Raw genomic sequence first — 57671 nt, forward strand, 5'->3', positions numbered from 1 at the left:
CCGCATCGTCGTTCCTGCTGTTCGGTATCGCGCTGCTGTACGCACAGACGGGTAATCTCTCCTTCCTGGCCATCGGCAAGAGCCTCGGTGACGGCATGCTGCACGAGCCGCTGCTGCTGGCGGGTCTGGGCATGATGATTGTTGGCCTGGGCTTCAAGCTCTCTCTGGTGCCGTTCCACCTGTGGACGCCAGACGTATACCAGGGCGCACCGGCTCCGGTGTCGACCTTCCTGGCGACGGCGAGCAAAATCGCTATCTTCGGTGTGGTGATGCGTCTGTTCCTGTACGCACCTGTAGGCGACAGCGAAGCGGTTCGCGTGGTGCTGGGCATTATCGCGTTCGTCTCCATCATCTTCGGTAACCTGATGGCGCTGAGCCAGACCAACATCAAGCGTCTGCTGGGCTACTCGTCTATCTCCCACCTTGGCTACCTGCTGGTGGCGCTGATTGCGCTGCAGAGCGGCGAGATGTCGATGGAAGCCGTGGGCGTGTATCTGGCGGGTTACCTGTTCAGCAGCCTCGGCGCGTTCGGCGTGGTGAGCCTGATGTCCAGCCCGTACCGTGGCCCGGATGCGGATTCACTGTTCTCTTACCGTGGTCTGTTCTGGCACCGTCCGATCCTGTCTGCGGTGATGACGGTGATGATGCTCTCGCTGGCGGGTATCCCGATGACGCTCGGCTTTATCGGTAAGTTCTACGTGCTGGCAGTGGGTGTTCATGCGGGTCTGTGGTGGCTGACGGCGGGTGTTGTTATCGGCTCCGCGATTGGTCTCTACTACTACCTGCGCGTTGCGGTGAGCCTGTACCTGAGCGCGCCTCAGCAGCTTAACCGCGATGCGCCGACCAACTGGCAGTACAGCGCCGGTGGTATCGTGGTGCTTATCTCTGCGCTGCTGGTGCTGATCTTCGGTATCTATCCGCAGCCGCTGATTGATATCGTGCAGCGAGCAATTCCGCTGATGTAAAACAAAAAACCCGCCTCGGCGGGTTTTTTTATGGTTTGCCCAGCGGCGCTACGCTTGCAGGGCCTACGGGTTTTGTAGGTCGGGTAAGCGTAGCGCCACCCGACTAAGCCAGCTGTTTGCGGCTAATCAACGGCCCGTCAATCTTCTTCATCGAGCGGTCCAGCACTTCCTCAATCACCGACGACAGCTCGTTCAGCTCAAACTTCGCCACATACCCGTCCGCCTTCACCTTGCGAATATGGTCTTCGTTGGCGTTGCCGGACAGAGAGGAGTGGATCACCACCGGAATATCCTTCAGGAACGGATCGGTCTTGATTTTACGCGTCAGCGTAAAGCCGTCCATCTCGGGCATTTCGAGGTCGGTCAGCACCAGCGCGATCTTATCGGTGATGGGAACCCCTTCAGCCTGCGCCTGTGCCGCCAGTACACCAATTTTCTCCCATGCGTCTTTACCGGTAATGTGCAGCTGCGCGGGGATTTCCATCGCCTGCAGCCCTTTCTCCAGCATTGAACGCGCCACTTTGGAGTCTTCCGCGACAATCGCGACGGCACCGGTTTTGATATTGAATTTGGTGGTTTTCAGATTGGTCGCGTGCAGATCGTGGTTAGCCGGGGTGATGTCATACAGGATCTGCTCAACGTCCAGCACCATGGCCAGATCGTTGGTATCGGTCTTTTCATCCAGACAGGCGATGCTGGTGATGTAGCGCCCGCTGACGGCGGTTTCGGCCGCGTGAACCTGCTTCCAGTCGAGACGCATGATGTTCTCAACGGACTCCACGGCAAACGCCTGCACGCTGCGGGCGTATTCGGTGATCAGCAGAATGTTAAGTCCGGTCGTCGGCTTGCATCCGGCCACGGCGGCCAGGTCAATCACCGGGATCACCTGATCGCGAATGTTCACCATCCCCATCAGCGGAGACTTCATGCCCGCGGGTTTGGTGAACTCCGGCATCGGCACAATTTCGCGCAGCTTGAACACGTTAATGCCAAACAGCTCGGACTTATTTTCGTTAAGAGAGGTGCCAAGACGGAACAGCAACAGTTCAAAACGGTTCGACAGGGTCAGATTCGCCCTGTCATCAATATCTTTCTGGAAATTATCCATTCTACCCTCGAGAGAAATGCTGACCTTTTAATCGTTATCGGCATCCTGAGGGAAAAATGAAGGACTAAACGCTGACCTGAGTGAAATCTTCGGCCAGCTCACATTCCGGAAACAACGTGCGGCACTCTGCCAGCAGGCTTGCGCATCCCCGCGCGTCGTAGCGCGAGCTGACGTGAGTGACGATCAATCTCCCGACGCCTGCATCGCGGGCAAGCTGCGCTGCCTGACGCGTGGAGCTATGGCCCCGTCCGTTGGCTTTCTCTTCCATCGCCGTTTCAAGCGTCGCTTCATGCACCATCACGTCTACGCCCTGGGCAAGCGTGAGCGCCGCCGGGCACGGGGCCGTATCGCCAAAAATCGCCAGCTTCTTGCCGGGCTGCGGTGCGGCGAGATAATCCTGACCCTTGATGACGCGCCCGTCCTCCAGCGTGACGGTCTCACCGTGCTTCAGGCGCTGGAACAGCGGTCCGGGTTTTACGCCATCGGCCATCAGCGCGGCGGCGTCCAGCGCGCCGGGTTTATCATGCGCATCAATGCGATAGCCATAGCACTCGACAGGGTGATTGAGCGGCTGAGCGCTCACCTTATAATCGCCGTCGTCGAAAACCAGGCCTTCGCTAATCTCAATAACCTCCAGCGGATAATCCGTCCACGATCCGCTCAGGCGCAGCGTCGTTTCAACAAATTCCCGGATACCCGCCGGCCCGTAAATCGTCAGCGGGTTGGCGTTACCGGCCATCGAGCGGCTGCAGAGCAGGCCGGGCAGGCCGAAAAGGTGGTCACCGTGCAGATGGGTAATAAAAATTTTATCCAGCTTGCCGGGGTGATAAGCGGTGTGTAACAGCTGATGCTGCGTCCCTTCACCACAGTCAAACAGCCACAGCCCGCCGCGGGTGGGGTGTTTAAGATCCAGCAGGATCGCCGTCACGTTTCGTGAGCGGGTTGGCACGCCAGCGGACGTACCCAGAAAAATCAGTTCCATAACGCAATCAGCCCTTTGCCGAACGGGGAGGGGTCTAGTATAACGTGATGAACCCCAGGAAGGAGACAGACATGATCCAGTGGCAAGATTTACACCATAGCGAACTCACCGTTCATTCACTGTATGCCCTGCTGAAGCTGCGTTGCGAAGTGTTTGTGGTTGAGCAAACCTGCCCGTATCAGGACATCGACGGCGACGATCTCGTCGGCGAGAACCGCCATATCCTCGGCTGGCGCGAAAACGAGCTGGTGGCGTATGCGAGGATTCTGAAAAGCGATGACGATTTTGAGCCGGTGGTGATTGGCCGCGTCATCATCAGCGATAAGGCGCGCGGTGAAAAGCTGGGCTATCAGCTGATGGAGAAAACCCTGGCATCGTGCGAAAAACAGTGGCCAGACAAGGCGTTATACCTCGGCGCGCAGGCGCATCTTCAATCCTTTTACGGGCACTTTGGCTTTGCGCCAGTGACGGATGTGTATGACGAAGATGGCATTCCGCATATCGGGATGGCGCGGGAAACGAAGCAGGCGTAATGGCGAGTCGTTGGCTATAGTTAGCGGACTGGTGTAACAACATGGAGAAAAATATGTCATTTCAATCCTGGGATACCCGTATCGACGACGACCTGGCCTTACTGAGCGAGACGCTGGAAGAGGTGTTACGTTCGTCCGGCGACCCTGCCGATCAGAAATATATTGAGCTTAAAGCGCGTGCCGAAAAGGCACTGCATGAAGTGAAAAACCGCGTCAGCCATGCGTCTGATAATTACTACTACCGCGCGAAAAAAGCGGTTTATCGTGCCGATGATTACGTGCATGAAAAACCGTGGCAAGGTATTGGCGCCGGTGCTGCCGTCGGGCTGGTACTGGGGCTGCTCTTGGCCCGTCGTTAACAGCGTTTTACACGGTTAACCACTCCCTATACGTGGGTACTGATATTTCTTATGGTACCCCGTATAATATGAGGTTTTAACAGGGAGAGGTTCGCGTGCATTCGATATTCCTCGCGCTGGAGCAACTGCGCACACGACTGGCGCAAGCGTTACCCGCAACACCCGGTTTACGTCATTTCGACGTCTCTTTCCCGTTAAACGACGCATTCGATCCCCTGGCCTGGCTGGGTGCCCAGCAATGCTATCCCCAATTTTACTGGCAGCAGCGTAGCGGCGATGAAGAGCTGGCCGCGCTGGGTGCCGTAATCCATTTTTCTTCTCTCGCGCTGGCCTCGCAGTTTTTGCATACGCAGCATGCAGCCGGTGACACCCGCATCTGCGGCCTGAACGCCTTTACCCCGGAAAAGGGCAGCCTGTTTTTACCGCGCCTGCTCTGGCGACGTTCAGGTGGCGTTGCCACCCTGCGCCTGCAGCTGTGGAGTGAGTGTTCCCTTCAGGACGATGCACAGGTGGCACAGCGTTTTTTAGGCAGTCTTCAGGACGCCAGGCCGATCCGCCCGCTGTCCGTTAAGGTTGAACGCGAAACGCACCAGCCGCAAAAACCGGAATGGTTGCGCCTTATCCGTCAGGCAACGGAGACTATCGCGCACGGCGACTTTGAGAAAGTGGTGCTCGCCCGCGCAACCGATCTGCAGTGCCATCAGCCGGTAAATGCCGTTGCCCTGATGGCAGCCAGCCGCGCGCTCAACCTGAACTGCTACCACTTCTGCATGGTTTTCGATGCCAGCAACGCGTTTCTGGGCTCTACGCCCGAGCGTCTGTGGCGTCGGCGCGGCACGTTGCTGCGCACCGAAGCGCTGGCAGGCACCGTCGCCAGCCACGCGGATGACGCTCAGGCCCGGCGTCTGGGCGACTGGCTGATGAAAGACGATAAAAATCAGCGTGAGAATATGCTGGTTGTAGAGGACATCTGCGAACGCTTGCAGCATCACACTCAAACCCTGGAGGTGCTGCCCGCGCAGGTCGTGCGGTTGCGGAAGGTACAGCATCTGCGGCGCTGCATCTGGACCGAGCTCAAACACGCTGACGATGAACAGTGCCTGCACGTTCTGCAGCCGACGGCGGCGGTGGCCGGGCTACCGCGCCAGGCGGCGCGTGTGTTTATCCAGAATGTGGAACCTTTTGACCGCGAGTGGTATGCCGGATCGGCCGGCTATTTATCCCCTGAGCAAAGTGAATTCTGCGTGGCTCTGCGCTCTGCACGCGTCCAGGGCGCAGCGCTGCGGCTCTACGCCGGGGCGGGTATCGTCAGCGGGTCTGACCCGGAGCAGGAGTGGCAGGAGATAGAAAACAAAGCCGCCGGGCTGCGCTCTCTGCTCCTTAGGGATTAATACTGATTCGCGCATTCCCGATTCATATCAAAATTCCAAATTTTTCTATTATTTATACTGTGTCGCATTCTTGATACCGGACAAACTCATGTCAGTAAGTTCTTTTAACCGACGCTGGGCGACGGTGATCCTCGAAGCCCTGACCCGCCACGGCGTCAGGCACGTGTGTATTGCACCGGGCTCTCGCTCCACGCCGCTGACGCTGGCGGCGGCTGAAAATCGGGCCTTTATTCACCACACTCATTTTGACGAGCGCGGTCTGGGTCATCTGGCGTTAGGGCTGGCGAAAGTCAGCAACGCCCCCGTCGCGGTGATTGTCACCTCCGGAACCGCGGTAGCGAACCTCTATCCGGCTCTGATTGAAGCCGGGTTAACCGGTGAAAAACTGATCCTGCTGACGGCTGACCGTCCCCCTGAACTTATCGACTGCGGCGCCAATCAGGCGATCCGCCAGCCGGGTATTTTTGCATCTCATCCTTCCCGGACGGTCTCGTTGCCGCGCCCCACTCAGGATATTCCGGCAAGCTGGCTGGTTTCGACCCTTGACCACGCGATGGGCTCGCTGCGCAGCGGCGCGCTGCATATCAACTGCCCGTTTGCCGAGCCGCTCTACGGTGAACTGAATGAAACCGGTTTGGCCTGGCAGCAACAGCTCGGCGACTGGTGGGAGAGCGAAAAACCCTGGCTGCGCGAGCAGACGCACCTGGAAAGCGCGAAACAGCGCGACTGGTTCTTCTGGCGACAGAAGCGCGGCGTGGTGGTTGCCGGTCGCATGAGCGCGGCTGAAGGCAAGCTGGTCGCCGAATGGGCACAAACCCTCGGCTGGCCGTTGATTGGCGACGTGCTTTCCCAGACCGGTCAGCCGCTGCCGTGCGCCGATCTCTGGCTGGGTAATGCCAAAGCGGTGACCGAGCTGGCGCAGGCGCAGATTGTGGTCCAGATCGGCTCCAGCCTCACCGGGAAGCGTCTGTTGCAGTGGCAGGCAACCTGCACGCCGGAAGAGTACTGGCTGGTGGATCCGCTGGAAGGGAGGCTCGACCCGGCGCACCATCGCGGTCGTCGTCTGGTGAGCGAGATTGAGAGCTGGCTGGAACTGCATCCGGCAGAAAAGCGTAAACCCTGGGCTGTGGCGATCCCGGAACTCTCGCGCCAGGCGTGGGAGCTTACCAACGCGCAGTGCGAAGGTTTTGGTGAAGCCGAGCTGGCGCACCGTATTCGCCACTATCTTCCCGAGCAGGGGCAGCTCTTTGTCGGCAACAGCCTGGTGGTGCGCCTGATTGATGCCTTCTCTAAGCTGCCTGCAGGTTATCCGGTTTACAGCAACCGCGGAGCCAGCGGCATCGACGGGCTGATTTCAACGGCGGCAGGCGTGCAGCGCGCCAGTGCGAAATCGACGCTGGCGATTGTGGGCGACCTCTCTGCACTGTATGACCTTAACGCGCTGGCGCTGCTGCGCCAGGTCTCCGCGCCCTTTGTGCTGATTGTAGTGAACAACAACGGCGGACAGATTTTCTCCCTGTTGCCGACGCCGCAGAGCGAGCGCGAACGCTTCTACCTGATGCCGCAAAACGTGCAGTTCGAGCATGCCGCCGCCATGTTCAGCCTCAAGTATCATCGTCCTGAAAACTGGGAACAGCTGGATACGGCGTTAAGCAGCGCCTGGCGGCAGCCGGGCACCACGCTTATTGAGCTGGTGGTGAACGATGCTGACGGCGCGCAGAAGCTGCAAAATCTGCTGGCGCAGGTGAGCCACCTGTGACCCTGGCTGGCGTGCAGCATAACGGTAAGCCGGGTTACCCCTGGCTGGTCTTTCTGCACGGGTTTTCCGGCGATTGCCGCGAGTGGCAGGCCGTCGGGGAGTCATTGCGCGATTATCCCCGGCTGTATCTCGACCTGCCGGGACACGGCGAATCTGCCGGCGTCAGCGTCGCCGGGTTTAACGATCTCAGCAATTTGCTTGCCAGCACCTTACTTAGTTACAACATACTTAACTACTGGCTGGTGGCGTACTCTCTCGGCGGCCGCATTGCGATGTTTCAGGCTTGCCAGCAGCCAAAGGGCCTAAGCGGCATTGTCGTAGAAGGCGGTCATCCTGGGCTGCAGGATGCGGGCTCGCGAGAGGCGCGGCTGGCGTCCGATCGCCGCTGGGCGACGCGTTTTCGTGCTGAACCGCTCCCTGACGTCTTTGCCGACTGGTATCAGCAGCCGGTGTTTGCCTCTCTTACGGATGCGCAGCGCGGCGAACTGATTGCCCTGCGTAGCCGGAACAACGGCGCGAATCTGGCGGCAATGCTTGAGGCCACGTCGCTGGCCGTGCAGCCCGACCTGCGTTCTGCGCTGAGCGCGTACAACGCCCCTTTTTATTATCTCTATGGCGAACGTGACGAGAAGTTTGCGGCCATCGCCGCCGAACTGAACGCCGAACGCCACGTTATTCCTCATGCCGGACACAACGCCCACCGGGAAAACCCCGGCGCGGTCGCCGCGAGTCTGGCTCAGATACTGCGTCTTCGAACAAAGGACACTCTATGATCTATCCTGATGAACACATGCTCTACGCCCCGGTTGAATGGCAGGACTGCTCCGAAGGCTACACCGACATTCGTTACCACAAGTCCACCGACGGCATCGCCAAAATCACCATCAACCGTCCGCAGGTGCGCAACGCGTTTCGTCCGCTGACCGTGAAAGAGATGATTCAGGCGCTGGCCGATGCGCGCTATGACGACAACATCGGCGTGATTGTCCTGACCGGTGAAGGTGACAAAGCGTTCTGCTCCGGCGGCGATCAGAAAGTGCGCGGCGACTACGGCGGATACCAGGATGACGCGGGTACGCACCACCTGAACGTCCTCGATTTCCAGCGCCAGATCCGTACCTGTCCAAAACCGGTTGTCGCGATGGTGGCGGGTTACTCCATCGGCGGCGGCCACGTGCTGCACATGATGTGCGACCTGACCATTGCCGCTGAAAACGCTATCTTCGGCCAGACTGGCCCGAAAGTCGGCTCCTTCGACGGCGGCTGGGGCGCATCCTACATGGCACGCATCGTTGGGCAGAAAAAAGCGCGTGAAATCTGGTTCCTGTGCCGTCAGTACAACGCGCAGGAAGCGCTGGATATGGGCCTTGTGAATACCGTGGTGCCGATTGCCGATCTGGAAAAAGAGACCGTCCGCTGGTGTCGCGAGATGCTGCAAAACAGCCCGATGGCGCTGCGCTGCCTGAAGGCGGCCCTCAACGCCGACTGTGACGGACAGGCGGGTCTGCAGGAGCTGGCGGGTAACGCCACCATGCTGTTCTACATGACCGAAGAGGGTCAGGAAGGGCGCAACGCGTTTAACGAAAAACGCCAGCCGGACTTCAGCAAATATAAACGGAATCCGTAATGCGTCGCGCGCAGGTTTACCGCTGGCAGATACCGATGGACGCGGGCGTGGTGCTGCGTGAACGGCGGTTAAAAACCCGTGACGGTTTCTTCGTGCATCTGCAGCAGGACGAGCGGGAAGGCTGGGGCGAGATTTCACCGCTGCCGGGCTTTAGCCTGGAGTCGCTGGATGACGCGCAGGCGGCGCTGCTGGCCTGGGCGGGCGCGTGGCGGGAAGGCGCTAATCCGGCCCTGCCGGACGTCCCTTCCGCGGCCTTTGGTATCAGCTGCGCGCTGGCGGAGCTGGACGGCAGCTTGCCTCAGAAAGCCAACTACCGCGCAGCGCCGCTCTGTACCGGCGATCCGGACGAACTGTTCGCGCTGCTCTCCGCCATGCCCGGCGAGAAAGTGGCGAAAATAAAAGTTGGCCTGTACGAAGCGGTGCGCGACGGGATGGTGGCGAATCTGCTGCTGGAGGCGATCCCGGACCTGCGCCTGCGGCTGGATGCCAACCGCGCCTGGACGCCGCTCAAGGCGCAGCAGTTCGCGAAGTACGTCAACCCGGCCTACCGCAACCGCATCGCGTTTCTGGAAGAACCGTGCAAAACGCGGGATGAGTCCCGCGCCTTTGCTCGTGAAACGGGCATCGCCATTGCCTGGGATGAAAGCCTGCGCGAAGCCGATTTTGAATTTGTCGCCGAGCCGGGCGTGAATGCGGTGGTCATTAAGCCGACGCTGACCGGCAGCCTGGACAAGGTGCGTGAGCAGGTCTCGGCTGCGCACGCCCTGGGGCTGACGGCGGTGATCAGTTCATCCATTGAGTCCAGCCTTGGGCTGACGCAGCTGGCGCGCATTGCGGCCTGGCTCACGCCGCAGACCATCCCTGGCCTCGACACGTTAAGCTTGATGCAAACGCAGCTTATTCGTCAGTGGCCGGACAGTATACTGCCGTGCCTCGACGTTGAGGCGCTGGAGCCGCTGCTATGAGTTTTACCGACTGGCCGTGGCGGCACTGGCGCACGCAGCGTGCGGATAAACCCGCGCTGCGCCTGGACGACGACGTTCTCAGCTGGCAACAGCTATGTGCGCGCATCGATAGCCTTGCCGCCGGGTTCCATCGTCAGGGCGTGCAGGAGGGCGACGGCGTTATGCTGCTCGCCCATAACCACCCGCAAACGCTGCTGGCGTGGCTTGCGCTGCTGCAGTGCGGTGCGCGCATTCTGCCGGTCAATCCCCAGCTTCCGCGCCCCTTGCTGGACGTCCTGCTCCCGCAGATGACGCTGCGCCATGCGCTGGTGCTGGACGGCGCGTTTGACGGGCTCTCTGCCCTTAGCCTGTCAGAACGCGTGGGGGAATATGCGGCCGCGTGGCAGCCGGATCGCCTGGCGTCCATGACGTTAACCTCCGGCTCGACGGGGTTGCCAAAAGCGGCGGTTCACACCTGTGCGGCGCATCTTGCGAGTGCGCAAGGCGTGCTGGCGCTGATGCCCTACGGCGGCGACGACGACTGGCTGCTGTCGCTGCCGCTGTTTCACGTCTCTGGTCAGGGCATTTTGTGGCGCTGGCTGCTGGCGGGCGGGCGCTTGACCGTACGCAAGAAGCAGCCGCTGGAGCAGGCGCTGGAGGGCTGCACGCACGCGTCGCTGGTGCCGACCCAGCTGTGGCGTTTGCTTCATACTCAACACCAGGTTGCGCTGAAAGCCGTTCTGCTCGGCGGAGCGGCTATTCCCGTTGAATTGACGGAGAAGGCGCGGGAGCAGGGCATTCGCACCTTCTGCGGTTACGGCCTGACGGAGTTCGCCTCTACCGTCTGTGCGAAAGCGGCGGACGGCGAGCCGGATGTGGGAACCGCCCTGCCGGGTCGGGAAGTGAAGCTGGTCGAGGGTGAAGTTTGGATCAAAGCGCACAGCATGGCGGCGGGCTACTGGCGAGACGGTGCGCTTCTTCCGCTCACTAACGCGCAGGGCTGGTTTGCCACCCGCGATCGCGGAGAATGGCGCAACGGTCGTCTGACGATTTTAGGCCGTATGGACAATCTCTTTTTCAGCGGAGGAGAGGGGATCCAACCCGAATCGCTGGAGCGCGTGATTGCCATGCATCCTCAGATAAGCCAGGTGTTTATCGTCCCGCTGGACGACGCCGAGTTCGGACAGCGTCCGGTGGCGGTGGTAGAGTGCGAGCCGGGAACGGATATTGCGCAATTCCCTGACTGGATCCAGGGCAGACTGGCGCGTTTTGAACAGCCGGTACACTGGCTGGTGCTGCCCGCAGAGCTAAAAAATGGCGGGATTAAAATCTCCCGCCAGGCGTTAAAACAGTGGGTCAATGCCCTGCTGAGGGGCTAATCAGCCGACGTCCGGCTCGGGCTTGCGCTGGCGTCGACGCAGCAGGCGCAGGACCGGCGGCACCACAATCACCATGATTGCCATGGCCAGCAGGATCTTCGTCACGCTGCTCTCCCACAGAATCGACATATTGCCGTTGCTGATGGAGAGGGCGCGGCGCAGGTTCTGCTCCAGCATCTCACCCAACACAAAGCCTAAAATCAGCGGCGACATCGGGAAGTGCATCTTGCGTAAGATGTACCCCAGCACGCCAAGCAGCACCATCAGCACCAGGTCGAAGGTAGTGCTGTGCACCGCGTACACCCCAACCGCAGAGACTGCCGCAATGGCGGGCACCAGGAACCACAGGGGAATGGTCAGCATGCGGGTAAACAGGCCGATCAGCGGGATGTTCATCACCAGCAGCATTACGTTGGCGATCAGCAGTGCCGCAATCAGGCCCCACACGATGTCCGGCTGCTCGGTAAACATCGCCGGACCCGGGGTGATGTTATAGAGCGTGAGCGCGCCCATCATCACCGCCGTGGTGCCGGAGCCCGGCACGCCGAGCGTCAGCATCGGGATAAACGAGCCGCAGGCCGAGGCGTTATTGGCCGCCTCTGGCGCCGCCACGCCGCGTATATCGCCCTTACCGAAGCTGTCGCTGTTGCCGCTCAGCTTTTTCTCGGTCATGTAGGTGATAGCGCTGGCGATGGTCGCCCCCGCGCCGGGCAGGATGCCGACGAAGAAACCAATCACCGACGAACGCAGGGTAGCACCCACACACTGTGCCCCCTCTTTGGCATTAAAGAGCATGCGGCCGGTTTTGCGCACCAGCGTCTGCCCGCTGCTGGTATGTTCCAGCATCAGTAAGATTTCTGAGACAGAGAACAGGCCAATCACGACGACGATAAACTGCACGCCGTCGGACAGGTGAACGCTGTCGAAGGTAAAGCGATAAACCCCGGTGTTGGCATCCACGCCGACGGTGGCTAACCCTAAGCCAATCAGCGCAGACAAAAACGATTTGAGCGGGTTCTGCGCCATCATGCTGCCGAGGCAGGCGATAGCGAACACCATCAGGGCAAAATACTCCGCCGGGCCAAACGCCAGCGACCACTGGGCCAGCGCAGGGGCGAACAGAATGATACCGCCAATGGCAATCAGCGAACCGAAGAACGAGCTGACGGCAGAAATGGAGAGCGCTACGCCGCCGCGCCCCTGTTGCGCCATGGGATAACCGTCGAGCGCGGTCATAATGGCGGCGGCATCGCCGGGCACGTTCAGCAGTATGGAGGAGATGCGTCCGCCGTACTCGCAGCCGATATACACCGTCGCCAGTAAGATCAGGGCGGATTCAGCCGGTAGGTGCAGGGCAAAGGCCAGCGGCAGAAGTATCGCCACGCCGTTAATCGGACCAAGACCGGGCAGCAGGCCGACGATCGTGCCCACGAAGCAGCCGATCAGGGCGATCGCCAGGTTTTCCGGGGTCATCGCTACCGCGAACCCCTGAGAGAGGTAAATCCAGGTATCCATAGCGTGCTCCGTTAGTTAAACCATGCGCCAAGAGGTAAGGTCACGTCCAGCAGGCGGTCGAAGGCGTACCAGAGCAAAATGCCCAGTACCGCACCCGAGAGACCCGCCGTGGGCAGCGTGGCATTAAACAACATGCCGATCACCATCGTCAGGATGGCGGTGGCAATCGGGAAGCCAAGCCACTCAAAGCCCCACGCGTACATCAGCAACACAATTACCATTACCAGCAGACGTTGCAGAATGCGTCTGGGCGGCCACGCCACGGTATCCGGATGGCGCAGCAGCAGGGCCACTGAGCAAAGCAGCATCAGGCCGACGATGCCCATCGGAAAGGGGCGTGGCCCCACCGGTTCATAGCTGTATTCGCTGTGGATCTGCCAGGCGACGAACAACCCGCCAATGCAGAGCAGCAGCCATATCCCGGCAAAAATACGATCGCTCATAGCGCCTCCGCTTACTTCGCCAGACCGAAGGCTTTCGCCTGTTCGCGATAGTCATTCACCTGTTTTTTGACATACTCGTCCAGCTGCTTGCCGTTGAGGTTGAACTCAAACAGCCCGCGCAGATCGCGCTGCTTTTTGAACTCATCGGTTTGCTGGAGTTTGGCGAAGGCATCCACCCACCACTGGTATTCGGCGTCGGTCACTTTCGGCCCAACGAAGAAGCCGCGAATAATCGGCCAGACCAGGTTGTAGCCTTGCTCTTTGGCGGTAGGGACGTTCGCCAGCTGGCCCGGCAGACGGTTTTCCGAGAAGACCGCCAGCACGCGGATTTTATCCCCGCTCAGGTAAGGCACCATTTCACTGAGGTCGCCGGAGACGGCCTGTACGTGATTGCCCATCAGCGCCGTGACCGGCTCGCCGCCGCCTTCAAAGGCGACGTAGCGCATCTTGTGCGGGTCCACTTTTGCCTGCTGCGCCAGCATGGCAGCTTTCATCCAGTCCTGGCTGCCGATCGACGCACCGGCGCCAATTACCACGCTGTTCGGGTCTTTTTCCATCGCAGTCAGCAGGTCTTTCAGCGATTTCCACGGGGAATCAGCGCGAACGGCGATCATGCCGTAATCCGTCCCGACGGTCGCGAGCCAGCGCACGTCATCCACGCCGTAGCGGCCAAATTTGCCCTGCGAGAGGTTCAGCAGCGAGCCGCCGGAGAAGGCCACCACGGTGCCCGCTTCGGCAGGGCGCTGCGCCACAATGGCGTTGTAAGCTACCGCGCCCACGCCGCCGGGCATGTAGGTGACGCGCATCGGTTTTTCGATGGCCTTTGTCTCCAGCAGGCTGACCTGAATCAGCTTGCAGGTCAGATCAAAGCCGCCGCCCGGTTTGGCCGGGGCGATACATTCGGTGCGGGACGGGGCATCCTGCGCCTGGACGACAGAGGCACTCAACATCAATACGCTTGCAGCAAGGGTCGAAAGTAATTGTTTTTTCATCGTTTATCCTCACGCCGGAGAACCGGGAGTACGGGTACGGGGCTTTTTTTCTGATTATGTGAACCACCTTGTAGCGGTTCCGTTGCGTGATTGTTAAAACATTAACCTTTCATTTCCCTTTCACTGCGACACGAACTTTACAGGATGTGATATGCGTCTCTTACTGGCGGAAGATAATCGTGAGCTGGCTCACTGGCTGGAGAAAGCGCTGGTGCAGGGAGGCTTTGCCGTGGACTGCGTTAACGACGGGCGGGCGGCCGATCATCTGTTGCAGGGTGAAAGCTATGCCGTCGCGATTCTGGACATCGGTATGCCCGGTTTCGACGGGCTGGAGGTGGTCCATCGTCTGCGAAAGCGCGGGCAGACGCTTCCCGTGCTGTTTCTCACTGCCCGCAGCAACGTGGCGGACAGGGTGAAAGGACTGAACGCCGGGGCGGATGACTATCTGCCGAAGCCGTTTGAGCTGGAAGAGCTTGATGCGCGGCTGCGGGCGCTGCTGCGCAGAAGCGAAGGGCGAACCCAGGAGCGTCAGCTTCTGGGGGCGCTGGAATACGACGACGACGGCTTTTTTCTCCTGCACGATGAACCGCTCTCCCTCACGCCGCGCGAACTCTCCCTGCTCAAGGTGCTGATGCACCGCCGGACCCGGCCCGTCTCCCGCCAGCAGCTGTTTGACCAGGTATTTAGCCTGAACGACGATGTGAGTCCGGAAAGCATCGATCTCTACATCCATCGTCTGCGCAAAAAACTGAGCGGCAGCGGGGTGAAGATTACCACCCTGCGCGGGCTGGGTTACGTGCTGGAGTGTGGCGATGAAGTGGGCTAAACCGCAGTCCCTTTATCTGCAACTTCTGCTGTTTCTGGGCTTACCGCTGCTGCTGTTATGGGGATTATCAGCGTTTAATAGCTACGTCAGCGCCCTGCAAGCGGCGACGCAGGCTTACGACCGCACGCTGTTATCGTCGGCGCGTACGGTCTCTGAGCGGCTTGAAGTGCATAACGGCAAGCTGCAGGTGAATGTGCCCTGGGTGGTGCTTGACAGCTTTGAGCTCAACATGAACGACAGGCTGTATTACAAGGTGGTCGACCCCGCCGGGCGGGTGATCTCCGGCTACGACGACCTGCCGAAGATGCCCCCTTCAACCTCGCGCACTACGCTCTACCCGGCGCTGGCCTGGTTTTATCACACCGAGTATCGCGGGCAGGCGATTCGCGTGGCGAAGCTGCTTCAGCCCATCAACGAAGATAACGTCGTCGGGATGGCGGAGATCTATGTCGCTGAAACGCTGCAGTCCCGTCGCTATCTTGCCAGCCAGCTGCTTTTTTCGTCCTGGGTATCTCAGGGGCTGCTGGTCCTGCTGACGCTGATCTTAACCGCCTGGCTGTTGCGTCGCGTGCTGCGCCCGATGCGCCAGCTGTCCTCGCTCATGGTGCGTCGGGAGCCGGGGCTGCTGTCTCCGCTGCCCGAGCTGCTGCCCTGGTCAGAAACGCGCCTGCTGATTGTGGCCTTCAACCGCTATATCGATCGGCTGCGTGGGGTGCTGTCGCGGCAGGAGCGCTTTAATGCCGATGCCTCTCACCAGCTCAAAACCCCGCTGGCGGTGCTCAAAACGCAGGTCTCGGTTGCCCTGACGCGGGACGATCCGTCGCTGTGGCAGGAGAGCTTACGGGCAATGAACGTCACCCTGGATAACACCATTGTGCTGACTGAGCGCCTGCTTCAGCTTTCGGCGGTAAAGCGAAAAGAGCAGGGGGAGCGGCAGTTTACCCCTGTGGATCTGGTGCAGGTGGTGCAAAACTGTTGCTTTTCACGGCTGGCGCAGGCGCGCAGCAAAGCGATTGATCTCGGGTACGACGGTGAGCTGCACCCGGTTGTCATCGAAGGCGACGAGGTTTTGCTGGGCGAGCTGTGCGCAAACCTGCTGGAGAACGCCATCAAATACACGCCGGAGCAGGGGATCGTAACGGTTTACCTGCGCGTGGATAACGGCGCGGTTGACCTGAGCGTGGAAGACAGCGGGCCGGGGATTGCGGAAAATCTGATCCCGCAGGCGATGCTGCCGTTTCGCCGTCTGGATAATGTCGGCGACGCGGCAGGGTCCGGTATCGGTCTGGCGCTGGCGAGCGATATTGCCCGGCTGCACCGCAGCCATCTTCAACTTTCCCGTAGTGAACACTTAGGCGGGCTGAGTGTGAAAATGCGTTTTCTGCTGATAGGATAAAGGCAGATATTATCAAATCGTTACAAACTAATTGTCTGACGCACGCAGAGTGCTTGATCCCGCAGTGAGGCAGGTTAAAATCTCGCGGTTTTGGGACTTATTATCTATAAATTGTGCGGGATCACGACAATGAAAAAAGTGGCATTAATGGGCTTAGGCCTGATGGTTATCTCTTCGGCGGCTAACGCCATCAGCTTCAACGGCTCGGCGGGTGAGGATTACACCCATCTGGGCTTTGGTCTTGGCACGGATAGCGCCGGTCTGGCAATGACCGGCGGCTGGACGCATAACGATGACGACGGCGACGCGGCAAGCCTTGGGCTTGGCTTCAACGTTCCTCTTGGGCCATTCCTGGCGACCGTCGGCGGCAAAGGGATCTACACCAACCCGAACGACGGCGACGAAGGCTACGCGGCGGCGGTCGGCGGCGGCCTGCAGTGGAAAATTGGCGACAGCTTCGGTCTGTTCGGCGAGTACTACTACTCCCCGGATTCGCTCTCCAGCGGTATCGAAAGCTATGAAGAAGCCAATGCCGGTGCGCGCTGGACTATCATGCGTCCGATCACTATCGAAGCGGGCTATCGCTATCTGAACCTGGCGGGTAAAGATGGCAACCGCGACAACGCGCTGGCTGATGGCCCTTACGTGGGCGTGAGCGCAGGCTTCTAATCTCTTCGGCGCGGCGTTCTGTCGCGCCAGTTTCTCTCTGCTCCCCCCATTCAATTGCGCTATAGTGTTTCGACCATATAAGCGGGAGAACACAATGATTAACGTGGAGATGTTATCCACCGGCGACGAAGTGCTGCATGGGCAAATTATTGACACCAATGCCGCCTGGCTTGCCGATTTATTCTTTGAGCAAGGATTACCGTTAACGCGCCGCAACACCGTGGGCGACAATCTTGAGTCGCTGGTGAACGTTCTTCGTGAGCGCAGCGAGCGCTGCGACGTGTTGATTGTGAACGGCGGGCTCGGCCCCACCAGCGACGATCTCAGCGCGCTGGCTGCCGCCACCGCGAAAGGCGAGGGGCTGGTATTGCACGAAGCGTGGCTGGCGCAGATGGAACGCTTCTTCTCCGATCGTGGCCGCGTGATGGCACCCAGCAACCGCAAGCAGGCTGAAATCCCGGCCAGTGCGGAACTGGTCGATAACCCGGTCGGTACCGCCTGCGGGTTTGCCTTACAGCTAAACCGCTGCCTGATGTTCTTCACCCCCGGCGTGCCTTCTGAATTTAAGGTGATGGTCGAGCAGCAAATCCTGCCGCGCCTGCGTGCGCGCTTTACGCTGCCAGAGCCGCCGCTGTGTCTGCGCCTGACCACCTTTGGCCGCTCGGAAAGCGATCTGGCCCAGAGCCTGGATCATCTCCAACTGCCGCCGGGCGTCTCGATGGGCTATCGCTCGTCGATGCCCATTATCGAACTCAAGCTGACCGGCCCGGCGACGGAAAAAGCCGCCATGCTGGCGCTGTGGCCTGAAGTACAGCGCGTCGCGGGCGAGAGCCTGATCTTTGAAGGCACGGAAGGGCTGCCCACACAGATTGCCCAGAGCCTGCAGTCCCGTCAGCTGAGCGTTACCCTCAGCGAACAGTTCACCGGGGGCCTGCTGGCGCTGCAGCTTTCTCGCGTGAATGCGCCGCTGCTCGCCAGTGAAGTGGTGCCGTTCCAGCAGGAGACGCTGGCGCAGACCGCGCGCTGGGCGTCAGAGCGCAGGGTGAAACACTTTGCCGGTCTGGCGATGTTTGTGGGCGGGCTGGATGAGGAACATCTTAATTTTGCGCTGGCAACGCCGGAAGGCACGCATGCGCTGCGGGTGAAAATGAGCATCACGCGCCACAGCCTGGCGGTGCGTCAGGAGGTCTGCGCGATGATGGCATTGAACATGCTGCGCCGCTGGCTGCACGGTAAAGAGGTCGCCAGCGAGCACGGCTGGATTAACGTCGTGGAATCGCTGTTCATCGAATGATGCCTTTGCCGGGGCCTCTCGCCCCGGCAATACTTACCCCAGCGCTTTCGCCAGCAGGGTAATGGGATGTTCGCAGCGTTTGCTGGTGGACATCTCAATCTGCCACTTGCAGGTTTCGCAGTCCGTTACCACGATATCCGCGCCGCTCTCTTCAATCTGGCGGAACAGCGGGGCGCCAATCGCCTGAGACGTTTCGTAGTTTTCACGCTTGAAGCCGTAGGTGCCCGCAATCCCGCAGCAGCGTGAGTCCAGCACCGTCAGCTCCAGCCCCGGAATAAGCCGCAGCAGCTCAAGCGTATAGAGCGACCAGCCCATTTTTTCCATGTGACACGGCGTGTGATAGACCACCTTCAGCGATAATGCCTTCAGCGGCAGGGTCTGTCCGTCGTCCAGCTTGCGCCACAGGAAGCGTGTTGCCAGCTCAATATGCTCGCGCAGTCCGGTATTATCGACATCCAGCAGATGCGGGTACTCGTCGCGCAGGGTGAAGGTACAGGTGGACGAGGTCGCCAGCACCGGAATACCTTTATCGACAATGGCTTCGCGCAGGGAGGTGACATTGCTTTGAGCCTGCCTGCGCGCTTTATCGGTAAACCCGTTAGCAATCAGCGGGACGCCGCAGCACTTCTCCTTGCTGAGGAGCTGTACGCCGGTTCCCATGGCGTTCAGCACTTTCACCAGATCTTTGCCCAGCTGCGGGTGGTTGTAGTTCACATAGCAGCCGTGGAAAAAGGCCACCTGCTCGGCGTACTGCGCCTGTTCCGCCGCGACGGATTTGTACCAGCGGCGGAAGGTGCCGTGGGAATATTTCGGCAGGCTGCGGTGATGGTCTATCTTCAGCGTGGCATCCAGCAGCTGACGCACCGGCTTGAGAGCGGTCGCGGCATTTACCAGCGGGGCAAAGGGCGTCGAGACGCTACCCATCAGATCGGTATGGCTCAGGATCGCATCGCGCAATGTGGGTTTTTGCATGCTGTAGCGCGCCCGGGCGCGCTGAATGATATCGCCGATTTTCACATCCGACGGACAGGCGACTTCGCAGCGTTTGCAGTTGATGCAGTATTTCAGCGCTTCATCGTACAGCTTGCCGTCCTTCAGACGAAGACGCTCGCCGTCCGGCCCGGCCTGCTTCGGACCGGGGTAGCGCGGGTTCACGCCGCTGACCGGGCAGACGGTGGTACACACCGTGCATTTGATGCAGCTTTCAAAACGGGTGTCGTTCATTGTTCAGCCTCCGTGCGCTGGCTAATCTGCTCTGCCACATACAGCGCCGTGACGGCGCAGACCCCGCCACCGCATCCCTGGGCAATGGGATCGTACCCGCCCAGCAGCGAGCCGATGGCAAAGAGATTCCTGACGGGTTTACCGGAAAGCTGCGGATGCAGCTGGTTATCGACAATCACGCCGAACTGTTGCCAGGGCTGCGGCGAGAAGAAATCACTCTGATACCAGTCCGCGCGTGAGGCACGCTGGCGAACATCCAGCCCCATAATGGCTTCCCGGATGCCCTCCCGGCTGCTCAGCAGCCCGTTGCTGAAGAAGCTGCCGCTGGCCAGCACCGTATAGCGGGCGCGAAGCGGAATATCGTCGTGATTGCGCGTCCAGATTTCGCTCACCGCGCCGTCGGTCAGGGTGATTTTTTTCACCTCATCACCCGCCATCCACACGCCGCCCTGCGCGACAAACTGACGCTGGAGCTGGGTATGCAGGCGAATGCCGGGTACGGAAGGGGGCAGCGTTGGCAGCAGGCCGAGCGAGCAGGGCAGACGATCCGAGAGCCAGCGCCAGAGTCGGTTGTCACGTAAACCGAAGCAGGCGGGCATCAGCAGGGCATCGCAGGTTTCGCCGAGCGGCCTGAGTGCGTCATACAGCAGCGGCCATTTGTCCTCGTTATCAAGAAAACGGGCGATATTCACCGCGCGAAACTCGCTCGGGTTATCGCGCAGGACATCAAGCTCGGGCAGTTCTATCTCTGCCGTTTCCGCGTTAACGCCCTGGCGACAGAGCGACGCCGCTGCGAGATGGGGCTGGAAATCCAGAAAGCCGCTTATCCCTACCACCCGCACGCGTCCCGCGCGAATGGGGGCAACGGGCACCTCCTCCGGGCTGAGCCAGGCGGAGCGCAGAGTGCCGAGCGGCGTAACGCGCTGATGATTAAGCCGGGCGCTGCCCTGCAGACGCGCGCCGCAGTCCGCCAGCAGCGCTTCGGTTTCCAGCGCAAAGCGGTCAATATGCTGCGCGCCAATCAGGTGATACGGGTGCTCCGGCGGCAGCGTATCGCGGTACGCTTCGTCCACCAGATCCAGCGAGCCCGACGAGAAGTGCAGGGCGCTCTGGCCCCGGGTGATAATGGCGCAGCGCAGCCCCTGCTTCGTGAGTTTGATGCCGCAGAGCAGGCCTGCCAGCCCGCCGCCGACGATTACGGTATCAAATTTCATCGCGTTGCTCCTTCTCAAGACCGCAAAGCCCCTGGTAGACCCAGCGGGTAAATTCGCTTTCGCGCAGGGCATCGCCCCAGGCGACCGGCTGAATGCCTTTCCAGCGCTCGTTTAAAAACGCGCTGAGCTGATCGAGCGATTGGGTGGCGGTGGTGGTGTGAAAACGCTGCAGCAGACCGGCAGCACGACAGGCGCACAGCTCCCCCTGGCAGGTGCCCATGCCGACGCGGGTGCGGCGGCGTAGGTCGAGCAGGCTATTGACCGTCAGGCTCTCCACCGCGTACTGCACCTCACCGGCGGTGACGGCTTCGCACTCGCATACCAGGCTGCGGCTCAGCCGTCCTTCACCGAGCCACTGTGGCGTTCTGTCGCCGTGGCGGTAAATCGCGGACCCGCGCAGCGGCGCGGGCAGGGAGATAATTTTTTGCAGCGTCTTCTCAGTGGACTGACGCGAGCCGGGCAGGGCTTGTTCCGCCGTCACGCACCGTTCGGTATTGCCCAGCTTGCGGCAGACGGCATCGGTCGCCCACTCGGCCATCAGGCGATAGGTCATCAGCTTGCCGCCGGTGATGGTGATAAACCCGTCCATGCCGTCGCGCGCGGCGTGATCGAGCAGCACGATGCCCCGGCTGACGTTACGTCCGCTCGGGTCGTTGTCGCTGGCGACCAGCGGACGCACGCCCGCGTAGGCGCGAAGAATACGCGTCTGGGCCATCACCGGCGCCAGTTTTTCCCCTTCGCGCAGCAGGATATCCACCTCTTCAGCGGTGACGCGGTTGTAGTCAATCTCACTGTAGTCCACGTGGGTTGAGGTCGTCCCGATTAACGAAATGGTATCTCCCGGCACGAGGATATCGGCGTCAGACGGTTTGCGGCAGCGGTTGATCACGTGGTTATTGATGCGGTGGTCGAGGATCAGCAGCGAGCCTTTCGCCGGGAACATGCGCACCGACAGGTCCGCATATTCCGCAATCCGCTGCCCCCAGATCCCCGCCGCGTTGATCACCACGGCGGCATACAGCTCGCTGCGTTCGTTATATTGCGTATCAAGGATCCGCACGCCGCAGATGCGATGGCCTTCGCGGATAAGCCCGGTCACTTCGTGCCCGGTCAGAATATGCGCGCCATGCTCGCGGGCGTCCAGCATATTGGCGGCGGTCAGGCGGAAGGGGTCGACGGTGCCGTCAGGGACCCTCACCGCGCCGATAAGCGCCGGGTTAACCGACGGTTCCAGCCGCCGCGCCAGCGCCGGATCCATGGCCTCAGCCTGAATGCCCGCTGTAGTGCAGGCGGTAATAAAGGTGTCCTGAAAGGCGAGGTCATCTTCGGGAAGGGTAATAAAGAGGCCGTCGGTCGGCTCAATGCAGTGGCGGGCGATACGCTTGAGGATCTGGTTTTCAGCAATACATTCCCGCGCGGATTCCGCGTCGGTGACCGCATACCGCGCGCCGCTGTGCAGCAGGCCGTGGTTACGCCCGGTTGCGCCCGTGGCGATATCGTGGCGTTCCAGAAGCGTGACGCTGAGGCCGCGCAGGGCGCAGTCGCGTGCGATCCCGGCACCGGTTGCGCCACCGCCAATGATTATCACATCACTATAACGCGGATCGTGACTGGTCATTGTTTACCCTCTATGTTCGTTTTTTATCATTTAGCCATATTAATTTTGTGGTTTGTTTGATTTCGAACATAAACGCGCGGAATTCGAAAGTGAAACGTGATTTCATGCGCTTTTTTGCGCATTCTGTCATATTTCTGTAACAATCTGTGCGTTGATTCACAGTAACAATCACCGTGATTTCTTAACATCCCCGCCTCTGGAATCCAGGTGCGAGCCACCTGCCCATTCAATTCAAGGCCACGGAGGCTGTTATGCTCAGTATCTTCAAACCTGCGCCCCACAGGGCGCGTCTGCCAGAGGCAGAAATAGATCCGCTCTATCGCCGTCTGCGCTGGCAAATCTTCCTGGGGATCTTCTTCGGGTACGCGGCGTACTACCTTGTACGTAAAAACTTCGCGCTCGCCATGCCGTATCTGGTGGAGCAGGGCTTTTCCCGCGGCGATCTGGGGTTCGCGCTGTCGGGGATCTCTATCGCCTACGGTTTTTCCAAATTCATCATGGGCTCGGTGTCGGATCGCTCGAATCCGCGCGTGTTCCTGCCCGCCGGTCTGATCCTGGCGGCCGCGGTGATGCTGTTCATGGGCTTTGTGCCGTGGGCAACCTCCAGCATTGCCATCATGTTCGTGCTGCTGTTCCTCTGCGGCTGGTTCCAGGGAATGGGGTGGCCGCCGTGCGGACGTACCATGGTGCACTGGTGGTCGCAGAAAGAGCGCGGCGGTATCGTGTCGGTGTGGAACTGCGCCCATAACGTCGGTGGTGGGCTTCCGCCTCTGCTGTTCCTGCTGGGGATGGCCTGGTTCAACGACTGGCACGCGGCGCTCTATATGCCTGCCTTTGGTGCCATTCTGGTGGCGATTATTGCCTTCGCCCTGATGCGCGATACGCCGCAGTCCTGCGGCCTGCCGCCGATTGAAGAGTACAAAAATGACTATCCGGATGATTACAGCAAGGAGCACGAAGAAGAGCTGACCGCAAAACAGATCTTCATGAAGTACGTGCTGCCGAACAAGCTGCTGTGGTACATCGCGGTGGCGAACGTGTTCGTTTACCTGCTGCGCTACGGCATCCTAGACTGGTCGCCAACCTACCTGAAAGAGGTGAAGCACTTCGCGCTGGATAAATCCTCCTGGGCATACTTCCTGTATGAGTACGCCGGGATCCCGGGCACGCTGCTTTGCGGCTGGATGTCGGACAAGGTGTTTAAGGGTAACCGCGGTGCGACGGGCGTGTTCTTTATGACCCTGGTGACCATCGCGACGGTTGTTTACTGGCTCAACCCGCCGGGCAACCCATCAGTAGACATGGCCTGCATGATCGTCATCGGCTTCCTGATTTACGGTCCGGTGATGCTGATCGGCCTGCATGCCCTGGAGCTGGCGCCGAAAAAAGCGGCGGGCACGGCGGCGGGCTTTACCGGCCTGTTCGGCTACCTCGGCGGTTCGGTGGCGGCGAGCGCCATTGTGGGCTACACCGTTGACTTCTTCGGCTGGGACGGCGGCTTTATGGTGATGATCGGCGGCAGCGTGCTGGCGGTACTGCTGCTGGTTGTTGTGATGATTGGTGAAAAACGTCACCACGCGGAAGTGCTGGCGCGTCGTCAATAAGGAGCTTTACGATGAAATTAACTCAGTTAGCGACAGGCCTGCTGCTGGCGGGCCTGATGACAGGCTCCGCGCTGGCGGCGGATAAAATCGTTATTGCCCACCGCGGCGCGAGCGGCTATCTGCCGGAGCATACGCTGCCGGCGAAAGCGATGGCCTATGCGCAGGGGGCGGATTACCTGGAGCAGGATCTGGTGATGACGAAGGACGACCAGCTGGTGGTCCTGCACGATCACTATCTTGACCGCGTGACGGACGTGGCGGAGCGCTTCCCGGACCGCGCGCGAAAAGATGGCCGCTACTACGCCATTGATTTCACCCTGGCGGAGATCCGTTCCCTGAAGTTTACCGAAGGCTTCGAGATTGAAAACGGCAAGAAGGTGCAGGTCTATCCGGGACGTTTCCCGATGGGCAAATCTGACTTCCGGATCCATACCTTCCAGGAAGAGATTGAGTTTGTTCAGGGGCTGAACCACTCAACCGGTAAAAATATCGGTATCTATCCGGAAATCAAAGCGCCGTGGTTCCATCATCAGGAAGGAAAAGACATTGCCGCGAAGACGCTGGAGGTGCTGAAGCAGTACGGCTACACCAGCAAGAAGGACAAAGTCTACCTGCAGTGTTTTGATGCCGCCGAGCTGAAGCGCATCAAAACCGAGCTGGAGCCGAAGATGGGCATGAACCTCAACCTGGTGCAGCTGATTGCCTACACTGACTGGAATGAAACCCAGGAGAAGCAGCCGGACGGGAAGTGGGTGAACTACAGCTACGACTGGATGTTTAAGCCGGGCGCGATGAAGCAGATTGCGCAGTACGCTGACGGCATCGGGCCGGATTACCATATGCTGGTGGCGGAAGGCTCAACGCCGGGCCACGTGAAGCTGACGGCGATGGTGAAAGAGGCGCACGCCAGCAAGATGCAGGTGCATCCGTATACCGTGCGTGCAGACCAGCTGCCGGAGTATGCCACGGACGTGAATCAGCTTTATGAGGTGTTGTATAACCAGGCGGGCGTGGACGGACTGTTTACGGATTTCCCGGATAAAGCGGTGAGCTTTTTGAAGGATAAACGCTGAAATTGCCGGGTGGCGGCTGCGCCTTACCCGGCCTACGAACTGCGGTTTTGTAGGTCGGGTAAGCGAAGCGCCACCCGACGCAATCACATCTCGATCTCAATATCGCCTTTTGCCCGGCAGCAGCAGGGCAAAATTTCCCCTTCGTTGATAAAGGCCAGCGGTTCGGTCAGCCAGTCCACCTGGCCTGCGACCAGACGACAGCGGCAGGAGCCGCAGTAGCCGGAACGACACTGGTACTCTACTTCTACCTGATGCGCCTCAAGCGCCACCAGTAGAGAAGGGTGCTCCTCCCGACACAGTACCTCAGTGCCGGAAAGACTTAACGTGACGCGTGACATCAGAGCTGGAAGTTGCTCAGGTCGTCGGTGTTGACTTCAGAATCAATCTGACCGACCAGATAAGAACTCACTTCCACTTCCTGCGGCGCGACCTGCACGTTATCGGACACCAGCCAGGTGTTGATCCACGGGATAGGGTTAGAGCGCGTCTGGAACGGCAGGTCGAGACCGACCGCCTGCATGCGGATGTTGGTGATGTACTCAACGTACTGGCACAGGATATCTTTGTTCAGGCCAATCATGGAGCCGTCGCGGAACAGGTAGTCTGCCCACTCTTTCTCCTGCTGGGCCGCCAGCACGAACAGATCGTAGCATTCCTGCTTGCACTCTTCGGCAATTGCAGCCATCTCCGGGTCGTCCGCGCCGCTGCGCAGCAGGTTCAGCATATGCTGAGTCCCGGTCAGGTGCAGGGCTTCGTCACGGGCAATCAGGCGGATAATTTTGGCGTTGCCTTCCATTAGCTTGCGCTCGGCAAAGGCGAAGGAACAGGCGAAGCTCACGTAGAAGCGGATCGCTTCCAGCGCGTTGACGCTCATCAGGCACAGGTACAGCTGCTTTTTCAGCGCGCGCAGGTTCACGGTAACGGTTTTGCCGTTCACGTTGTGGGTGCCTTCGCCCAGCAGATGCCAGTAGCTGGTCATCTCGATCAGCTCGTCGTAGTAGTGCGCAATGCCTTCCGCGCGCTTCTGGATCTGCTCGTTGGTGACGATATCGTCAAACACCACCGCCGGATCGTTCACGATGTTGCGGATGATGTGGGTGTAAGAGCGGGAGTGGATCGTTTCAGAGAACGCCCAGGTTTCAACCCAGGTTTCCAGCTCTGGAATCGAGATCAGCGGCAGCAGCGCCACGTTCGGGCTACGGCCCTGAATAGAGTCCAGCAGCGTCTGGTACTTCAGGTTGCTGATGAAGATATGTTTTTCGTGATCCGGCAGCGACTGGAAATCGATACGGTCGCGGGAGACGTCCACTTCTTCCGGGCGCCAGAAGAAGGAGAGTTGCTTTTCAATCAGCTTTTCGAAGATGTCATATTTTTGCTGATCGTAGCGTGCCACGTTGACCGGCTGGCCGAAGAACATCGGCTCTTTGAGCTGGTCGTTTTTCGTCTGTGAAAAGGTGGTATATGCCATTGCGGTGAGTCCTGTTGAGATTGTATTGCCCGGCGGCACTGCGTTTGCCGGGCCTACAAAACCGTAGGCCGGGTAAGCGTAGCGCCACCCGGCGAAGTGCTTAGATCTTACATGCGCCGCTTTCGCAGCCATCGTCCTGAATTGATGGAACCAGGTCGTCCTGCGCGTCTTCCGCACCGTCACGGGTGTTGTGATAGTACAGCGTTTTAACGCCAAACTTGTAGGCGGTGAGCAGGTCTTTCAGCAGCTGCTGCATCGGAACCTTGCCTGACGGGAAGCGCGTCGGGTCATAGTTGGTATTGGCAGAGATCGACTGGTCGATAAACTTCTGCATGATACCCACCAGCTGCAGGTAGCCGTCGTTGTTTGGCATTTCCCACAGCAGCTCGTAGTTGTTGCCCAGCGTTTCGTAGTCCGGTACGACCTGACGCAGCACGCCGTCTTTAGACGCTTTAATGCTGACGTGGCCGCGCGGTGGCTCAATGCCGTTGGTGGCGTTGGAGATCTGCGAAGAGGTCTCGGACGGCATCAGGGCTGAGAGCGTGGAGTTGCGCAGGCCGTGCGTCATGATGGACTCACGCAGCCCTTCCCAGTCCAGGTGCAGCGGCTCGCTGACGATCGCATCCAGGTCTTTTTTGTAGGTGTCGATCGGCAGAATGCCTTTCGCGTAGGTGGTTTCGTTGAACCACGGGCACGCGCCTTGCTCTTTCGCCAGCTCGTTAGAGGCTTTCATCAGGTAGTACTGAATGGCTTCGAACGTCTGGTGCGTCAGGTTGTTAGCGCTGCCGTCGGAGTAACGCTTGCCGTTTTTCGCCAGCCAGTAGGCGAAGTTGATCACGCCGATACCCAGGGTACGGCGGCCCATTGCACCGCGTTTTGCTGCCGGGATTGGATAATCCTGGTAGTCCAGCAGGGCGTCGAGGGCACGAACCGCCAGCACGGCCAGCTCTTCCAGCTCGTCCAGGCTCTTAATCGCGCCCAGGTTGAACGCGGAGAGCGTACACAGCGCGATTTCGCCGTTTTCGTCGTTCACGTCTTCCAGCGGTTTGGTCGGCAGGGCGATCTCCAGGCACAGGTTAGACTGGCGCACTGGTGCAACAACCGGGTCAAACGGGCTGTGGGTGTTGCAGTGGTCCACGTTCTGGATGTAGATACGGCCGGTAGAGGCACGTTCCTGCATCATCAGGGAGAACAGGTCTACCGCCTTCACGCGCTGCTTGCGGATGCTGTCGTCTTTTTCGTATTTGGTGTACAGACGCTCGAACTCGTCCTGATCGGCGAAGAACGCGTCGTACAGGCCCGGCACGTCGGACGGGCTGAACAGGGTGATGTCTTCACCTTTCAGCAGACGGGTGTACATCAGCTTGTTGATCTGCACGCCGTAGTCCATGTGACGCACGCGGTTGCCTTCAACACCGCGGTTGTTTTTCAGGACCAGCAGGCTTTCCACTTCCAGGTGCCACATCGGGTAGAACAGGGTCGCTGCACCGCCGCGCACGCCGCCCTGAGAGCAGGATTTTACTGCCGTCTGGAAGTGCTTATAGAACGGGATACAGCCGGTGTGGAACGCTTCACCGCCGCGAATCGGGCTGCCCAGCGCACGAATGCGGCCGGCGTTGATGCCGATACCGGCACGCTGGGAGACGTATTTCACGATGGCGCTGGAGGTGGCGTTGATGGAATCCAGGCTGTCACCACACTCGATCAGGACGCAGGAGCTGAACTGACGGGTAGGGGTGCGCACGCCAGACATGATTGGCGTCGGCAGAGAAATCTTGAACGTCGATACCGCATCGTAGAAACGCTTCACGTAATCCAGACGGGTATCGCGCGGGTAGTTTGAGAACAGGCAGGCGGCCACCAGAATGTAGAGGAACTGGGCGCTTTCGTAGATCTCACCGGTTACACGGTTCTGAACCAGGTATTTGCCTTCGAGCTGCTTCACCGCCGCGTAGGAGAAGTTCATGTCGCGCCAGTGATCGATAAACCCGTTCATCTGCTCGAACTCTTCTTCCGTATAGTCTTCCAGCAGATGCGTGTCGTATTTGCCCAGCTCGACCATTTTCACCACGTGATCGTACAGCTTCGGCGGCTCAAACTGGCCGTAGGCTTTTTTACGCAGGTGGAAAATCGCCAGACGTGCAGCGAGGTACTGATAATCCGGTGCTTCGCGGGAGATGAGGTCTGCCGCCGCTTTGATGATGGTTTCGTGGATATCAGACGTTTTGATGCCGTCGTAGAACTGGATGTGGGATCGCAGTTCAACCTGGGAAATAGATACGTTGTTCAGTCCTTCTGCTGCCCAGTCGAGAACTCGATGGATTTTGTCCAGATTGATACGCTCGGTAGTACCGTCGCGCTTTGTCACCAGCAGACTCTGATTCATGTGGGTTTTACCTGTCCGTGAAATAAAAAATATCCCCCGCTTATCCACAGATCCGTCTTGTGACTAACTCTGTGGATAAATACTACATATAGGGGGTTTGCGATAAGAAAAACGCTATATGGTGAGTATTCTAGTATCGAATCATTTCAGCACAAGGGTTGATTTTGACGTTAAATTGAGGTTGTGAATGGGTAAAAAAGCGTAAGTCCTCGTGCCGTAAGGCCTGGACGAGATGTCAATAATTAAGAAAAAAAATTCAAAATTTGATCGAGTGCTGATTTCTTCAACGGGAGGGCAGAATTGCGCAACATGATGTCGCGCAATCTTTATAAGAATAACGAATGACGTTAGGTGTTTTTGGCGGTTGTATGCAACATATAATTAACATCTACGCCCGGCGCGAGCTTGAATTTATCCGTTAATGGATTGTAATGCAGACCGGTAATGTGCTGCTCCTTGAGCCACGTCTGGTCAACCCAGCCTAACAGCTCCGCAGGCTTGATGAATTTCTTCACGTCGTGGGTGCCTTTCGGCACCATGCGCAGCACGTATTCTGCGCCGACGACCGCCATCAGCCAGGCTTTGCCGTTGCGGTTGATGGTCGAGAAGAAGACCTGGCCACCCGGCTTCACCAGTTTTGCACAGGCATTGACCACGGACTGAGGGTCGGGTACGTGCTCCAGCATCTCCATGCAGGTCACCACATCGTACTGATGGGCGTGTTTTGCCGCGTGCTCTTCTACGGTTTCCTGCACGTATTCCACCTGGATGCCGGACTCCAGCGCGTGAAGACGGGCGACCTGCAGCGGTTCAAAGCCCATATCGAGGCCGGTAACGGTGGCCCCTTCGCGCGCCATGCTTTCAGCCAGGATGCCGCCGCCGCAGCCGACGTCGAGCACTTTTTTACCGAACAGACCGCCGGAACGCTCCGCGATATAGCCCAGACGCAGCGGGTTAATACGGTGCAGCGGTTTGAACTCACCTTCGAGATCCCACCAGCGGGACGCCACCGCTTCAAATTTGGCAATCTCTTCGTGGTCAACGTTGTGAGCCACCGGGGATTTTTCGGCATTCATGGGCGCTTTTACTCCTTATTTAGCAAGACAAAGGAGTATATCAGCCCGCGCGGGTGAATAAAGCTTATTGGTTTACCTCAATCACCGCGGCTGTGTTATAATTTGCGACCTTTGAATCCGGGATACAGTAGAGGGATAGCGGTTAGATGAGCGACCTTGCGAGAGAAATTACACCGGTTAACATCGAGGAAGAGCTGAAGAGCTCCTATCTGGACTATGCGATGTCGGTCATTGTTGGCCGTGCGCTGCCGGACGTCCGCGATGGCCTTAAGCCGGTACACCGTCGCGTACTATACGCCATGAACGTATTGGGCAATGACTGGAATAAAGCCTATAAAAAATCTGCCCGCGTCGTGGGTGACGTCATCGGTAAATATCACCCGCATGGTGATATCGCCGTTTATGACACCATCGTCCGTATGGCGCAGCCATTCTCCTTGCGCTACATGCTGGTAGATGGTCAGGGTAACTTTGGTTCTGTTGACGGCGACTCCGCAGCGGCGATGCGTTATACGGAAATCCGTATGTCGAAAATCGCCCACGAGCTGATGGCCGACCTGGAAAAAGAGACCGTTGATTTCGTCGATAACTACGACGGCACCGAGCGCATTCCTGATGTTATGCCAACCAAGATCCCGAACCTGTTAGTGAACGGTTCGTCCGGTATCGCGGTCGGTATGGCAACCAACATTCCGCCACACAACATCACCGAAGTGATCAACGGCTGCCTGGCCTATATCGACGATGAAGAGATCAGCATTGAAGGGCTGATGGAACACATCCCGGGCCCGGACTTCCCGACGGCGGCGATCATCAACGGTCGTCGTGGTATTGAAGAAGCCTACCGCACCGGTCGCGGCAAGATTTATATCCGTGCCCGCGCCGAAGTGGAAGCGGACGCCAAAACGGGTCGTGAAACCATTATCGTTCACGAGATCCCATATCAGGTGAACAAAGCGCGTCTGATTGAAAAAATCGCCGAGCTGGTAAAAGAAAAACGTGTTGAAGGCATCAGCGCGCTGCGCGACGAGTCTGACAAAGACGGTATGCGCATCGTGATTGAGATCAAACGCGACGCGGTGGGTGAGGTTGTGCTGAACAACCTGTACTCCCAGACTCAGCTCCAGGTTTCCTTCGGTATCAACATGGTTGCACTGCACCATGGTCAGCCGAAGATCATGAACCTGAAAGAGATCCTGAGCGCGTTCGTGCGTCACCGTCGTGAAGTGGTGACCCGCCGTACAATCTTCGAGCTGCGTAAAGCGCGCGACCGTGCGCACATCCTTGAAGCGCTGGCCGTTGCCCTGGCTAACATCGACCCGATTATCGAGTTGATTCGCCGTGCGCCGACGCCAGCAGAAGCGAAAGCAGCCCTGATCGCGCGTCCGTGGGAGCTGGGTAATGTAGCCGCCATGCTCGAACGTGCGGGCGACGACGCTGCGCGTCCTGAGTGGCTCGAGCCTGAATTCGGCGTGCGCGACGGTCAGTACTATCTGACCGAGCAGCAGGCACAGGCGATTCTGGATCTGCGCTTGCAGAAACTGACCGGCCTTGAGCATGAAAAACTGCTCGACGAATACAAAGAGCTGCTTGAACAGATTGCTGAGCTGCTGCATATCCTGGGTAGCGCAGACCGCCTGATGGAAGTGATCCGCGAAGAGCTGGAGCTGGTCCGCGATCAGTTCGGCGATGCGCGTCGCACCGAAATCACCGCAAACAGCTCTGATATCAACATTGAAGATCTGATCAACCGCGAAGACGTGGTGGTCACCCTGTCTCACCAGGGCTATGTGAAGTATCAGCCGCTGACCGACTACGAAGCACAGCGTCGTGGCGGTAAAGGGAAATCTGCGGCACGTATTAAAGAAGAAGACTTTATTGACCGCCTGCTGGTGGCGAACACCCATGACACGATCCTCTGCTTCTCAAGCCGTGGTCGTCTCTACTGGATGAAAGTCTATCAGCTGCCGGAAGCAAGCCGCGGCGCGCGTGGCCGTCCAATCGTTAACCTGCTGCCGCTGGAAGCGAATGAACGTATCACCGCTATCCTGCCGGTACGCGAGTACGAAGAGGGCGTGAACGTCTTTATGGCAACCGCGAGCGGTACCGTGAAGAAAACCGCGCTGACCGAATTCAGCCGTCCACGTTCGGCCGGTATTATCGCCGTGAACCTGAACGAAGGCGACGAACTGATCGGCGTGGATCTGACCTCCGGTTCCGATGAAGTGATGCTGTTCTCTGCCGCCGGTAAAGTGGTGCGTTTCAAAGAGAACGCGGTTCGCGCAATGGGCCGCACGGCAACAGGTGTTCGCGGGATCAAACTGGCGGGTGAAGACTCCGTTGTTTCCCTGATCGTTCCACGCGGCGAAGGGGCTATCCTGACCGTCACGCAGAACGGCTACGGTAAACGTACGGCGGAAAGCGAATATCCGACGAAGTCCCGTGGTACGCAGGGCGTTATCTCTATCAAAGTGACCGAGCGCAACGGTTCCGTTGTCGGCGCGGTGCAGGTGGACGACGCCGACCAGATCATGATGATCACTGATGCCGGTACGCTGGTGCGTACTCGCGTATCTGAGATCAGCGTGGTGGGTCGTAACACCCAGGGCGTGATCCTCATCCGTACAGCGGAAGATGAAAACGTGGTGGGTCTGCAGCGCGTTGCTGAGCCTGTGGATGACGAAGAACTCGACTCCATCGATGGTACGGTAGCGGAAGGCGATGATGAAATCGCGCTGGAAGCGGACACCGACGAAGATGCAGCGGATGACGCTGACGAGTAATGTCTCCTGACGCAAAAAGGGCCGGTTTCCGGCCCTTTTCTTTTGCACAAGCAGACAAGTGAACGTTGCGACAAGCCGCGTTTACCGCTACCTTAACCACATTCTTTTTGACCCCGATGGCGGAGCCTCGCCCCTTTGAAATACCTCGTCTCCTTTCGTACCACGCTGAAAGTCTCTCGCTATCTGTTCCGGGCGCTGGCGCTACTGCTTTGGTTGCTGGTGGCTCTGTTCTCGGTGTTTTTCATCGTTAATGCGCTACACCAGAAAGAAGCGGAGATCCGCCAGGAGTTTAATCTCAGCTCCGATCAGGCCCAGCGCTACATTCAGCGCACCTCTGACGTCATGAAGGAGCTGAAGTACATTGCCGAGAATCGCCTGACGGCGGAAAACGGTATTCTTGCCATTCGTGGGCGCAATGATAAAACCGAAGTGCCCGACTTTGAGCCCCTGTTCCCGGACTCTGACTGCTCCGCAATGGGCAGCACCTGGCGCGGCTCGCTGGAATCGCTGGCGTGGTTTATGCGCTACTGGCGTGACAACTTCTCCGCGGCCTATGACCTGAACCGCGTCTATCTTATTGGCAGCGAAAATCTCTGCATGGCCGATTTTGGCCTGCGCGACATGCCCGTAGAGCGCGATGACGCGCTGAAAAGCCTGCATGAGCGTATTGTGAAATACCGCAATGCGCCGCAGGACGAGCGCGGGAATAACATCTTCTGGATTAGCCAGGGCCCGCGCACGGGCGTGGGCTATTTCTATGCCCTGACGCCGGTGTATCTGGGCAACCGCCTGCAGGCGCTGCTGGGCATTGAACAAACCATCCGTATGGAAAACTTCTTCACCCCGGGCAGTCTGCCGATGGGGGTGACCATTCTCGATGAAAACGGTCATTCTCTGATCTCTCTCGCCGGGCCGGATAACCGTTTGAACGTTGATCCACACTGGATGCAGGAGCGGTCGTGGTTTGGCTATACCTCCGGTTTCCGCGAGCTGGTGTTGAAGAAAAGTCTGCCGCCTTCGTCGCTCAGCATTGTCTATTCGGTGCCGGTGGATATGGTGCTTGAACGCATTCGCATCCTGATCCTCAACGCCATTTTGCTGAATATCGCGGTGGGCGTGGCGCTGTTTATGCTGGCACGCATGTATGAGCGGCGGATATTTATTCCGGCAGAGGCAGACGCCCAGCGTCTCGAAGAACATGAGCAGTTTAACCGTAAGATTGTCGCCTCTGCGCCGGTGGGGATCTGTATCCTGCGCACCCAGGACGGCACCAACATCCTCAGTAACGAGCTGGCGCATAACTACCTGAACATGCTGACGCATGAGGACAGGCAGCGGCTGACGCAGATTATCTGCGGGCAGCAGGTAAACTTTGTGGACGTGCTGACGAGCACCCACACCAACCTGCAGATCAGCTTCGTGCATTCGCGCTATCGCAATGAAAACGTGGCCATTTGCGTGCTGGTGGATGTTTCCGCGCGCGTGAAAATGGAAGAGTCGCTTCAGGAGATGGCGCAGGCCGCCGAGCAGGCCAGCCAGTCGAAATCGATGTTCCTTGCTACCGTCAGCCACGAGCTGCGCACGCCGCTTTACGGGATCATCGGTAACCTGGATCTGCTGCAGACGAAAGAGCTGCCGAAAGGGGTTGATCGCCTGGTCACGGCGATGAACAACTCTTCGAGCCTGCTGCTGAAAATCATCAGCGATATTCTCGATTTCTCAAAAATTGAGTCAGAGCAGCTGAAAATCGAGCCGCGCGAGTTTTCCCCGCGCGAGGTCATGAACCATATTAGCGCCAACTATCTGCCGCTGGTGGTGCGTAAACAGCTGGGACTGTACTGCTTTATCGAACCGGACGTGCCGCTGACGCTGCACGGCGATCCGATGCGCCTGCAGCAGGTCATATCTAACCTGTTGAGCAACGCCATCAAATTTACCGATATCGGCTGTATTGTGCTGCACGTATGCCGCGTAGGGGACTATCTGACTATCCGCGTGCGTGATACGGGCGTGGGCATCCCGGCGAAGGAGGTGGTCCGTCTGTTCGACCCGTTCTTCCAGGTCGGGACGGGCGTGCAGCGCAACTTCCAGGGTACCGGGCTGGGGCTGGCGATTTGTGAAAAGCTCATCAGCATGATGGACGGGGATATCTCGGTTGACACCGAGCCGGGCATGGGAAGCCAGTTCACCATCCGTATTCCGCTCTACTCGGCGCAGTATCCGGCTAAAACGACGGTCGATGGGCTGAGCGACAAGCGCTGCTGGCTGGCGGTGCATAACGCTTCGCTCAATGATTATCTGACGGCGCTGCTTAACCACAGCGGCGTACGGGTATGCCGATATGAAGGACAGACCCCGGACGTGGACGATATGCTGATCGCTGACGACATGCCGGAACAGGCGTGGCCGGGAAGAGGGGTGATCATGTTCTGCCGTCGCCACATCGGTATTCCGCTGGAGCGCGCGCCGGGGGAATGGGTGCACAGCGTGGCAACCCCGCATGAGCTGTTAGGGCTACTGGCGCGCATTTACAGCGTACAGCTTGAAGACAGCGATGGCGCAACGGCACTGCCGTCACCGGATGCGCTGGCGTCGGTGAATGACGATATGATGATTCTGGTGGTGGACGACCATCCGATCAACCGCCGCCTGCTGGCCGACCAGCTTGGCTCGCTCGGATATCAGTGTAAAACCGCCAACGACGGCGTCGATGCGCTGAACGTGCTGAGTAAAAACCATATTGATATCGTGCTGAGCGACGTGAATATGCCAAACATGGACGGCTACCGTCTGACGCAGCGCATTCGCCAGCTTGGCCTGACGCTGCCGGTCGTTGGCGTGACGGCTAACGCCCTGGCTGAAGAGAAGCAGCGCTGCCTGGAGTCCGGCATGGACAGCTGCCTGTCGAAACCGGTGACGCTGGACGTGCTGAAACAGACATTGTCGATTTATGCGGATCGCGTGAGAAAAACCAGAATATAAAAAAGGCCCGCGAGGGCCTTTTACGTTTTTCACCCTCTCCCTGTGGGAGAGGGGCGGGGTGAGGGCATCAGGCCGCACACCTGCCCGGGATCAATCCTTATCCGTTGCGCTCAGCGTCACGGACGAGAGATAGTTGAGCAGCGCAATATCATTGTCCACACCCAGCTTCATCATTGCTGATTTCTTCTGGCTGCTGATGGTTTTAATACTGCGGTTCAGCTTCTTGGCAATCTCGGTTACCAGGAAACCTTCTGCGAAGAGACGCAGAACTTCGCTCTCTTTTGGAGACAGGCGCTTGTCGCCATAGCCACCCGCGCTGATTTTTTCCAGCAGACGAGAGACGCTCTCAGGCGTGAATTTCTTGCCTTTCTGCAGCGCTGCCAGCGCTTTTGGCAGGTCGGTTGGTGCACCCTGCTTCAGCACAATCCCTTCGATATCCAGATCCAACACTGCGCTCAGGATCGCCGGGTTGTTGTTCATGGTCAGAACGATGATCGAGATGTCCGGGAAGTGACGTTTAATGTATTTGATGAGCGTGATCCCATCACCGTATTTGTCTCCAGGCATGGACAGGTCGGTAATGAGCACGTGTGCATCAAGTTTAGGAAGGTTATTGATCAGTGCTGTAGAGTCTTCAAATTCACCGACTACATTCACCCACTCGATCTGTTCAAGTGATTTGCGAATACCGAACAGTACAATCGGATGGTCATCGGCAATAATTACGTTCATATTGTTCATGTATAAGGCTACCTTGCTACAGCAAGCTCTTGACATAGGCGTCAATGTCGCTGATGTATTTTTCAATGCCAGAGGCATCTTTCTCACGAATTAGATGTTCCAGCGTTTCACATAACTGCTTGCCGGGAACCAGATTAAGCATGGCAAACACCCCTTTAAGCCGGTGTGCTGTCTGTGCCAGCGCTGCAAAATCATTCGCAGCGGACTCAGTATACAACCGCTTAACATCATCTGGTACTGTATCAACAAAGAGTGAATAGTATCCGCTGGCGTGGAGCTCGGCATTTTCATTGCCGCCTAACGGTGATTCCGCTATCTCTTCCTGCGCCAGTTGCTCTTCTATAAGTTGTAGTACAGCTTCCTGCATCGCATTGCTTATATTAAAGTTGACGCGCAGCTGGCCTGGGCCGATTTTTCGCACGCCTGACTCATCATCGCTTAAAAGCAAGCCTGTGGCAGTAAGATTAGACGGATTATCAGTTAAAAATAGATCAAATTCTTGACTCGCAAGCCTTTCGTCCGGCGTGATGCAGGCCGCACCCCAGTTTTCTAACTGGCGAACCACGATATTGCGGATCTCGTTTGAGGTCACATCAACCATCACCACCACATCATCCAGCAGGCGTTCTTCATCTTCTTCCTGCGGATTCGCCGCCATTTTGACATGCAGCGAGTAGCGTGTACCGAGGGATTCACGCGCCTTGATATTCAGATGGCCGCCCAGTTTACGTGCCAGCTGATCGCACAGCCAGAAGGTGAGGGCGTTCGCTTTGCCGTAGTGGTCACTCTGGGTGTCGTTCAGGAACGGGAAGTGCAGATTATCAATTTCACTTACGGTGACGCCTTCACCCGTGTCCAGAATACGGAACGTCAGGCGATCCTCCGTCGATTCGTCGGTGCTGACTTCGAGCGTGATCTTGCCGATCTGGGTGGTCGTGACCGAATACTGAATCAGCATCAGCAGGATCCGACGCAGCGCTTCGCGATCGCCATGGCGCTCGTCATTCGCCGGTAGGTGGTTGTTGATCAGCAGCTGCAGCCCTTTTCGCTTAATGACCGGGAGCACCTCGGGAACCACTTCATCGATCAGATCCTGGATAGAAAAGAGCGTTGGGGTGCCTTTCCAGATGTCATTTTCCAGCATGTTTGCAAGCTGGATTTCGTCGACCATACGTACCAGCGACTCGGCCTGGCTCGTCAACTGCTGGCCTTCTGGCGTATTCAGACCCGCAGCCTGAGCGGCCAGCGTTTTTAGCGGCTGTTTGAATGCATCGCCAATATTTTGCATAAACGCCGTGCGGCCATGCTGGTTTTTCTCGTAAAGTCGCTGCGCCTGCTTGAGCTTTTTGTTCACCAGCACTTCACGGTCCTGATCGCGAATAACAAAGATTTGCGTACGGGATGCAACCTGGCTGCTGAACTGACGGATCTCATACAGCTCGTTATTAATGGTCGCCTGAATCACCCCCTGGTGCTGGTCCGCCATCGCCGTGATGTTCTGCAGGTTGAGGTGGGGCAGAAGGTGATCGGCAATCTTGTTGCTCATCACCGTGCGGTTGGCTTCCTGATCGTGAACAAGCACCCCGAGCGGCAGGACCGAAATAATCTCTTCATTCAGGGCGCGCAATACGCGAAGTTCATTACTGGTGCCCGCAGATACCGCAGAGGCGTCACTCTGACGTCCCGTCTGGAAGCGGAACGTGCTGTAGCCAAACAGCGCCAGCGCCAGCAGACCGATGTTCAGCAGCAGCGGCAGCAGAATGTTTTGCAATGTATCAAGCAGCAAGGTGCCAAACGGCACCTGCCACACCAGACGCATGCCGGTTGAATTTAACGATGACGCAATTTCAATTTTTGAGCCGTTAAATGAAATAGAGACACTCTCTGCCCCTTCTTTATCCGGCGGGTTGCGCAGGTTTTGCGTGCTGTTGTCAGGCTCCAGGCGGAAGCTGTCCAGCGCCATGTCCGGTGGGATCAGGTCATTGATCGGCAGATCGAACGCCACCACGGTTGCGAGGTGTCCCGGCTGGTTAAACGTCGTGCGCAGCGTAAAGTAATGCCCATTTTGCCAGGCCAGCCGACGCAAAGAGGAGAAACTCTCGCGCTCATCGAGGGCGTTGGCTTGCTGCAACATTTCTGCGCGACGTGAATCCACAATGCTGCCTACCGTCGTCTCTTTAAAGCCGGATGAGAGGTCTTTGAGCGGCAGGGTAGAGATCAGGATCATGCTGTTGTCCTGACCGTTCAGGTAGTACATCGACCAGGGCACGGTCTCTGCGCCCCAGAGAGTATCAAGATAGGTTGAAATGCGCTGCGTCATCTCAAGCGTTGCGCTGTCATGCGACCCGAAAATCAGGGCTTCTGTCTTACGCTGAGGTTTTTCCAGGTAATACACATCCTGCTTTAGGCGTGTCTCCTGTAACCCTTCCCCGGTGTTGGTGGCGGGCGCGGCGGCAATGTTGTCGTAGATCTGCCAGGTCGCATAGCGCCATGTGTCGATCCGTTTGTGTACCGCATGGGTGATATCAACGATCTGGTAACTCTTGTCCTTCAGCCAGGCATTGACCGCACTTTGAACCATGACCCCCATCGTGACCAACAGCACAACGATCAATAGAAGAAAGAAACGGGTTATGCTCCCCGGAAGGAGGGAGAATTTGCTCAGGGCGGTAGTTTCAGTCTGACTCATTGATATCTTTAACCCGTGATGGCCGTGCTTTAAGGGGATACGGCAGTATAAAGGGTAAAACCTGAATTTCCAGCGTCATGGTCTGAGAATGACGGACTTTTTCCACTGAGAATGTCCACAGTGCACGGTGCGTAAAATATGTACAAATGACGGCGGGATGTATAAATATAAGTTAACATCTCTTCAGGAATAGCACGAATAAACAAGAAATTGAGTTTTGTAGAAATGATGCGGGTCTGCGAAGGGTCAGGGGCCGATTTAGTTAATAGTCGTTACGATTTCGGGGCGGTAGCACAAGAAAAATATAATTACGTAAAGAAAGGTAAAAAAAAACCGAACGCTCGGCATTCGGTTCAATTAGGGATAAACAGACATTCAAAACTGAATGACGGTAATAAATAAAGTTAATGATGATAGCGAGAGTTATTTTAGTGATATTGGCTTGTTTTGTTTTATCATTCAGTGCTGTCACGGGTTTTTATCTAATGCACTGATTTTAAGTTGCTTTTTTGCTGTTTTGATTATTGGTGCTATATTTTTAACCCCTGCGTGCTTTGTAAAAGTTCCTTGATATTTACAAATTGAAACATCTTGATAGATAAATGAAACATCTTAAAAGTTTTCGTATCATATTCTCGTTGGATTATTCTGTATTTTTGAGGAGAATGAAGTTGCCGACTGGTTAAGAGGGTTAATCAGTAAGCAGTGGTAATAATAAGGCATATAACAGAGGGTTAATAAAATGAAAGTTAAAGTACTGTCCCTCCTGGTACCAGCACTGCTGGTAGCAGGCGCAGCAAATGCGGCTGAAATTTATAACAAAGACGGCAACAAATTAGATCTGTACGGTAAAGTTGATGGTCTGCACTATTTCTCTGATGACGACAGCGTTGACGGCGACCAGACCTACATGCGTCTTGGCTTCAAGGGCGAAACTCAGGTTAATGACCAGCTGACCGGTTACGGCCAGTGGGAATACCAGATTCAGGGTAACTCCGGCGAAAACGAAAACAACTCCTGGACGCGTGTGGCGTTCGCGGGTCTGAAATTTGGCGACGCGGGTTCTTTCGATTACGGTCGTAACTACGGTGTTGTGTATGACGTGACCTCCTGGACAGACGTTCTGCCAGAATTCGGCGGCGACACCTACGGTTCTGACAACTTCATGCAGCAGCGTGGTAATGGCTTCGCGACCTACCGTAACCAGGACTTCTTCGGTCTGGTTGATGGCCTGAACTTCGCGCTGCAGTACCAGGGTAAAAACGGTAGCGCAAGCGGCGAAGACCAGACCAACAACGGTCGCGACGAGCTTCGTCAGAACGGTGATGGCTACGGTGGTTCTATCACTTACGATCTGGGCGAAGGCTTCGGTATCGGTACTGCGCTGACCAGCTCTAAACGTACCAGCTCTCAGAACGACATCGGCTTCGGTACCGGCGATCGCGCTGACACCTACACCGGTGGTCTGAAATACGACGCGAACAACCTCTACCTGGCTGCACAGTACACCCAGACCTACAACGCGACCCGCGCGGGCGATCTGGGCTGGGCTAACAAAGCACAGAACTTCGAAGTGGTTGCACAGTATCAGTTCGACTTCGGCCTGCGTCCATCCGTGGCTTACCTGCAGTCTAAAGGTAAGGATCTGGAAAACGGCTACGGCGACCAGGATATCCTGAAATATGTTGACGTGGGCGCGACCTACTACTTCAACAAAAACATGTCCACCTATGTTGATTACAAAATCAACCTGCTGGATGAAAACGACTTCACTCGTAACGCTGGCATCAGCACTGACGATGTCGTCGCGCTGGGTCTGGTTTACCAGTTCTAATCGCTTCATTGCGTGACTAAGGGGCCTTCTGGCCCCTTTTTTTGGGTCTTACAACGAGGCCATTTTGGTGTACTCTTGCCGCCCTGGCATGAGGATAATAATGAATGGATATGACTTTTTTACGCGCCAGCGTTCTGGCGACGCTTTTTTTCCTGACTGCGTGCGACGCGCCTGCTCCCTCAGCACAAACTGACGCGCCAGCGGCGACGGTGCTGGAAGGGAAAACGATGGGCACCTTCTGGCGCGTGAGCGTCATGCATCTCGACACGGCGCGGGCTGACGAACTTCGCGGTAAAATTCAGTCCCAGCTCGACGCTGACGACCAGCTGCTTTCAACCTATAAAAACGACTCAGCGCTCATGCGTTTTAACCTCTCAACCAGCACCTCTCTGTGGCCGGTGAGTGAAGCCATGGCCGATATTGTGACGGAGTCGATGCGCGTGGGGTATAAAACCAACGGCGCGATGGACGTGACCGTCGGGCCGCTGGTGAATCTGTGGGGATTTGGCCCCAACAAGCAGCCGGTGACCACGCCTGACCAGGCGGCGATTGATGACGCCCGCGCGCGCACCGGGCTGCAACACCTGACGGTCATTAGCCAGTACGGTCAACAATATCTGCAAAAAGACATTCCCGATCTCTTTGTCGATCTCTCCACGGTAGGCGAGGGGTATGCGGCAGATCATCTTGCGGCGCTGATGGAGCGGGAAGGCATTTCCCGCTATCTGGTCTCGGTGGGCGGTGCGCTCGTCAGCCGGGGGATGAACGCCAGCGGCAAACCGTGGCGGGTGGCCATTCAAAAACCCACCGATCGGCAAAACGCGGTGCAGGCGATTGTGGATATCAACGGCCACGGGATCAGCACCTCGGGAAGCTATCGCAACTATTATGAGCTCGACGGCAAACGCATTTCGCATGTCATCGATCCGCAAACCGGCCGCCCGATTACCCATAATCTGGTGTCCGTTACGGTGATCGCGCCGACGGCACTGGAAGCAGACGCCTGGGATACCGGCCTGATGGTGCTCGGTCCGGAAAAGGCCAAAGAGGTGGCCCGGCAGGAACAACTCGCGGTCTACATGATCACCAAAGAGGGCGACGGATTCAAAACCTGGAGCTCGCCGCAGTTTACCGGCTTCCTGGTGAGCGAGAAAAATTAAAAAGCAAGATTGCGGGTTTTTGTTCGCTGGCACTCGGGCAAGGTAGGATTATGCTTGTAAGAGGAGCTGATGATGAAAAACGTAACCTTTACTACCGATGAAGATCGCTGGCAAGCCGTGCTGGGCCGCGATCCTCGCGCCGATAATCAGTTTGTTTTTGCGGTTCAGACGACGGGAATTTATTGCCGTCCGTCCTGTCGTGCCCGCCACGCGCTGCGTAAAAATGTCCGCTTCTATCCTGACGCTCAGCACGCTGTTCAGGACGGCTTTCGCCCCTGCAAACGCTGTATGCCGGACAAACTCAACCCACATCAGCAGACGCTGACGAAGGTTGAACAGGCCTGCCGTCTGCTGGAGCAGGATCCGGCGTTAACGCTGGAGGCGCTGGCGCAGAAGGTCGGCAGCAGTCCTTTCCATTTCCACCGTCTGTTTAAATCCGTGACCGGCATGACGCCTAAAGCCTGGCAGCAGGCCGCGCGGGAACACCGTCTGCGCAGCGCGCTGGCGCAGGGGGATAAAATTACCGACGCGGTACTGGCGGCAGGGTTTCCCGATAGCAGCAGTTATTACCGGAAAGCTGACGAGGCGCTGGGGATGACGGCGAAGCAGTACCGCAGCGGGGATGTCGCGGTTCATTACGCCATCAGCGACTGTTCCCTGGGGCGTTGTCTGGTTGGCGAAAGCGAGCGCGGGATCTGCGCAATCCTGCTGGGTGACGACGATGCGACGTTAGAAGGGGAGCTGTTGACGCTGTTTCCCCGCGCGGAGCGAGAAGTGCTTGAAGGTCCGTTCGCGCAGCGCATCCATCAGGTGATCGCCAGTATTGATCACCGCGAGGTACCGCTTGCGCTTCCGCTGGATATCCGCGGAACGGCTTTTCAGCAGCAGGTCTGGCAGGCGCTTCGCAACATTCCCTGTGGTGAAACGGCAAGCTACCAACAGGTGGCAAAGGCGATGGGGCAACCCAATGCCGTACGCGCCGTGGCAGGTGCCTGCGCCGCAAACAAACTGGCGATCGTCATTCCCTGCCATCGCGTAGTGCGCAACGACGGGTCGCTTTCGGGTTATCGTTGGGGGACGGCACGAAAGGCGATATTGCTTAAACGTGAGGCGAGTCGCCGGGAGGAATAATGCTCGATCTTTTTGCCGATGCGGAGCCCTGGCAGGAGCCGCTCGCGCCGGGGGCGGTGATCCTGCGCCGCTTTGCGCTTCCCCGCGCAGCGGCGTTACTGACAGGCATTGATGAGGTGGCGGCCGTCTCGCCGTTTCGCCATATGGTGACGCCGGGCGGCTATACCATGTCAGTGGCGATGACCAACTGCGGTCAACTCGGCTGGGCGACCAACGAACGCGGCTATCTGTATGCGCCCAATGATCCCACAACCGGCAGGCCGTGGCCGCCGATGCCGGATGCGTTTCAGCGACTCTGCCACGAGGCTGCGGTTGCCGCCGGGTATGCCGATTTTAAGCCGGATGCCTGTCTGATCAACCGCTATGCCGTCGGGGCAAAACTGTCGCTGCATCAGGATAAGGATGAGCCGGATCTGCGCGCGCCAATCGTTTCGGTCTCTCTGGGTCTGCCCGCTGTCTTTCAGTTTGGCGGATCACGTCGTAACGATCCGCTTAAGCGTCTGATGCTGGAGCACGGTGATGTGGTGGTCTGGGGTGGCGAGTCGAGGCTTTATTATCACGGGATTCAACCGCTTAAGCCCGGTGTTCACCCGCAAACGGGGGCGTTTCGCTTTAACCTGACGTTCCGTCAGGCGGCTTATGGCGAATAAAAATAAGAATTATTCTTGATGTAAACGCCAGGCAGTTTACACTGCGGGCTGATTTTCTTGTCCGGATTGCTCTGCATGCAACTACTTCTTCTTGTCTGGCGTCAGTATCGCTGGCCTTTCATTGCGGTGATGGCGTTAAGCCTCGCCAGCGCCGCGCTGGGTATCGGCCTGATCGCCTTTATCAACGTCCGTCTGATTGAAATGGTCGACACCTCGCTGGCCGTTCTGCCGGAATTCCTGGGTTTATTGCTGCTGCTGATGGCGGTCACGCTGGGTTCACAGCTGGCCCTGACCGCGCTCGGCCACCACTTCGTTTTCCGTCTGCGCAGCGAATTCATCAAGCGGATCCTCGACACGCAGGTTGAGCGCGTGGAGCAGCTCGGCAGTGCCTCTCTGCTGGCAGGGCTCACCAGCGACGTGCGTGCGATTACCATCGCCTTTGTGCGTCTGCCTGAACTTGTGCAGGGTATCATTTTGACCTTCGGTTCGGCGGCCTACCTTGCCTGGCTCTCCACTAAGATGCTGGCGGTAACCGCGCTGTGGATTGTCATCACCATCTGGGGCGGGTTCCTGCTGGTGTCCCGCGTTTACAAACACATGGCGGTGCTGCGCGAGACCGAAGATAAACTTTACAACGATTACCAGACGGTGCTGGAAGGGCGCAAAGAGCTGACGCTGAACCGCGAGCGCGCCGAGCATATCTTCAATAATCTCTATATTCCGGACGCGCGCGAATACCGGCATCACATCATTCGCGCCGATACCTTCCACCTGAGCGCGGTGAACTGGTCGAACATCATGATGCTGGGTGCCATTGGCCTGGTGTTCTGGATGGCGAACAGCCTGGGCTGGGCGGACACCAACGTGGCGGCAACCTACTCGCTGACGCTGCTGTTTTTGCGCACGCCGCTGCTCTCGGCCGTCGGCGCATTGCCCACCTTGCTGAGTGCGCAGGTGGCGTTTAACAAGCTGAAGAAGTTCGACCTCGCGCCGTTTAAGGCTGAATTCCCGCGTCCGCAGGCCTTCCCGAACTGGCAGATGCTGGAGTTGCGTAACGTCACGTTCCGCTATCAGGATAACGCCTTCTCCGTGGGGCCGGTTAACCTGACGATTCACCGCGGCGAGCTGCTGTTCCTGATTGGCGGCAACGGCAGCGGTAAATCCACGCTGGCGATGTTGCTGACCGGGCTTTATCAGCCGCAGTCGGGCGAGATTTTGCTGGACGGTAAGGCGCTGAGCGCAGAGAAGCCGGAAGACTACCGCAAGCTTTTCTCGGCGGTATTTACCGACGTCTGGCTGTTTGACCAGCTGCTGGGGCCGGAAGGCCAGCAGGCTAATCCGGCGCTGGTGGAGAAATGGCTTGGGCATCTGCAGATGTCGCACAAGCTTGAGCTTCAGGACGGCAAGATCCTGAACCTTAAGCTCTCGAAAGGGCAGAAAAAGCGCGTGGCGCTGCTGCTGGCCCTGGCGGAAGAGCGTGACATCATCCTGCTGGATGAATGGGCGGCCGATCAGGACCCGCATTTCCGCCGCGAGTTTTATCAGGTGCTGCTACCCCTGATGCAGGAGATGGGCAAAACCATTTTTGCCATCAGCCACGACGATCATTACTTCATTCACGCCGACCGCCTGCTGGAGATGCGCGACGGCAGGCTGAGCGAGCTGACCGGTGAAGAGCGCGATGCCGCATCGCGTGACGCGGTGGCGCGCACGGCCTGAGTGCGATTGTGCCGGGGGGCGGCTTCGCCTTACCCGGCCTACTTTTTTTAACCACCCTCGCTGTTTTTTTACCCATCCCGCCCCGTTGTTTATTCTTATTTACATATCCCCGCGCTATGCTTAATGCCAACTCATTTAATGGATTTATGATTGATGTCGGTATTAAAGAAAAACAGCGCCAGACAGCGTGACCAGGAGCGTGCGCGACTTATCTGGCTTCTCACGACCGATAAAGCGGTCACTTCTGCGTTATTAGGTAAACTGACCCTGGCTGAGCAATATGATGTCGGCACCTTAGCCGACGATATTGCTGAGGTAGGTGCGCTGGTTGCTCATTTACCCCCGCCGGATCTGGCGGATACCCTCGAAGCGCTTCCCTCGGAAGAACGCCACGCCCTGTGGCGGCTGGTGCAGGATCACGAGCGCGGGCAGGTGCTGCTAGAGGCGTCGGAAAACGTCTGGGATGACCTGATCGACGAGATGAGCGACCGCGATATCCTGGATGCCCTGCAAACGCTGGATATCGACGAGCAGATTTATCTGGTTCAGCATCTGCCGCGAAACCTGACCGGTCGCCTGCTGGCGTCACTGCCTGCGGAGGAGCGGGCGCGCGTGCGTCAGGTGATGCACTACGAGAAAAATAGCGTCGGCGCGATCATGGAGTTCGGCGTCATCATGGTGCGTCCGGACGTCACTCTCGGTACGGTGCAGCGCTATTTGCGACGTCTGGGCAGCATGCCGGACAACACCGATAAACTGTTCGTCACCTCCCGGGACAAAACGCTGCTCGGCGAGCTGGAGCTGAAAACCATCCTGCTGAACAGTACCCAGCGGAAGGTGAGCGAGGTGATGGAAAACGAGCCGATGGTCTTCTCCCCGGAAGACGATGCGGAAAAAGCGGCACGTACCTTCGAACGTGATGACCTGGTGAGTGCCGCCGTTGTGGACTCCGTCGGCAAGCTGATGGGGCGTCTGACCATCGATGAAATCATTGACGTGGTCTATGAAGAAACCGACAACGACCTGCGTGCGCTCGGGGGGATCAGCGCCGAAGATGACGTCCATGCGTCTGTGGGCAAAGCGGTCAAAACCCGCTGGGCGTGGCTGGCCATTAACCTCTGCACCGCGTTTATCGCCTCCCGCGTGATTGACGGCTTTGAGCACACTATTTCACAGCTGGTGGCGCTCGCCTCGCTGATGCCGATCGTCGCAGGGATTGGCGGTAACACCGGAAACCAGACGATAACCATGATCGTTCGCGCCCTGGCGCTGGAAAATATTCAGCCCGGTAACTTTTCGTGGCTCATTTTTAGAGAGATGGGCGTCGCGCTCATTAACGGCCTGGTGTGGGGCGGGATTATGGGCGGCATCACCTGGTGGTTGTACGACGATATGGCGCTGGGCGGCGTGATGATGCTGGCGATGGTGCTGAACCTGCTGGTGGCGTCGATAATGGGCGTGATTATCCCGCTGACGATGACCAAACTGGGGCGCGACCCCGCGGTGGGGTCGAGCGTGATGATTACCGCCATCACCGATACCGGTGGTTTCTTTATTTTTCTTGGGCTGGCGACGATTTTTCTTCTGTAGCCCGACGCTTAATGCGGGCGGGAAGCAGTGCCATGACGATAATTCCCCCCAGCACCCCAATCGCCAGATTGCCGGTTGATACCGTGGCGGCAACGGTGACCAGCATGACGACCGTTTCCGCAATCGGGGCATTTTTTACCGTTGCAGGCTGAAGGCTGTGCCAGCTGAAGGTTTTAACGGCGACAATCGCCATGATCCCCGCCAGCACCGCCATCGGGATTTTGGCCATCACTTCGCTGAGCGCCGTCACCAGGATCAGCAGCACGATGCCCGCCGCAAGTGTTGAAATACGGCTTCGGCCTTTACCCATCTCCACGTTGACGATGGTTTGTCCGATCATCGCGCAGCCCGCAATGCCGCCATAAAAGCCAGACAGAATATTGCCGACGCCTAATCCAATGCTTTCGCGGCGTTTACTTGACGGCGTTGCGGTCAGCTCATCCACCAGCTTTGCCGTTAGCAGGGATTCCAGCAGGCCGACAAACGCGATGCTCAACGCGCACGGCCAGATAATGCTCAGCGTCTGCACATTGAGCGGAACCAGAAGTTCGGTAAGACCCGGTAAACCGCCGCTCATGGAGCCTTCATCGCCCACGGTCGGCAGGATTTGACCGGTTGAAACGGTGAACACGGTAAGCACAACGATCGCAATCAGCGGGGAAGGGATGCTCTTGATATAGCGCGGTACCCACAGCACGATCGGCAGCGTCAGCACGAACAGGCCCACAATCAGCGGGCTTCGGCTCCAGAAATGCGGCACCTGTGCGAAGAAGATCAAAATGCCCAGGGCGTTAACAAACCCGGTCATGACCGACTGGGGAATAAAGCGCATCAGTCTTGCCATGCCCAGTACGCCAAACAGAATCTGAATCACGCCAGCCATCAGCACGGCGGGAAGAATGTACTGTACGCCATGCTGATGCACCATGGGGCCAATGACCAGCGCCACGGAACCGGCCGCGGCCGTGACCATCGCCGGACGACCACCGAGTACAGACAGGGCAAAACACAGCACCACGGAGGCGATCAGGCTGACCTTCGGGTCAACGCCCGCCACCACGGAAAATGAGATGACCTCGGGGATCAGCGCCAGAGCGGTAATCACGCCCGCCAGCATTTCACGCGTCAGCAGCTTAGGGGAACGCAGCACGTTGGCTACGCGATCTTCGGGGGATACAGCTGAATGGGGTAAGGACATAACAGTTCGCTGGTTAGGGCAGGCTTCCGTGCGCGCGATCACAAAGTACAGCATAATATCCACAAAATTCAGTGATTGCCAGTTGCCAGCGTAATCCCCTACAAACAATCCATCATTAAATTTCACAATTACAATAATTTCGTAACCTTTAAACAATATTTAAAAGTTGTTACCGTGCCCCCGCAGCTTTTTTCACCTGCAATTTCCACGCATCAAGCACTTTTACACTAAGGCATAAATTATGAAAAAAATGACTGCCATGCTCTTTTCTCTGGCCGTGGGGCTTAACACCGTCTCAATGGCGGCGAAAGCAGACGCACCAAAAGAGCAGGAAACGGACGTCCTATTAATTGGTGGCGGTATCATGAGCGCCACGCTGGGAACTTATCTGCACGAACTGCAGCCGGACTGGTCGATGACCATGGTTGAACGCCTCGATGGCGTGGCGCAGGAGAGCTCTAACGGCTGGAACAACGCCGGTACCGGACACTCGGCACTCATGGAACTGAACTATACGCCGCAGAAAAAGGACGGTTCCATTAGTATCGAGAAGGCGGTAGAGATCAACGAAGCCTTCCAGATCTCGCGCCAGTTCTGGTCACACCAGGTCAACAGCGGCGTGATGCACGATCCGCACTCCTTCATCAACACCGTACCGCACATGAGCTTTGTGTGGGGCGACCAGAACGTCAACTTCCTGCGCGCGCGCTACGCCGCGTTGCAGCAGAGCACCCTGTTCCGCGGGATGAAATACTCTGAAGATCATGCCCAGATCAAAGAGTGGGCGCCGCTGGTAATGGAAGGTCGTGACCCGAATCAGAAAGTAGCGGCGACCCGTACCGAAATTGGTACCGACGTCAACTACGGTGAAATTACCCGTCAGCTGGTCGCTTCTCTGAAGAAAAAAGAGAACTTCAATCTGCAGCTCAGCACCGAAGTGCGCGGCTTTAAGCGCAACGCGGACAACAGCTGGAGCGTGACCGTTGCGGATCTGAAAAACAACGAAGCCGAGCACGTGATTAAGGCGAAATTTGTCTTCATCGGTGCGGGCGGCGCGGCGCTGAAGCTGCTTCAGGAGTCCGGTATTCCGGAAGCTGACGACTATGCGGGCTTCCCGGTCGGCGGCCAGTTCCTGGTCTCTGAAAACCCGGAAGTGGTGAACCGTCATCTGGCGAAAGTGTACGGTCAGGCTTCCGTGGGCGCACCGCCGATGTCCGTTCCGCACATCGACACCCGTATGCTTGATGGTAAACGCGTCGTGCTGTTCGGGCCGTTCGCGACGTTCTCCACCAAGTTCCTGAAAAATGGCTCCCTGTGGGATCTGCTCAGCGCAACCACCACCTCTAACGTGAAGCCAATGATGGACGTTGGGCTGGATAACTTCGATCTGGTGAAATACCTGATTAGCCAGGTGATGCTCTCTGATGACGATCGTTTCGAGGCGCTGAAAGAGTACTACCCGCAGGCGAAGAAAGAAGACTGGCGTTTATGGCAGGCGGGTCAGCGCGTACAAATCATCAAGCGCGATCCTAAAGAAGGCGGCGTGCTGCGTCTGGGTACCGAAGTGGTGAGCGATAAAGATGGCACCATTGCAGCGCTGCTGGGTGCGTCACCGGGTGCGTCTACCGCTGCGCCAATCATGCTGCACCTGATGGAAAAAGTGTTTAAAGATAAAGTCGCCAGCCCGGAATGGCAGGCGAAGCTGAAAACCATTATTCCATCATACGGTACGAAGCTGAACGGTAACGTGGATGCGACGGAGCAGGAGCTGGAGTACACCAGCCGTGTACTGCAGCTGCAGTACGTGAAGCCGCAGGCTGCGGATGCTGCGCCAAAAGCGGAGCTGAAGCCTCAGGCGGAAAACAAACCGGTTGCGGATATCGCGCTGTAAGGTAAAAAAGCCGGGTGGCGCTGACGCCTACCCGGCCTGTGTTCGGTGTTGTTTTGTAGGTCGGGTTAGGCGAAGCCGCCACCCGACTTTTAACGAACTACGGCTTGACCGACAGTCTCATCGGCCTTCCACACGCGATACTTCACTTCCACGCTTTCAGGCGTATAGACCACGATCGGCAACTTGCTGTTGTAGCGCAGCAGGCTGTTATCGCCCAGATACGCGGTGACAAATTTCTTCTCTTTCTTACCGTCCGGACACGCCATCATGGTGGAAACCGGGGACGTCACTTTGTCGAAGACATAGTAGTCGTAACCCCAGCCTTCCAGCGTTTTGCTTTCCAGCTGACCGCCCAGGCGATGCTGGTTGCAGTCCACTTCCAGCGTCTTGCCAATTAACAGCTCCACTTTGAAATTCGCTTCATCCTGCTGTGCCGGCAGCTGGATCACCTGACGCTTCATCCCTTTATCCGCTTTCGGATACGGGGCGACTTTTTCCAGCGGCTGCTCTTTAGGTGTTTCGCTGGCGAAAGCACTGGTGCTGACACACGCGGCGGCGATGAGTGCGATGGCAAATTTAGGTGCGTTTTTCATTGTCATTCCTTTATGTCAAAACGATCCTGCACAGGTTAACATATCAATTATAAATGATTGGTGTTATTTACTTACATTTTCAATATCAATAGCGCAATAAACCACATATTTGCCATTTATGTGGTTGTTTGTGCTGGCATGGAGTCCGGCAGGCGTTTGTGTTATTTTAGATCCCCTATAATGTTATTCATCTGTAAAAGGGAAGAGAGATGGTTCGCGCAAAACTGAAAACGCCTGAAGGCCGTAAGTTCCTGCTGGCGCTACTGGTCGTGTTTATGATTGCTGCCGCATGCGTGGGGCGGGCCACCATTGTTGGCGTCATCGAACAGTACAACATTCCCCTCTCTGCCTGGACAACCAGCATGTATGTCCTGCAGTCGGCGATGATCTTCGTCTACAGCCTGGTGTTCACCGTTCTGCTTGCCATTCCGCTGGGCATTTTCTTCCTGGGCGGACGCGATAAGCACTGATCGTTTATCGGCGAGAATCAAGCCAGCCCCCCGGGCTGGCTTTTTTTATATCTGATGATATTTATTCGCATTTCCAGGATATTCTGTTTCGAACGAGATGCTTCTACAGAAAGCAGGAGATGCGCAATGTTATCCCGGTTTGCAACGCTCAGCCGGATCCCGAAAGGAGTCTGGGTTGTGGGTGGCGTCAGTATGCTGATGGATATCTCTTCGGAAATCATTCACAGCCTGCTGCCGTTGTTTATGGTTACGACGCTGGGTGCCAGCGTGATTTTCATTGGTTTGATTGAAGGCCTGGCTGAGGCCACGGCGCTGTTTATCAAGGTGTTTTCCGGCGCAATCAGCGACTACCTCGGCAAGCGTAAAGGGCTGGCGGTGCTGGGCTACGGTCTTGGCGCGTTGAGTAAACCGCTGTTCGCTATTGCCTCTTCCTCCGGCATGATCCTTGGGGCTCGCTTAATCGACCGGGTAGGGAAGGGGATCCGGGGTGCGCCGCGCGATGCGCTGGTTGCTGACGTGACGCCGCCCGAACTGCGCGGTGCGGCGTTCGGTCTGCGTCAGTCTATGGACACCATTGGTGCATTTCTCGGGCCGTTGCTGGCTGTCGGGTTAATGCTGCTTTGGAACGACGACTTTCGCACCATATTCTGGATCGCGGTGATCCCCGGCGTGCTCGCCGTGGCGCTGCTTTTCTTCGGCCTGCATGAGCCGAAAACCCCTGTCGAGCATAAACGCACGAATCCCATCAAAAGAGAGAACCTCAGGCGCCTCGGCAAAGGCTGCTGGTGGGTCATTGGTCTGGGGGCCATCTTCACGCTCGCACGTTTCAGTGAAGCGTTTCTGGTGCTTCGCGCGCAGCAGTCGGGCGTCCCGCTGGCGCTGATCCCCCTGGTGATGGTGGCCATGAACCTGCTCTATTTCCTTTCAGCATATCCTTTTGGCAAGCTCTCAGACTCAATGAGCCACACCCGACTGCTGCAGTGGGGATTGGTGGTATTGATTGGTGCCGACGTTGTGCTGGCGCTGAGTTCCCACTGGGGCGGGATTATTTTAGGCGTTGCGCTGTGGGGCTTGCACATGGGGATGACGCAGGGACTGTTGGCGGCAATGATCGCGAAAACCGCCCCAGCGGATTTACGCGGCACCGCCTACGGCATTTTCAGCATGGTCAGCGGTGTTGGCTTGCTTATTGCCAGCGTGGGGGCAGGAGCGATCTGGGAAACGGCTGGCGCAGAATATACGTTTTATGCCGGGGCGGTGATTTGCCTGGCTACGCTGGTTTACCTGCGTAAAACGCCGGACGCGCTGCAATAAAAAAACCAGCCGTAAAAGGCTGGTTTTAAAAGTTTTGGTCGGCACGAGAGGATTTGAACCTCCGACCCCCGACACCCCATGACGGTGCGCTACCAGGCTGCGCTACGTGCCGACGCATGAAAGGAATACTACTCGATTCCTTTTCGAATGCAAGGGGAAGAACGCGCTAACTGGTTTATTATTAATCAGTTAGCGATAAAGCGTTTCTCGTCCGTCAGAACCTGCAACAGCAGGCTGAGCTGTGGTTTTTGGTCCTTCAGCTTCTCGCCCTTCAGGTTATAGGTCTGATAACTCCCGTTACTGTTCAGTACCAGCGTCAGCTCAGGCGTCGTGACCGCCAGCGTATTCCCGCCTGCGGCAGTCACCCAGTTGTGACGACGAGTGGCGCTAAAGAGATCTTGCCCCTGAGAGTACTCGTTAGCCGGCGTGCTGACGTGCAACAGGCGCTGCATCAATGTGGTCATCACATCTTTATGATCGGTAAGCATATTGATGCGCTGCGCAGGGGTACCCGGCCAGTGAACGATCAGCGGCACATGCAGGTTCGGACGTGACCAGGCCATGCTGTCCATATCGTCGCCCAGCGGTACGCCATGGCCCGCAGTGATAATCACTACCGTATTGTCCAGCTTGCCCGAGTCGTTCAGGGCGGTCAGCACGCGCGCAATTTGTGCATCAACATCACCTGCCGCACGAGCGTAACGACGGGTGAAGCCTTTCTGATTGCTGTCATCCGTTGTGCCGTTAAACGCAACCCAGGAGAACCAGCGGTTATCTTCCTGAGCGTAGCGCTGCAGCCAGTTAATCCACTGGTTTGCCGTCTGGGTGTCAGACTGGCTCTGCGCGGCAGGCAGAGAGAAATCAGAGAGCAGAGCCTGACGGTACAGCGAACTGTTGAAGCCATCGGACGCAAACAGCCCCAGCTGATACCCCTGCTGGTTAAGCCCGGTAATCAATGCTGCTGGCGTGCGTGAAGAGAGTACGCCATCCATGTAGCTCGGCGATATCCCATAGAACAGGCCGAAAATACCCGCGTCGGTTGAGTTGCCCGAGCTCATATGCTGCGTAAACGTGATGTTTTTATCCGCGAACTCCGCCAGTGCGGGCATCTGCTTCTCGTAGCGCGAATAGTTCAGACCATCAACGGTGATCAGCAGAACGTTTTGCCCGCGGCCCATGTCGCGATAGCGCAAATCGCTCAGCGGATACTGCACGCTGACCGCTTCCGGATTACCTTGTTCGACCAGTCGGCGCTGATACTCCTGCGCATCCAGCAGACCGTGTTTCTCAAGGAAACGACGTGCCGTCATCGGATACGAGAGCGGCAGGTTTGCGCGCTGCATGGTGATAGGACGATAGAAGTTCGCATCCGCCCAGATGTACATGAGGTGCGAACTGATGAATGAGATGAAAAAGAGCGCGGCAACGGGCTTCGCGTAATGGCGCCGCCGGGTGAGGCTTCGCAGCTTCTGCCAGCTCCAGGTGGCGAACAGCATCTCAATCAGAAGAATAATGGGCACGCTGATAAACATCAGCTGCCAGTCACGTGCGGTCTCGTTCTGATCGGGGTTAATGACCAGCTCCCAGACAATAGGGTTGAGATGCAGGTGGAAACGGGTAAAGACTTCGCTGTCGATCAGCAAAAGCGTCATCCCCGCGGTCGCAAGGATGGCGGACAAGAACCGCATCAGACGCTGCGACATGACGATAAACGTCAGGGGGAACAGGATGAGCAGATAGGTGGCGAATACCAAAAAGCTAAAGTGACCGACCAGGCTTACCCAGGAGTAAACACGTCCGATTAGCGTGGTTGGCCAGTCCGCCACAAACAGATAACGGCAGCCGAGAACCATCGCCAACAGAATGTTGAACAGGGCAAACCAGTGCCCCCAGCTGACCATCTGGGAGACTTTTTCACGGTAGCGCTGACGATTCGTCACCATAAACTGTTGTTCGTTTCCCTTAGTGTGCCTGGTCGTCGCTAACCGAGGACTGTAGTGCCTGGGCGAAAGATTTGGCGATCGCCTGACGTTGAGCCGGAGCAACGCTGGTGTTGATAAGGTTGGTAACCATATTTCCCAAAACCATCAGGGAGAGATCGGTTGGCGTTTTATGTTTTTCCAGTACGTTGACCAGCTCACTGAGCAGTTGTTCAACGTGTTCGTCACTGTAGCGGGAATGTTGTGGCATAAATCAAAATCAGTTTGTTGAGAGAAGGGCGACATATTACCGTAGCAACAGCTTTTTTTCCCCTTTTTTATCTTCTGTTGCACACATGCGCTGGTGGTGGTTGAATACCGCCCGGTCTAAAAGGAGAGTTTATCATGAGTCTGGAAATCAACCAGATTGCCTTGCACCAGCTTATCAAGCGTGATGAGCAAACCCTTGAAGTGGTGCTGCGCGATTCGTTACTTGAACCCACGGCGACCGTTGTGGAAATGATGGCGGAGCTGCACCGCGTCTACAGTGCTAAAAATAAAGCCTATGGTCTGTTCAGCGAAGAGAGCGAACTGGCGGACAGCCTGCGTCTTCAGCGTCAGGGTGAAGAGGATTTCCTGGCATTCAGCCGTGCCGCAACCGGACGTCTGCGTGACGAGCTGGCAAAATATCCGTTCGCCGATGGCGGTATCGTCCTGTTCTGCCATTACCGTTACCTGGCGGTGGAATACCTGCTGGTAACCGTGCTGAACAACTTAAGCAGCATGCGCGTGAACGAGCAGCTGGACATCAGCTCGACGCACTACCTGGATATCAACCATGCGGATATCGTGGCGCGTATCGATTTGACCGAGTGGGAAACCAACCCGGAGTCGACCCGCTATCTGACTTTCCTGAAAGGGCGCGTGGGGCGCAAAGTGGCGGATTTCTTTATGGACTTCCTCGGCGCCAGCGAAGGTCTGAACGCCAAAGCGCAGAACAAAGGTCTGCTGCAGGCGGTTGATGATTTTACGGCGGAAGCGCAGCTCGATAAATCCGAGCGTCAGACCGTGCGTCAGCAGGTTTACAGCTACTGCAACGAGCAGCTGCAGGCAGGCGAAGAGATTGAGCTGGAATCACTGTCAAAAGAGCTGGCAGGTGTGAGCGAAGTCAGCTTCCAGGAATTTACGGCTGAAAAAGGCTATGAACTGGAAGAGAGCTTCCCGGCGGATCGCAGTACGCTGCGTCAGCTCACCAAATTTGCCGGCAGCGGCGGCGGGTTAACCATCAACTTTGATGCGATGCTGCTTGGGGAACGTATCTTCTGGGATCCGGCCACCGATACGCTGACCATTAAAGGTACGCCGCCGAATCTGCGCGATCAGCTTCAGCGCCGCACCTCGGGCGGTAAATAGCAGGCACAAAAAACCCCGCAGAAGCGGGGTTTTTTTCGACAAGTTTGCGATTACGCGCGAACGAAGTCGATGTGAGTCAGTTTTGGCTTGAACGCGTGACGCTGAACAGCCTGAACTTTCACTTTTTCTTCTTTACCGCCAACAACGATGGTCAGAACTTCGCTGTAGAATTCAGCTTTGGTCTGCATGTTCCACACTTTGTCGTGATCCAGTTCGATTGCAACTGGAGCAGCTTCGCCACCGTAAACGATAGCCGGGAACTTGTTAGCGGTACGCAGGCGGCGGCTCGCACCCTTACCCTGCACGTTACGTACTTCTGCTTCGATAGTGAACATTGATTTCTCTCTGTATTTAAAACCCTACTACAGGCGACCCAGCAGCAGGTGAGTGTTCTGCCTCACGGATGTGAAGCGGGCGGCATTTTATACTCAAATGGCTCGCGCATCAACGAAAAGTCCCGTTAACCGCGCAATTCGTTTGCCCGGCGAAAGCGTCCTTCATAGTCAAAGACCTTCTCACGCACCTGCCAGAACTGGCCTTTTTTGCGGGCGACCACAAAATCCGGGGGGCGCAGCAGCGCCTGCTGGCGCACGATATCGGCAACGGTTATCCAGCGCAGTGGCACCCCCGGCGTGCGGGTGTGCGGGCGGATAAAGAGCTGCTCGAAAGCCGTTCTCTGCGCCGGCGTGTGCACCCGGAAACGCTCGCTGACGTCTGCGCCATCCTCATCGTAGTAGGTGATTTTCAGCCACTCGCCTTTTTCATCCGCACCGGGCTGTAAGGCCATGCCGGAACAGCGCAGCACCAGCGCATCCTTCAGCTTTAGCGCCGCTTTCAGCATGTCGTCCGGGTCGACCAGGAGCGTGTCACACTCCCGGCAGCGACGGGCGGCAATATCATTTTCGGCATTGCACTGCGGACAGTTTTTAAAGCGGAAACGAAAATCGCACTGCTCGCGATGCCCGTCATCATCTTCAAACCAGCCCTGACAGCGGCGGCCAAAGTGTTCGATCAGCGTACCGTCGGCGGTCGTTTTCCCCCAAAAGGTATTGGCAAACCCGCAGGCCGGACAAAACACCTGAACCGGCACGTTGTCGCTTTTGCCTTTGGGGGTACCGACTTCAGGGGAATACAAATCGTGCGGATTCCCGGCGTAATCCAGAATCAGGCAGTCGGTTTTTCCCGGCGAGAGACGCAGACCGCGGCCGACAATCTGCTGATAGAGGCTCACCGATTCGGTCGGGCGCAAAATAGCGATCAGGTCGACGTGCGGGGCGTCAAAGCCGGTGGTCAATACCGATACGTTAACCAGATAGCGGAACTGTTGGGCTTTAAAGGCCTCAATCAGGCCGTCGCGCTCCGGGCCGGGCGTTTCCCCGGTGATCAGCGCCACGTCGTCAGCGGGCAACAACCCGGTGATTTCGCGTGCATGCTCAACGGTGGCGGCAAAGATCATCACCCCTTTGCGCGTCTGCGCAAACTCTTCAATCTGGCTGATGATGTGCGGGGTAATGCGCTTTTGTTTTTTCAGCTCCTGGTTAAGATCCGCTTCGCTGAACAACCCGTTGCTTTGCGCCTGCAGGCGGCTGAAATCGTACTGAACGACCGGCATATCCAGCCGCTCCGGCGGCGTCAGATAACCATGTTTGATCATGTAGCGCAGCGGAAGCTCATAAATGCAGTCGCTGAAGAGGGCTTTCGCGTCTCCGCGCACCATGCCGTGATAATGGAAGTGATAAATCCAGCCTT

47 protein-coding genes and 1 tRNA gene (2 of these 48 cut by a window edge) are annotated in these 57671 nt (G+C 57.4%); 27 read left to right on the forward strand and 21 right to left on the reverse strand.

The features are described 5' to 3' along the window. A protein-coding gene (nuoN, locus tag KK102_RS09790; protein ID WP_126544372.1) for an NADH-quinone oxidoreductase subunit NuoN crosses the window boundary here: on the forward strand, nt 1-965 show its 3' portion. 493 nt of this gene lie to the left of the window's left edge; only the last 965 of its 1458 coding nucleotides appear in the window; the start codon falls outside the window, past its left edge; the stop codon is at nt 963-965. 103 nt (nt 966-1068) lie between these two features. Here the strand turns inward: nuoN and KK102_RS09795 are convergent, their stop codons facing one another. Beyond that, a complete protein-coding gene (locus tag KK102_RS09795) occupies nt 1069-2073 on the reverse strand; it encodes a chemotaxis protein (RefSeq protein ID WP_126544373.1) in 1005 nt (334 codons plus the stop codon). Between the two features lie 64 nt (nt 2074-2137). Beyond that, entirely contained in the window at nt 2138-3055 is a 918-nt protein-coding gene (rbn, locus tag KK102_RS09800) for a ribonuclease BN (RefSeq protein ID WP_216357470.1), read from the reverse strand. Between the two features lie 71 nt (nt 3056-3126). Between rbn and KK102_RS09805 the strand changes: the two genes are divergently transcribed. The 8 genes from KK102_RS09805 to menE all read left to right on the forward strand — a co-directional run bounded on the left by KK102_RS09805 (nt 3127) and on the right by menE (nt 11047). Continuing rightward, the gene (locus KK102_RS09805) at nt 3127-3588 is read left to right on the forward strand and encodes a GNAT family N-acetyltransferase (RefSeq protein ID WP_010433368.1); all 462 of its coding nucleotides are present in this window, start codon (nt 3127-3129) and stop codon (nt 3586-3588) included. 53 nt (nt 3589-3641) lie between these two features. Continuing rightward, nucleotides 3642-3947, forward strand: coding sequence for a stress response protein ElaB (gene elaB, locus KK102_RS09810; RefSeq protein WP_029485146.1), 306 nt, complete (start codon nt 3642-3644; stop codon nt 3945-3947). A gap of 95 nt (nt 3948-4042) precedes the next feature. Further along, nucleotides 4043-5338, forward strand: a complete 1296-nt coding sequence (gene menF / locus KK102_RS09815; protein ID WP_216357471.1) for an isochorismate synthase MenF — start codon at nt 4043-4045, stop codon at nt 5336-5338. Nucleotides 5339-5426: 88 nt separating this feature from the next. Continuing rightward, nucleotides 5427-7097: a 2-succinyl-5-enolpyruvyl-6-hydroxy-3-cyclohexene-1-carboxylic-acid synthase gene (gene menD, locus KK102_RS09820; protein ID WP_216357472.1), complete on the forward strand. Its 1671-nt coding sequence runs from the start codon at nt 5427-5429 to the stop codon at nt 7095-7097. Next, a complete protein-coding gene (gene menH, locus KK102_RS09825; RefSeq protein ID WP_216357473.1) occupies nt 7094-7870 on the forward strand; it encodes a 2-succinyl-6-hydroxy-2,4-cyclohexadiene-1-carboxylate synthase in 777 nt (258 codons plus the stop codon). Before menD ends, menH begins: the two co-directional genes overlap by 4 nt. Next, entirely contained in the window at nt 7867-8724 is an 858-nt protein-coding gene (gene menB, locus KK102_RS09830; RefSeq protein ID WP_010433380.1) for a 1,4-dihydroxy-2-naphthoyl-CoA synthase, read from the forward strand. The genes menH and menB overlap by 4 nt, the downstream gene beginning before the upstream one ends. Then, nucleotides 8724-9689: an o-succinylbenzoate synthase gene (gene menC / locus KK102_RS09835; protein WP_216357474.1), complete on the forward strand. Its 966-nt coding sequence runs from the start codon at nt 8724-8726 to the stop codon at nt 9687-9689. The genes menB and menC overlap by 1 nt, the downstream gene beginning before the upstream one ends. Continuing rightward, nucleotides 9686-11047, forward strand: a complete 1362-nt coding sequence (menE, locus tag KK102_RS09840) for an o-succinylbenzoate--CoA ligase (RefSeq protein WP_216357475.1) — start codon at nt 9686-9688, stop codon at nt 11045-11047. Before menC ends, menE begins: the two co-directional genes overlap by 4 nt. Here the strand turns inward: menE and KK102_RS09845 are convergent, their stop codons facing one another. Genes KK102_RS09845 through KK102_RS09855 form a run of 3 tightly spaced genes read right to left on the reverse strand, consistent with a single transcriptional unit; the run spans nt 11048 to nt 13997 of the window. Beyond that, nucleotides 11048-12562, reverse strand: coding sequence for a tripartite tricarboxylate transporter permease (locus KK102_RS09845; RefSeq protein WP_126544381.1), 1515 nt, complete (start codon nt 12560-12562; stop codon nt 11048-11050). Nucleotides 12563-12573: 11 nt separating this feature from the next. Beyond that, the gene (locus KK102_RS09850; protein ID WP_126544382.1) at nt 12574-13005 is read right to left on the reverse strand and encodes a tripartite tricarboxylate transporter TctB family protein; all 432 of its coding nucleotides are present in this window, start codon (nt 13003-13005) and stop codon (nt 12574-12576) included. 11 nt (nt 13006-13016) lie between these two features. Next, nucleotides 13017-13997: a Bug family tripartite tricarboxylate transporter substrate binding protein gene (locus tag KK102_RS09855; RefSeq protein WP_216357476.1), complete on the reverse strand. Its 981-nt coding sequence runs from the start codon at nt 13995-13997 to the stop codon at nt 13017-13019. A 151-nt stretch (nt 13998-14148) separates the two neighbouring features. Between KK102_RS09855 and tctD the strand changes: the two genes are divergently transcribed. From tctD to KK102_RS09875, 4 genes are all read left to right on the forward strand, one after another. After that, nucleotides 14149-14823: a transcriptional regulator TctD gene (gene tctD, locus KK102_RS09860; RefSeq protein ID WP_216357477.1), complete on the forward strand. Its 675-nt coding sequence runs from the start codon at nt 14149-14151 to the stop codon at nt 14821-14823. Next, on the forward strand, nt 14810-16219 hold the full coding sequence (locus tag KK102_RS09865) for a sensor histidine kinase (protein ID WP_126544383.1): 1410 nt from the start codon (nt 14810-14812) through the stop codon (nt 16217-16219). Before tctD ends, KK102_RS09865 begins: the two co-directional genes overlap by 14 nt. Before the next feature lie 129 nt (nt 16220-16348). Further along, the gene (locus KK102_RS09870) at nt 16349-16888 is read left to right on the forward strand and encodes a YfaZ family outer membrane protein (protein WP_010433398.1); all 540 of its coding nucleotides are present in this window, start codon (nt 16349-16351) and stop codon (nt 16886-16888) included. Nucleotides 16889-16982: 94 nt separating this feature from the next. Further along, complete coding sequence (locus KK102_RS09875) at nt 16983-18182, forward strand: nicotinamide mononucleotide deamidase-related protein YfaY (RefSeq protein ID WP_126544384.1); 1200 nt, start codon at nt 16983-16985, stop codon at nt 18180-18182. Between the two features lie 33 nt (nt 18183-18215). On the opposite strand, the gene glpC is transcribed toward KK102_RS09875, so the two are convergent. From glpC to glpA, 3 genes are read right to left on the reverse strand one after another with little or no spacing between them, the layout of a single operon-like run. Then, entirely contained in the window at nt 18216-19406 is a 1191-nt protein-coding gene (gene glpC, locus KK102_RS09880; protein ID WP_216357478.1) for an anaerobic glycerol-3-phosphate dehydrogenase subunit GlpC, read from the reverse strand. Then, complete coding sequence (gene glpB, locus KK102_RS09885; RefSeq protein ID WP_126544386.1) at nt 19403-20620, reverse strand: glycerol-3-phosphate dehydrogenase subunit GlpB; 1218 nt, start codon at nt 20618-20620, stop codon at nt 19403-19405. The genes glpC and glpB overlap by 4 nt, the downstream gene beginning before the upstream one ends. Then, a complete protein-coding gene (glpA, locus tag KK102_RS09890; RefSeq protein ID WP_216357479.1) occupies nt 20610-22238 on the reverse strand; it encodes an anaerobic glycerol-3-phosphate dehydrogenase subunit A in 1629 nt (542 codons plus the stop codon). The genes glpB and glpA overlap by 11 nt, the downstream gene beginning before the upstream one ends. Nucleotides 22239-22489: 251 nt before the next feature. Here glpA and glpT point away from each other — a divergent pair, with 251 nt between their 5' ends. Further along, nucleotides 22490-23842: a glycerol-3-phosphate transporter gene (glpT, locus tag KK102_RS09895; protein ID WP_045629883.1), complete on the forward strand. Its 1353-nt coding sequence runs from the start codon at nt 22490-22492 to the stop codon at nt 23840-23842. An 11-nt stretch (nt 23843-23853) separates the two neighbouring features. Further along, nucleotides 23854-24915 (forward strand): glycerophosphodiester phosphodiesterase, encoded by a 1062-nt coding sequence (glpQ, locus tag KK102_RS09900; RefSeq protein WP_216357480.1) that lies wholly within the window; start codon nt 23854-23856, stop codon nt 24913-24915. A gap of 83 nt (nt 24916-24998) precedes the next feature. Here the strand turns inward: glpQ and yfaE are convergent, their stop codons facing one another. From yfaE to ubiG, 4 genes are all read right to left on the reverse strand, one after another. Continuing rightward, nucleotides 24999-25253, reverse strand: coding sequence for a class I ribonucleotide reductase maintenance protein YfaE (gene yfaE, locus KK102_RS09905; RefSeq protein WP_008500234.1), 255 nt, complete (start codon nt 25251-25253; stop codon nt 24999-25001). Next, nucleotides 25253-26383, reverse strand: coding sequence for a class Ia ribonucleoside-diphosphate reductase subunit beta (gene nrdB, locus KK102_RS09910; protein WP_126544390.1), 1131 nt, complete (start codon nt 26381-26383; stop codon nt 25253-25255). Before nrdB ends, yfaE begins: the two co-directional genes overlap by 1 nt. Before the next feature lie 100 nt (nt 26384-26483). Continuing rightward, entirely contained in the window at nt 26484-28769 is a 2286-nt protein-coding gene (gene nrdA / locus KK102_RS09915; protein WP_216357481.1) for a class 1a ribonucleoside-diphosphate reductase subunit alpha, read from the reverse strand. 347 nt (nt 28770-29116) lie between these two features. Further along, complete coding sequence (gene ubiG, locus KK102_RS09920) at nt 29117-29845, reverse strand: bifunctional 2-polyprenyl-6-hydroxyphenol methylase/3-demethylubiquinol 3-O-methyltransferase UbiG (protein ID WP_126544391.1); 729 nt, start codon at nt 29843-29845, stop codon at nt 29117-29119. Nucleotides 29846-29991: 146 nt separating this feature from the next. On the opposite strand from ubiG, the gene gyrA reads away from it, so the two are divergent. Continuing rightward, nucleotides 29992-32628 carry a DNA topoisomerase (ATP-hydrolyzing) subunit A gene (gene gyrA / locus KK102_RS09925; RefSeq protein WP_216357482.1) on the forward strand — a complete coding sequence of 879 codons (2637 nt, stop codon included), beginning with the start codon at nt 29992-29994 and terminating at the stop codon, nt 32626-32628. Nucleotides 32629-32763: 135 nt separating this feature from the next. Beyond that, nucleotides 32764-35610 (forward strand): two-component system sensor histidine kinase RcsC, encoded by a 2847-nt coding sequence (gene rcsC / locus KK102_RS09930; RefSeq protein WP_089597935.1) that lies wholly within the window; start codon nt 32764-32766, stop codon nt 35608-35610. Nucleotides 35611-35700: 90 nt separating this feature from the next. On the opposite strand, the gene rcsB is transcribed toward rcsC, so the two are convergent. Together rcsB and rcsD are read right to left on the reverse strand one after the other, a co-directional pair. Beyond that, nucleotides 35701-36351 (reverse strand): response regulator transcription factor RcsB, encoded by a 651-nt coding sequence (gene rcsB, locus KK102_RS09935; protein ID WP_003859405.1) that lies wholly within the window; start codon nt 36349-36351, stop codon nt 35701-35703. A gap of 16 nt (nt 36352-36367) precedes the next feature. Beyond that, nucleotides 36368-39040, reverse strand: coding sequence for a phosphotransferase RcsD (gene rcsD, locus KK102_RS09940; RefSeq protein WP_216357483.1), 2673 nt, complete (start codon nt 39038-39040; stop codon nt 36368-36370). A gap of 742 nt (nt 39041-39782) precedes the next feature. Here rcsD and KK102_RS09945 point away from each other — a divergent pair. From KK102_RS09945 to mgtE, 6 genes are all read left to right on the forward strand, one after another. After that, nucleotides 39783-40874: a porin OmpC gene (locus KK102_RS09945; protein ID WP_126544394.1), complete on the forward strand. Its 1092-nt coding sequence runs from the start codon at nt 39783-39785 to the stop codon at nt 40872-40874. A gap of 104 nt (nt 40875-40978) precedes the next feature. Beyond that, on the forward strand, nt 40979-42034 hold the full coding sequence (gene apbE / locus KK102_RS09950; protein WP_126544395.1) for an FAD:protein FMN transferase ApbE: 1056 nt from the start codon (nt 40979-40981) through the stop codon (nt 42032-42034). A gap of 72 nt (nt 42035-42106) precedes the next feature. Next, nucleotides 42107-43165 carry a bifunctional DNA-binding transcriptional regulator/O6-methylguanine-DNA methyltransferase Ada gene (ada, locus tag KK102_RS09955; protein ID WP_216357484.1) on the forward strand — a complete coding sequence of 353 codons (1059 nt, stop codon included), beginning with the start codon at nt 42107-42109 and terminating at the stop codon, nt 43163-43165. After that, nucleotides 43165-43815 carry a DNA oxidative demethylase AlkB gene (gene alkB, locus KK102_RS09960; RefSeq protein ID WP_216357485.1) on the forward strand — a complete coding sequence of 217 codons (651 nt, stop codon included), beginning with the start codon at nt 43165-43167 and terminating at the stop codon, nt 43813-43815. Before ada ends, alkB begins: the two co-directional genes overlap by 1 nt. Nucleotides 43816-43890: 75 nt before the next feature. Next, entirely contained in the window at nt 43891-45534 is a 1644-nt protein-coding gene (locus KK102_RS09965) for a multidrug ABC transporter permease/ATP-binding protein (protein WP_216357486.1), read from the forward strand. Nucleotides 45535-45687: 153 nt separating this feature from the next. Beyond that, nucleotides 45688-47124, forward strand: coding sequence for a magnesium transporter (mgtE, locus tag KK102_RS09970; RefSeq protein ID WP_126544398.1), 1437 nt, complete (start codon nt 45688-45690; stop codon nt 47122-47124). Here the strand turns inward: mgtE and KK102_RS09975 are convergent. Next, nucleotides 47087-48376 (reverse strand): SulP family inorganic anion transporter, encoded by a 1290-nt coding sequence (locus KK102_RS09975; RefSeq protein ID WP_216357675.1) that lies wholly within the window; start codon nt 48374-48376, stop codon nt 47087-47089. The genes mgtE and KK102_RS09975 overlap by 38 nt on opposite strands. A gap of 187 nt (nt 48377-48563) precedes the next feature. Here KK102_RS09975 and mqo point away from each other — a divergent pair, with 187 nt between their 5' ends. Then, nucleotides 48564-50213, forward strand: coding sequence for a malate dehydrogenase (quinone) (gene mqo, locus KK102_RS09980; protein ID WP_089597942.1), 1650 nt, complete (start codon nt 48564-48566; stop codon nt 50211-50213). Between the two features lie 89 nt (nt 50214-50302). Here mqo and eco read toward each other — a convergent pair whose 3' ends face one another. Beyond that, the gene (gene eco, locus KK102_RS09985) at nt 50303-50806 is read right to left on the reverse strand and encodes a serine protease inhibitor ecotin (RefSeq protein ID WP_126544400.1); all 504 of its coding nucleotides are present in this window, start codon (nt 50804-50806) and stop codon (nt 50303-50305) included. Nucleotides 50807-51015: 209 nt separating this feature from the next. Between eco and KK102_RS09990 the strand changes: the two genes are divergently transcribed. Both KK102_RS09990 and KK102_RS09995 read left to right on the forward strand, forming a co-directional pair. Continuing rightward, nucleotides 51016-51276, forward strand: coding sequence for a DUF2534 family protein (locus KK102_RS09990; RefSeq protein ID WP_010433451.1), 261 nt, complete (start codon nt 51016-51018; stop codon nt 51274-51276). Between the two features lie 126 nt (nt 51277-51402). Next, nucleotides 51403-52590, forward strand: coding sequence for an MFS transporter (locus KK102_RS09995; RefSeq protein WP_126544401.1), 1188 nt, complete (start codon nt 51403-51405; stop codon nt 52588-52590). A 35-nt stretch (nt 52591-52625) separates the two neighbouring features. On the opposite strand, the gene KK102_RS10000 is transcribed toward KK102_RS09995, so the two are convergent. The 3 genes from KK102_RS10000 to KK102_RS10010 all read right to left on the reverse strand — a co-directional run bounded on the left by KK102_RS10000 (nt 52626) and on the right by KK102_RS10010 (nt 54780). Further along, a tRNA-Pro gene (locus KK102_RS10000) sits at nt 52626-52702 on the reverse strand. Between the two features lie 73 nt (nt 52703-52775). Continuing rightward, complete coding sequence (gene yejM / locus KK102_RS10005; RefSeq protein ID WP_216357487.1) at nt 52776-54533, reverse strand: LPS biosynthesis-modulating metalloenzyme YejM; 1758 nt, start codon at nt 54531-54533, stop codon at nt 52776-52778. Nucleotides 54534-54552: 19 nt separating this feature from the next. After that, nucleotides 54553-54780, reverse strand: a complete 228-nt coding sequence (locus KK102_RS10010; RefSeq protein ID WP_001135586.1) for a YejL family protein — start codon at nt 54778-54780, stop codon at nt 54553-54555. Between the two features lie 134 nt (nt 54781-54914). On the opposite strand from KK102_RS10010, the gene yejK reads away from it, so the two are divergent. Then, the gene (yejK, locus tag KK102_RS10015; RefSeq protein WP_008500957.1) at nt 54915-55922 is read left to right on the forward strand and encodes a nucleoid-associated protein YejK; all 1008 of its coding nucleotides are present in this window, start codon (nt 54915-54917) and stop codon (nt 55920-55922) included. 50 nt (nt 55923-55972) lie between these two features. Here yejK and rplY read toward each other — a convergent pair whose 3' ends face one another. Both rplY and radD read right to left on the reverse strand, forming a co-directional pair. Then, nucleotides 55973-56257, reverse strand: a complete 285-nt coding sequence (rplY, locus tag KK102_RS10020) for a 50S ribosomal protein L25 (protein WP_003859376.1) — start codon at nt 56255-56257, stop codon at nt 55973-55975. 125 nt (nt 56258-56382) lie between these two features. Further along, nucleotides 56383-57671, reverse strand: partial view of a DNA repair helicase RadD gene (radD, locus tag KK102_RS10025; protein WP_216357488.1) — the 3' portion only. Its footprint extends 472 nt past the window's final position; the window shows 1289 of its 1761 coding nt (coding positions 473-1761); its start codon lies off the right edge, out of view; its stop codon occupies nt 56383-56385.

The organism is Enterobacter quasimori (assembly GCF_018597345.1).
In the GTDB taxonomy this organism is placed as follows: domain Bacteria; phylum Pseudomonadota; class Gammaproteobacteria; order Enterobacterales; family Enterobacteriaceae; genus Enterobacter; species Enterobacter mori.

What these genes read in the sequence shown, in the direction of transcription:
- mqo (WP_089597942.1), top strand. Translation starts at nt 48,564, where the DNA reads ATGAAAAAAATGACTGCCATGCTCTTTTCTCTGGCCGTGGGGCTTAAC.
- KK102_RS09865 (WP_126544383.1), top strand. Translation starts at nt 14,810, where the DNA reads ATGAAGTGGGCTAAACCGCAGTCCCTTTATCTGCAACTTCTGCTGTTT.
- glpA (WP_216357479.1), bottom strand. Translation starts at nt 22,238, where the DNA reads ATGACCAGTCACGATCCGCGTTATAGTGATGTGATAATCATTGGCGGT.
- KK102_RS09795 (WP_126544373.1), bottom strand. Translation starts at nt 2,073, where the DNA reads ATGGATAATTTCCAGAAAGATATTGATGACAGGGCGAATCTGACCCTG.
- menB (WP_010433380.1), top strand. Translation starts at nt 7,867, where the DNA reads ATGATCTATCCTGATGAACACATGCTCTACGCCCCGGTTGAATGGCAG.
- apbE (WP_126544395.1), top strand. Translation starts at nt 40,979, where the DNA reads ATGGATATGACTTTTTTACGCGCCAGCGTTCTGGCGACGCTTTTTTTC.
- gyrA (WP_216357482.1), top strand. Translation starts at nt 29,992, where the DNA reads ATGAGCGACCTTGCGAGAGAAATTACACCGGTTAACATCGAGGAAGAG.
- menD (WP_216357472.1), top strand. Translation starts at nt 5,427, where the DNA reads ATGTCAGTAAGTTCTTTTAACCGACGCTGGGCGACGGTGATCCTCGAA.
- nrdA (WP_216357481.1), bottom strand. Translation starts at nt 28,769, where the DNA reads ATGAATCAGAGTCTGCTGGTGACAAAGCGCGACGGTACTACCGAGCGT.
- rbn (WP_216357470.1), bottom strand. Translation starts at nt 3,055, where the DNA reads ATGGAACTGATTTTTCTGGGTACGTCCGCTGGCGTGCCAACCCGCTCA.
- KK102_RS09855 (WP_216357476.1), bottom strand. Translation starts at nt 13,997, where the DNA reads ATGAAAAAACAATTACTTTCGACCCTTGCTGCAAGCGTATTGATGTTG.
- glpB (WP_126544386.1), bottom strand. Translation starts at nt 20,620, where the DNA reads ATGAAATTTGATACCGTAATCGTCGGCGGCGGGCTGGCAGGCCTGCTC.
- alkB (WP_216357485.1), top strand. Translation starts at nt 43,165, where the DNA reads ATGCTCGATCTTTTTGCCGATGCGGAGCCCTGGCAGGAGCCGCTCGCG.
- menC (WP_216357474.1), top strand. Translation starts at nt 8,724, where the DNA reads ATGCGTCGCGCGCAGGTTTACCGCTGGCAGATACCGATGGACGCGGGC.
- KK102_RS09850 (WP_126544382.1), bottom strand. Translation starts at nt 13,005, where the DNA reads ATGAGCGATCGTATTTTTGCCGGGATATGGCTGCTGCTCTGCATTGGC.
- KK102_RS09805 (WP_010433368.1), top strand. Translation starts at nt 3,127, where the DNA reads ATGATCCAGTGGCAAGATTTACACCATAGCGAACTCACCGTTCATTCA.
- KK102_RS09965 (WP_216357486.1), top strand. Translation starts at nt 43,891, where the DNA reads ATGCAACTACTTCTTCTTGTCTGGCGTCAGTATCGCTGGCCTTTCATT.
- rcsB (WP_003859405.1), bottom strand. Translation starts at nt 36,351, where the DNA reads ATGAACAATATGAACGTAATTATTGCCGATGACCATCCGATTGTACTG.
- yejM (WP_216357487.1), bottom strand. Translation starts at nt 54,533, where the DNA reads ATGGTGACGAATCGTCAGCGCTACCGTGAAAAAGTCTCCCAGATGGTC.
- ubiG (WP_126544391.1), bottom strand. Translation starts at nt 29,845, where the DNA reads ATGAATGCCGAAAAATCCCCGGTGGCTCACAACGTTGACCACGAAGAG.
- KK102_RS09945 (WP_126544394.1), top strand. Translation starts at nt 39,783, where the DNA reads ATGAAAGTTAAAGTACTGTCCCTCCTGGTACCAGCACTGCTGGTAGCA.
- glpC (WP_216357478.1), bottom strand. Translation starts at nt 19,406, where the DNA reads ATGAACGACACCCGTTTTGAAAGCTGCATCAAATGCACGGTGTGTACC.
- glpT (WP_045629883.1), top strand. Translation starts at nt 22,490, where the DNA reads ATGCTCAGTATCTTCAAACCTGCGCCCCACAGGGCGCGTCTGCCAGAG.
- KK102_RS09870 (WP_010433398.1), top strand. Translation starts at nt 16,349, where the DNA reads ATGAAAAAAGTGGCATTAATGGGCTTAGGCCTGATGGTTATCTCTTCG.
- yejK (WP_008500957.1), top strand. Translation starts at nt 54,915, where the DNA reads ATGAGTCTGGAAATCAACCAGATTGCCTTGCACCAGCTTATCAAGCGT.
- KK102_RS09975 (WP_216357675.1), bottom strand. Translation starts at nt 48,376, where the DNA reads ATGCTGTACTTTGTGATCGCGCGCACGGAAGCCTGCCCTAACCAGCGA.
- KK102_RS10010 (WP_001135586.1), bottom strand. Translation starts at nt 54,780, where the DNA reads ATGCCACAACATTCCCGCTACAGTGACGAACACGTTGAACAACTGCTC.
- ada (WP_216357484.1), top strand. Translation starts at nt 42,107, where the DNA reads ATGAAAAACGTAACCTTTACTACCGATGAAGATCGCTGGCAAGCCGTG.
- yfaE (WP_008500234.1), bottom strand. Translation starts at nt 25,253, where the DNA reads ATGTCACGCGTCACGTTAAGTCTTTCCGGCACTGAGGTACTGTGTCGG.
- rcsD (WP_216357483.1), bottom strand. Translation starts at nt 39,040, where the DNA reads ATGAGTCAGACTGAAACTACCGCCCTGAGCAAATTCTCCCTCCTTCCG.
- tctD (WP_216357477.1), top strand. Translation starts at nt 14,149, where the DNA reads ATGCGTCTCTTACTGGCGGAAGATAATCGTGAGCTGGCTCACTGGCTG.
- menE (WP_216357475.1), top strand. Translation starts at nt 9,686, where the DNA reads ATGAGTTTTACCGACTGGCCGTGGCGGCACTGGCGCACGCAGCGTGCG.
- elaB (WP_029485146.1), top strand. Translation starts at nt 3,642, where the DNA reads ATGTCATTTCAATCCTGGGATACCCGTATCGACGACGACCTGGCCTTA.
- nrdB (WP_126544390.1), bottom strand. Translation starts at nt 26,383, where the DNA reads ATGGCATATACCACCTTTTCACAGACGAAAAACGACCAGCTCAAAGAG.
- KK102_RS09995 (WP_126544401.1), top strand. Translation starts at nt 51,403, where the DNA reads ATGTTATCCCGGTTTGCAACGCTCAGCCGGATCCCGAAAGGAGTCTGG.
- mgtE (WP_126544398.1), top strand. Translation starts at nt 45,688, where the DNA reads ATGTCGGTATTAAAGAAAAACAGCGCCAGACAGCGTGACCAGGAGCGT.
- rplY (WP_003859376.1), bottom strand. Translation starts at nt 56,257, where the DNA reads ATGTTCACTATCGAAGCAGAAGTACGTAACGTGCAGGGTAAGGGTGCG.
- KK102_RS09990 (WP_010433451.1), top strand. Translation starts at nt 51,016, where the DNA reads ATGGTTCGCGCAAAACTGAAAACGCCTGAAGGCCGTAAGTTCCTGCTG.
- KK102_RS09875 (WP_126544384.1), top strand. Translation starts at nt 16,983, where the DNA reads ATGATTAACGTGGAGATGTTATCCACCGGCGACGAAGTGCTGCATGGG.
- glpQ (WP_216357480.1), top strand. Translation starts at nt 23,854, where the DNA reads ATGAAATTAACTCAGTTAGCGACAGGCCTGCTGCTGGCGGGCCTGATG.
- eco (WP_126544400.1), bottom strand. Translation starts at nt 50,806, where the DNA reads ATGAAAAACGCACCTAAATTTGCCATCGCACTCATCGCCGCCGCGTGT.
- KK102_RS09845 (WP_126544381.1), bottom strand. Translation starts at nt 12,562, where the DNA reads ATGGATACCTGGATTTACCTCTCTCAGGGGTTCGCGGTAGCGATGACC.